Annotated in this window: 58 protein-coding genes and 1 tRNA gene (1 of these 59 running past the window's edge); 24 read left to right on the forward strand and 35 right to left on the reverse strand. The window is 69.9% G+C overall.

The genetic code is table 11. From position 1 onward, the window contains the following. The 5 genes from H7I41_RS01410 to H7I41_RS01430 all read left to right on the forward strand — a co-directional run. A protein-coding gene (locus tag H7I41_RS01410; RefSeq protein ID WP_264010761.1) for an Nramp family divalent metal transporter crosses the window boundary here: on the forward strand, positions 1-892 show its 3' portion. The gene continues 335 nt to the left of window position 1, outside the view; 892 of the gene's 1,227 nt are visible here — the last part of the coding sequence; its start codon lies beyond the left edge, outside the window; its stop codon occupies positions 890-892. A gap of 131 nt (positions 893-1,023) precedes the next feature. Further along, the gene (locus H7I41_RS01415; protein WP_264010762.1) at positions 1,024-2,094 is read left to right on the forward strand and encodes a poly-gamma-glutamate hydrolase family protein; all 1,071 of its coding nucleotides are present in this window, start codon (positions 1,024-1,026) and stop codon (positions 2,092-2,094) included. A gap of 79 nt (positions 2,095-2,173) precedes the next feature. Next, positions 2,174-2,962: a DUF1365 domain-containing protein gene (locus H7I41_RS01420; protein ID WP_264010820.1), complete on the forward strand. Its 789-nt coding sequence runs from the start codon at positions 2,174-2,176 to the stop codon at positions 2,960-2,962. Next, on the forward strand, positions 2,959-3,540 hold the full coding sequence (locus H7I41_RS01425) for a sigma-70 family RNA polymerase sigma factor (RefSeq protein WP_264010763.1): 582 nt from the start codon (positions 2,959-2,961) through the stop codon (positions 3,538-3,540). The genes H7I41_RS01420 and H7I41_RS01425 overlap by 4 nt, the downstream gene beginning before the upstream one ends. Beyond that, complete coding sequence (locus tag H7I41_RS01430) at positions 3,537-4,244, forward strand: anti-sigma factor (RefSeq protein WP_264010764.1); 708 nt, start codon at positions 3,537-3,539, stop codon at positions 4,242-4,244. The genes H7I41_RS01425 and H7I41_RS01430 overlap by 4 nt, the downstream gene beginning before the upstream one ends. Here H7I41_RS01430 and H7I41_RS01435 read toward each other — a convergent pair. After that, the gene (locus tag H7I41_RS01435; protein WP_264010765.1) at positions 4,241-5,341 is read right to left on the reverse strand and encodes a glutamate--cysteine ligase 2; all 1,101 of its coding nucleotides are present in this window, start codon (positions 5,339-5,341) and stop codon (positions 4,241-4,243) included. The two genes, H7I41_RS01430 and H7I41_RS01435, sit on opposite strands and share 4 nt — an antisense overlap. Before the next feature lie 177 nt (positions 5,342-5,518). On the opposite strand from H7I41_RS01435, the gene H7I41_RS01440 reads away from it, so the two are divergent. Continuing rightward, positions 5,519-6,343, forward strand: a complete 825-nt coding sequence (locus H7I41_RS01440) for an LLM class F420-dependent oxidoreductase (RefSeq protein ID WP_264010766.1) — start codon at positions 5,519-5,521, stop codon at positions 6,341-6,343. Here H7I41_RS01440 and H7I41_RS01445 read toward each other — a convergent pair. Genes H7I41_RS01445 through H7I41_RS01455 form a run of 3 tightly spaced genes read right to left on the reverse strand, consistent with a single transcriptional unit; the run spans position 6,340 to position 7,915 of the window. Continuing rightward, a complete protein-coding gene (locus H7I41_RS01445) occupies positions 6,340-6,618 on the reverse strand; it encodes a cytochrome C oxidase subunit IV family protein (RefSeq protein WP_264010767.1) in 279 nt (92 codons plus the stop codon). The genes H7I41_RS01440 and H7I41_RS01445 overlap by 4 nt on opposite strands. After that, the gene (locus tag H7I41_RS01450; protein ID WP_264010768.1) at positions 6,615-7,205 is read right to left on the reverse strand and encodes a cytochrome c oxidase subunit 3; all 591 of its coding nucleotides are present in this window, start codon (positions 7,203-7,205) and stop codon (positions 6,615-6,617) included. The genes H7I41_RS01445 and H7I41_RS01450 overlap by 4 nt, the downstream gene beginning before the upstream one ends. Next, positions 7,202-7,915 (reverse strand): hypothetical protein, encoded by a 714-nt coding sequence (locus H7I41_RS01455; protein WP_269892674.1) that lies wholly within the window; start codon positions 7,913-7,915, stop codon positions 7,202-7,204. The genes H7I41_RS01450 and H7I41_RS01455 overlap by 4 nt, the downstream gene beginning before the upstream one ends. Positions 7,916-8,017: 102 nt before the next feature. Between H7I41_RS01455 and H7I41_RS01460 the strand changes: the two genes are divergently transcribed. Beyond that, a tRNA-Arg gene (locus H7I41_RS01460) sits at positions 8,018-8,090 on the forward strand. A gap of 53 nt (positions 8,091-8,143) precedes the next feature. Further along, the gene (locus H7I41_RS01465; RefSeq protein WP_264010769.1) at positions 8,144-8,677 is read left to right on the forward strand and encodes a hypothetical protein; all 534 of its coding nucleotides are present in this window, start codon (positions 8,144-8,146) and stop codon (positions 8,675-8,677) included. Between the two features lie 84 nt (positions 8,678-8,761). Here the strand turns inward: H7I41_RS01465 and H7I41_RS01470 are convergent, their stop codons facing one another. After that, positions 8,762-9,442 carry an SDR family oxidoreductase gene (locus H7I41_RS01470; protein WP_264010770.1) on the reverse strand — a complete coding sequence of 227 codons (681 nt, stop codon included), beginning with the start codon at positions 9,440-9,442 and terminating at the stop codon, positions 8,762-8,764. 126 nt (positions 9,443-9,568) lie between these two features. Continuing rightward, positions 9,569-10,012 (reverse strand): VOC family protein, encoded by a 444-nt coding sequence (locus H7I41_RS01475; protein ID WP_264010771.1) that lies wholly within the window; start codon positions 10,010-10,012, stop codon positions 9,569-9,571. Positions 10,013-10,186: 174 nt separating this feature from the next. Here H7I41_RS01475 and H7I41_RS01480 point away from each other — a divergent pair, with 174 nt between their 5' ends. Together H7I41_RS01480 and H7I41_RS01485 are read left to right on the forward strand one after the other, a co-directional pair. Continuing rightward, a complete protein-coding gene (locus H7I41_RS01480) occupies positions 10,187-11,032 on the forward strand; it encodes an enoyl-CoA hydratase/isomerase family protein (protein ID WP_264010772.1) in 846 nt (281 codons plus the stop codon). A gap of 9 nt (positions 11,033-11,041) precedes the next feature. Beyond that, positions 11,042-11,866 carry an MBL fold metallo-hydrolase gene (locus tag H7I41_RS01485; RefSeq protein WP_264010773.1) on the forward strand — a complete coding sequence of 275 codons (825 nt, stop codon included), beginning with the start codon at positions 11,042-11,044 and terminating at the stop codon, positions 11,864-11,866. Here H7I41_RS01485 and H7I41_RS01490 read toward each other — a convergent pair. Then, entirely contained in the window at positions 11,863-12,774 is a 912-nt protein-coding gene (locus H7I41_RS01490) for a LysR family transcriptional regulator (RefSeq protein WP_264010774.1), read from the reverse strand. The two genes, H7I41_RS01485 and H7I41_RS01490, sit on opposite strands and share 4 nt — an antisense overlap. A gap of 123 nt (positions 12,775-12,897) precedes the next feature. On the opposite strand from H7I41_RS01490, the gene H7I41_RS01495 reads away from it, so the two are divergent. From H7I41_RS01495 to H7I41_RS01505, 3 genes are all read left to right on the forward strand, one after another. Continuing rightward, positions 12,898-13,623, forward strand: a complete 726-nt coding sequence (locus H7I41_RS01495) for an SDR family NAD(P)-dependent oxidoreductase (protein WP_264010775.1) — start codon at positions 12,898-12,900, stop codon at positions 13,621-13,623. Between the two features lie 61 nt (positions 13,624-13,684). Further along, positions 13,685-14,710: an NAD(P)H-dependent flavin oxidoreductase gene (locus H7I41_RS01500; protein WP_264010776.1), complete on the forward strand. Its 1,026-nt coding sequence runs from the start codon at positions 13,685-13,687 to the stop codon at positions 14,708-14,710. Between the two features lie 194 nt (positions 14,711-14,904). Next, a complete protein-coding gene (locus tag H7I41_RS01505) occupies positions 14,905-15,138 on the forward strand; it encodes a hypothetical protein (RefSeq protein ID WP_264010777.1) in 234 nt (77 codons plus the stop codon). Positions 15,139-15,153: 15 nt separating this feature from the next. Here H7I41_RS01505 and H7I41_RS01510 read toward each other — a convergent pair whose 3' ends face one another. Further along, entirely contained in the window at positions 15,154-15,837 is a 684-nt protein-coding gene (locus tag H7I41_RS01510) for a GAF and ANTAR domain-containing protein (protein WP_264010779.1), read from the reverse strand. 459 nt (positions 15,838-16,296) lie between these two features. Between H7I41_RS01510 and H7I41_RS01515 the strand changes: the two genes are divergently transcribed. After that, positions 16,297-16,746: an Hsp20/alpha crystallin family protein gene (locus tag H7I41_RS01515; protein WP_264010780.1), complete on the forward strand. Its 450-nt coding sequence runs from the start codon at positions 16,297-16,299 to the stop codon at positions 16,744-16,746. A 50-nt stretch (positions 16,747-16,796) separates the two neighbouring features. Here the strand turns inward: H7I41_RS01515 and H7I41_RS01520 are convergent, their stop codons facing one another. Together H7I41_RS01520 and H7I41_RS01525 are read right to left on the reverse strand one after the other, a co-directional pair. Next, positions 16,797-17,393, reverse strand: coding sequence for a GNAT family N-acetyltransferase (locus H7I41_RS01520; protein ID WP_264010781.1), 597 nt, complete (start codon positions 17,391-17,393; stop codon positions 16,797-16,799). Next, positions 17,390-17,812: a hypothetical protein gene (locus H7I41_RS01525; protein WP_264010782.1), complete on the reverse strand. Its 423-nt coding sequence runs from the start codon at positions 17,810-17,812 to the stop codon at positions 17,390-17,392. Before H7I41_RS01525 ends, H7I41_RS01520 begins: the two co-directional genes overlap by 4 nt. A gap of 85 nt (positions 17,813-17,897) precedes the next feature. Between H7I41_RS01525 and H7I41_RS01530 the strand changes: the two genes are divergently transcribed. Beyond that, a complete protein-coding gene (locus H7I41_RS01530) occupies positions 17,898-18,344 on the forward strand; it encodes a cupin domain-containing protein (protein ID WP_264010783.1) in 447 nt (148 codons plus the stop codon). On the opposite strand, the gene H7I41_RS01535 is transcribed toward H7I41_RS01530, so the two are convergent. The 14 genes from H7I41_RS01535 to H7I41_RS01600 all read right to left on the reverse strand — a co-directional run bounded on the left by H7I41_RS01535 (position 18,334) and on the right by H7I41_RS01600 (position 34,290). Beyond that, positions 18,334-19,059 carry a 3-keto-5-aminohexanoate cleavage protein gene (locus H7I41_RS01535; RefSeq protein ID WP_264010784.1) on the reverse strand — a complete coding sequence of 242 codons (726 nt, stop codon included), beginning with the start codon at positions 19,057-19,059 and terminating at the stop codon, positions 18,334-18,336. The two genes, H7I41_RS01530 and H7I41_RS01535, sit on opposite strands and share 11 nt — an antisense overlap. 10 nt (positions 19,060-19,069) lie before the next feature. Then, positions 19,070-19,558: a DUF309 domain-containing protein gene (locus H7I41_RS01540; protein ID WP_264010785.1), complete on the reverse strand. Its 489-nt coding sequence runs from the start codon at positions 19,556-19,558 to the stop codon at positions 19,070-19,072. Between the two features lie 76 nt (positions 19,559-19,634). Next, positions 19,635-21,056, reverse strand: coding sequence for an aldehyde dehydrogenase family protein (locus tag H7I41_RS01545; protein ID WP_264010786.1), 1,422 nt, complete (start codon positions 21,054-21,056; stop codon positions 19,635-19,637). 27 nt (positions 21,057-21,083) lie between these two features. Further along, on the reverse strand, positions 21,084-22,796 hold the full coding sequence (locus H7I41_RS01550) for a thiamine pyrophosphate-binding protein (RefSeq protein ID WP_264010787.1): 1,713 nt from the start codon (positions 22,794-22,796) through the stop codon (positions 21,084-21,086). A gap of 10 nt (positions 22,797-22,806) precedes the next feature. Then, complete coding sequence (locus H7I41_RS01555) at positions 22,807-23,790, reverse strand: acyl-CoA dehydrogenase family protein (RefSeq protein ID WP_264010788.1); 984 nt, start codon at positions 23,788-23,790, stop codon at positions 22,807-22,809. Beyond that, entirely contained in the window at positions 23,790-24,977 is a 1,188-nt protein-coding gene (locus H7I41_RS01560; protein WP_264010789.1) for an acyl-CoA dehydrogenase family protein, read from the reverse strand. Before H7I41_RS01560 ends, H7I41_RS01555 begins: the two co-directional genes overlap by 1 nt. A gap of 26 nt (positions 24,978-25,003) precedes the next feature. Continuing rightward, positions 25,004-25,921 carry an acyl-CoA dehydrogenase family protein gene (locus H7I41_RS01565; RefSeq protein WP_264010790.1) on the reverse strand — a complete coding sequence of 306 codons (918 nt, stop codon included), beginning with the start codon at positions 25,919-25,921 and terminating at the stop codon, positions 25,004-25,006. Further along, positions 25,918-27,084, reverse strand: coding sequence for an acyl-CoA dehydrogenase family protein (locus tag H7I41_RS01570; RefSeq protein WP_264010822.1), 1,167 nt, complete (start codon positions 27,082-27,084; stop codon positions 25,918-25,920). The genes H7I41_RS01565 and H7I41_RS01570 overlap by 4 nt, the downstream gene beginning before the upstream one ends. 2 nt (positions 27,085-27,086) lie before the next feature. Beyond that, entirely contained in the window at positions 27,087-28,325 is a 1,239-nt protein-coding gene (locus H7I41_RS01575; RefSeq protein ID WP_264010791.1) for a CaiB/BaiF CoA transferase family protein, read from the reverse strand. Continuing rightward, positions 28,318-29,247 (reverse strand): SDR family NAD(P)-dependent oxidoreductase, encoded by a 930-nt coding sequence (locus H7I41_RS01580; protein WP_264010792.1) that lies wholly within the window; start codon positions 29,245-29,247, stop codon positions 28,318-28,320. Before H7I41_RS01580 ends, H7I41_RS01575 begins: the two co-directional genes overlap by 8 nt. Before the next feature lies 1 nt (position 29,248). Beyond that, entirely contained in the window at positions 29,249-30,112 is an 864-nt protein-coding gene (locus H7I41_RS01585) for a TauD/TfdA dioxygenase family protein (RefSeq protein ID WP_264010793.1), read from the reverse strand. Next, positions 30,109-31,959 carry a flavin-containing monooxygenase gene (locus tag H7I41_RS01590; protein WP_264010794.1) on the reverse strand — a complete coding sequence of 617 codons (1,851 nt, stop codon included), beginning with the start codon at positions 31,957-31,959 and terminating at the stop codon, positions 30,109-30,111. The genes H7I41_RS01585 and H7I41_RS01590 overlap by 4 nt, the downstream gene beginning before the upstream one ends. Before the next feature lie 70 nt (positions 31,960-32,029). Beyond that, positions 32,030-33,421: an aromatic ring-hydroxylating oxygenase subunit alpha gene (locus H7I41_RS01595; protein WP_264010795.1), complete on the reverse strand. Its 1,392-nt coding sequence runs from the start codon at positions 33,419-33,421 to the stop codon at positions 32,030-32,032. Positions 33,422-33,432: 11 nt separating this feature from the next. Then, the gene (locus tag H7I41_RS01600; RefSeq protein ID WP_264010796.1) at positions 33,433-34,290 is read right to left on the reverse strand and encodes an SDR family NAD(P)-dependent oxidoreductase; all 858 of its coding nucleotides are present in this window, start codon (positions 34,288-34,290) and stop codon (positions 33,433-33,435) included. Positions 34,291-34,436: 146 nt separating this feature from the next. Between H7I41_RS01600 and H7I41_RS01605 the strand changes: the two genes are divergently transcribed. The 6 genes from H7I41_RS01605 to H7I41_RS01630 all read left to right on the forward strand — a co-directional run bounded on the left by H7I41_RS01605 (position 34,437) and on the right by H7I41_RS01630 (position 41,431). Continuing rightward, a complete protein-coding gene (locus H7I41_RS01605) occupies positions 34,437-36,047 on the forward strand; it encodes an SMP-30/gluconolactonase/LRE family protein (RefSeq protein WP_264010797.1) in 1,611 nt (536 codons plus the stop codon). Further along, entirely contained in the window at positions 36,044-36,790 is a 747-nt protein-coding gene (locus H7I41_RS01610) for a GntR family transcriptional regulator (protein ID WP_264010798.1), read from the forward strand. Before H7I41_RS01605 ends, H7I41_RS01610 begins: the two co-directional genes overlap by 4 nt. Continuing rightward, positions 36,787-38,379: an AMP-binding protein gene (locus tag H7I41_RS01615; protein ID WP_264010799.1), complete on the forward strand. Its 1,593-nt coding sequence runs from the start codon at positions 36,787-36,789 to the stop codon at positions 38,377-38,379. The genes H7I41_RS01610 and H7I41_RS01615 overlap by 4 nt, the downstream gene beginning before the upstream one ends. Positions 38,380-38,385: 6 nt before the next feature. Continuing rightward, entirely contained in the window at positions 38,386-39,177 is a 792-nt protein-coding gene (locus H7I41_RS01620; RefSeq protein WP_264010800.1) for an SDR family NAD(P)-dependent oxidoreductase, read from the forward strand. A 13-nt stretch (positions 39,178-39,190) separates the two neighbouring features. After that, positions 39,191-40,675 carry an acyl-CoA synthetase gene (locus tag H7I41_RS01625; RefSeq protein WP_264010801.1) on the forward strand — a complete coding sequence of 495 codons (1,485 nt, stop codon included), beginning with the start codon at positions 39,191-39,193 and terminating at the stop codon, positions 40,673-40,675. A 108-nt stretch (positions 40,676-40,783) separates the two neighbouring features. After that, positions 40,784-41,431, forward strand: coding sequence for an NAD(P)H-binding protein (locus H7I41_RS01630; protein WP_264010823.1), 648 nt, complete (start codon positions 40,784-40,786; stop codon positions 41,429-41,431). Here H7I41_RS01630 and H7I41_RS01635 read toward each other — a convergent pair. The 4 genes from H7I41_RS01635 to H7I41_RS01650 are packed head-to-tail and all read right to left on the reverse strand — an operon-like array spanning position 41,428 to position 45,187. Beyond that, on the reverse strand, positions 41,428-42,768 hold the full coding sequence (locus tag H7I41_RS01635) for an MFS transporter (RefSeq protein ID WP_264010802.1): 1,341 nt from the start codon (positions 42,766-42,768) through the stop codon (positions 41,428-41,430). The two genes, H7I41_RS01630 and H7I41_RS01635, sit on opposite strands and share 4 nt — an antisense overlap. A gap of 31 nt (positions 42,769-42,799) precedes the next feature. Then, entirely contained in the window at positions 42,800-43,270 is a 471-nt protein-coding gene (locus H7I41_RS01640) for an RpiB/LacA/LacB family sugar-phosphate isomerase (RefSeq protein WP_264010803.1), read from the reverse strand. After that, positions 43,267-44,211, reverse strand: a complete 945-nt coding sequence (locus H7I41_RS01645) for a ribokinase (RefSeq protein WP_264010804.1) — start codon at positions 44,209-44,211, stop codon at positions 43,267-43,269. The genes H7I41_RS01640 and H7I41_RS01645 overlap by 4 nt, the downstream gene beginning before the upstream one ends. After that, entirely contained in the window at positions 44,204-45,187 is a 984-nt protein-coding gene (locus H7I41_RS01650; protein WP_264010805.1) for a LacI family DNA-binding transcriptional regulator, read from the reverse strand. Before H7I41_RS01650 ends, H7I41_RS01645 begins: the two co-directional genes overlap by 8 nt. Positions 45,188-45,461: 274 nt before the next feature. Between H7I41_RS01650 and H7I41_RS01655 the strand changes: the two genes are divergently transcribed. Next, complete coding sequence (locus H7I41_RS01655; RefSeq protein ID WP_264010806.1) at positions 45,462-46,028, forward strand: ERG2 family protein; 567 nt, start codon at positions 45,462-45,464, stop codon at positions 46,026-46,028. Here the strand turns inward: H7I41_RS01655 and H7I41_RS01660 are convergent. From H7I41_RS01660 to H7I41_RS01690, 7 genes are read right to left on the reverse strand one after another with little or no spacing between them, the layout of a single operon-like run. Beyond that, positions 46,006-46,386 carry a glyoxalase superfamily protein gene (locus H7I41_RS01660; protein WP_264010807.1) on the reverse strand — a complete coding sequence of 127 codons (381 nt, stop codon included), beginning with the start codon at positions 46,384-46,386 and terminating at the stop codon, positions 46,006-46,008. The genes H7I41_RS01655 and H7I41_RS01660 overlap by 23 nt on opposite strands. A 4-nt stretch (positions 46,387-46,390) precedes the next feature. Beyond that, on the reverse strand, positions 46,391-46,831 hold the full coding sequence (locus tag H7I41_RS01665) for a type II toxin-antitoxin system Rv0910 family toxin (protein ID WP_264010808.1): 441 nt from the start codon (positions 46,829-46,831) through the stop codon (positions 46,391-46,393). A 3-nt stretch (positions 46,832-46,834) separates the two neighbouring features. Next, positions 46,835-47,068, reverse strand: a complete 234-nt coding sequence (locus H7I41_RS01670; RefSeq protein ID WP_264010809.1) for an antitoxin — start codon at positions 47,066-47,068, stop codon at positions 46,835-46,837. Between the two features lie 9 nt (positions 47,069-47,077). After that, entirely contained in the window at positions 47,078-49,462 is a 2,385-nt protein-coding gene (locus H7I41_RS01675; RefSeq protein ID WP_264010810.1) for a cation-translocating P-type ATPase, read from the reverse strand. A 28-nt stretch (positions 49,463-49,490) separates the two neighbouring features. Beyond that, entirely contained in the window at positions 49,491-51,074 is a 1,584-nt protein-coding gene (locus H7I41_RS01680) for a serine hydrolase domain-containing protein (RefSeq protein ID WP_264010811.1), read from the reverse strand. A gap of 52 nt (positions 51,075-51,126) precedes the next feature. Further along, the gene (locus H7I41_RS01685; RefSeq protein ID WP_264010812.1) at positions 51,127-52,242 is read right to left on the reverse strand and encodes an MBL fold metallo-hydrolase; all 1,116 of its coding nucleotides are present in this window, start codon (positions 52,240-52,242) and stop codon (positions 51,127-51,129) included. Position 52,243: 1 nt separating this feature from the next. Beyond that, the gene (locus H7I41_RS01690) at positions 52,244-52,978 is read right to left on the reverse strand and encodes an enoyl-CoA hydratase (protein WP_264010813.1); all 735 of its coding nucleotides are present in this window, start codon (positions 52,976-52,978) and stop codon (positions 52,244-52,246) included. An 80-nt stretch (positions 52,979-53,058) separates the two neighbouring features. On the opposite strand from H7I41_RS01690, the gene H7I41_RS01695 reads away from it, so the two are divergent. Then, positions 53,059-53,673, forward strand: a complete 615-nt coding sequence (locus H7I41_RS01695; protein WP_264010814.1) for a hypothetical protein — start codon at positions 53,059-53,061, stop codon at positions 53,671-53,673. A gap of 9 nt (positions 53,674-53,682) precedes the next feature. Next, positions 53,683-54,559 (forward strand): carboxyl transferase domain-containing protein (locus H7I41_RS01700; RefSeq protein ID WP_264010815.1); only part of this gene is annotated, 877 nt, incomplete at its 3' end.

Raw genomic sequence — 54,559 nt, forward strand, 5'->3', positions numbered from 1 at the left:
CGCTCTCTACCTGTTGTTCGACCTGCCGCTGCTGGTGGGCGGCGTGATCACCGGTGTGGTGTCACTGCTGCTGCTGGCGGTGCAGAATCGCCGCGGTCAGCAGGTGTTCGAACGGGTCATCAGCGGTCTGTTGCTCGTCATCGCGATCGGATTCCTCACCAGCCTTTTCGTCGAGGCACCCGCGGCGAGTGACGTTGTGGGCGGCCTGATTCCACGGTTCGACGGCGCGGAGAGCGTGCTGCTGGCCACCGCGATGCTGGGCGCGACGGTGATGCCGCACGCGGTGTACCTGCACTCCGGTCTGGCCCGCGACCGGCACGGCCGCCCGGACGCCGGCGCACCGCGCCGCCGGATGCTGCGCATCACCCGTGTGGACGTCGCGCTGGCGATGCTCGTCGCGGGCGCGGTCAACCTCGCCATGCTGCTGGTCGCGGCCACCAACCTGCAGGGCATGGAGAACACCGACTCGATCGAGGGCGCCTATGCCGCCGTGCAGAACTCGCTCGGCCAGACGGTCGCGCTGTTCTTCGCGGTCGGCCTGCTCGCCTCCGGGCTGGCATCGTCGTCGGTCGGCGCCTACGCGGGCGCCATGATCATGCAGGGCCTGCTGCGCCGCTCCTATCCCCTGCTGCTGCGCCGTCTGGTCACCCTCGTCCCGGCGCTCGCCATCCTGGCGATCGGCATCGATCCCAGCCGCGCCCTGGTGGTGTCGCAGGTCGTGCTGTCGTTCGGCATCCCGTTCGCGCTGATCCCGTTGATTCGCCTGACCGCGGACCGGACGCTGATGGGCGACGACGCCAACCACCGGGTGACCACCACACTCGGGTGGCTGGTCGCCGTGCTGATCAGCGTGCTCAACGTGGTGCTGATCTACCTGACCGTCCGAGGCTGACCTCAGGGCTTCCTGGCGAGCTGGTACTGCACATTTGCGGGCATCGACGGGCGTCCCACCTCGGACGGCGGTCGGCGTTCCTCGCGGTAAAGTCGTGAATCAGTGCTCATCCACACCACTGTCAGAGGCTGATGCGTCCCGCTCACACCTACTTCGCGTACGGGTCCAACCTGTGCGTGCGGCAGATGGCGCAGCGATGCCCGGGCGCCGTCGACCCGCGGCCGGCGATGCTGGCCGACCACGACTGGCTGATCAACGAACGCGGCGTGGCCACGGTCGAACCGTTCGACGGCTCACAGGTGCACGGAGTGCTGTGGCGGCTCACCGACCACGACCTGGCCACGCTCGACAGCGCCGAGGGCGTCCCCGTGCGCTACCGCCGCGACCGGATGACGGTGCACACCGATGACGGGCCGGCCGACGCGTGGGTGTACATCGACCACCGGGTCGAACCGGGCCCGCCGCGGCCCGGCTATCTCGAGCGCATCATCGACGGCGCCGAGCATCACGGGCTGCCGCACCGCTGGGTCGAATTCCTCCGCCGGTGGGATCCGGCGCACTGGCCTAACCGTTCGGGTACTACGAACGACGAAGGCCCGCAAACGCTTTCCGAGCTGCTCGCCGACCGCGCCGTCGTCGAGGACAGCACGCTGCGATCGCGCTTCGGGTTCCTCGCCATCCACGGCGGCGGTCTTGAGCAGATGACCGACGTCATCGCCGAGCGCGCCGCCGACGCCGCAGGCGCGTCGGTGTACGTGGTGCGCCACCCCGACCACTACCCGCACCACCTGCCGTCCGCGCGCTACCTCGCCGCACAGTCCCCGCGCCTCGCCGAGTTCCTCGACCACGTCGAGGTCGCGGTGTCGCTGCACGGATACGGCCGCATCGGCCGCAGCACCCAGTTGCTGGCCGGCGGGCGCAACCGCGCGCTGGCCGACCATCTGGCCGAGCACGTCGAGGTGCCCGGCTACCAGGTCGTCACCGACCTCGACGCAATTCCGCGGGAGCTGCGGGGGCTGCACCCGGACAACCCGGTCAACAGGGTGCGCGCGGGCGGTGCCCAGCTCGAACTGACACCGCGGGTGCGGGGCCTGAGCCCCCGCAGCCCGCTGCCGGGCGACGACGGCCTGTCCCCGGCGACGTCGGCCCTGGTGCAGGGGCTGGTCGCGGCCGCACGGAGCTGGCAGCCACCCGCTCCGTAGCGGCGACGGGGATCACATCCACGCCCGCGGCCATCCGTGCGCGCGGCGACTCCGAATACCGGGTGTGGAAAGTTCATGCATCGCGCAGGCCCCTGCGCTGTACCGGACCCGGGTGACGCATCTGCGCCGTTCACCGGTGCACCACTACTTCGAGAACAGTGGTTACTCCTGGTACGTCGACGTCGACGACCTGCCGCGGCTGCCGCGCTGGCTGCGGCCGTTCGCGCGGTTCGAGGCCGAGGACCATTTCACCGGCGGCCCCAACGAGTCACTGCGGCACCGCATCGACAGGTTCCTGGCCGAGCGCGACATCGACCTGCGCGGCGGCCGCATCACCGCGCTGCTGCAGGCCCGGGTGCTCGGCTACGTGTACAACCCGCTGTCGCTGTACTGGTGCCACGACGCCGACGGCACCCTGCGCCACGTCATCGCCGAGGTGCACAACACCCACGGTGAGCGGCACGCCTACCTGCTGCCGCCGTCGGGCGAGCAGCCCGTCATGGTGCGCAAGCGGATCTACGCCTCGGCCTTCAACGGGGTCGACGGCTACTACCTGGTGCGCGCACCGCGGCCGGCCGAGGCCGTCGACGTGTCGATCTCCCTGCACCGCGACCAGCACCCGGCATTCGTGGCCACCCTGCGCGGCACGCGGCGATCCGCAGGCCCGGCCCAGGTGCTGTGGATGCAGCTGACGGCGCCCGCGGCGCCGCTGATGGGCCGCTGGAGCATGAAGGTGCAGGGCGCCCTGCTGTGGCTGCGGCGGGTGCCGGTGGTGCCGCGCCATGCCGAAGGATGCCCGGTGACGCATGAAACCGATTCGCCCGCAACGCCTCTGATCGCACGCGAGTCCAGATCGCAATTATTATGACGTTGCTGCTGTGTCCGGTTAGGCTACCGCTCGTGACCACCGACCTCGACGATTTGCTGCGTCGGGTCGCACAGCGGGACGCCGACGCGTTCGCCACGTTCTACGACCAGACCCGCTCCCGCGTGTTCGGCATGGTCACCCGAGTGCTGCGCGACCCCGGTTACAGCGAAGAGACCACGCAGGACGTCTACCTGCAGGTCTGGCGGTCGGCCGGTAACTACGACCCGACCGCCGGCTCTCCCCTGGCGTGGCTGCTCACCCTCGCGCACCGCCGCGCCGTCGACCGGGTGCGCTCCGAGCAGGCGGGCTCCGTGCGCGAATCGCGCTACGGCGCGGCCACCGTCGAGCCGCCCGTCGACCACGTCGCCGAGGCCGCGATCAACCACGACGAGCGCCGCCGGGTGACCGCCTGCCTGGACTCGCTCACCGAGGTGCAGCGCGAGGCGATCCAGCTGGCCTACTACGACGGGATGACCTACGTCCAGGTCTCCGAGCGGCTGTCGGCGAACCTGGCCACCATCAAGTCACGGATGCGTGATGCCATCCGCGGACTGCGTCGCTGCCTGGGGGTCTCATGACCGGGCCGGTGGAAGACGACCTGATCGAGCTCGCGACTCCGTATGCGCTGCACGCGATTCCCGAGTCCGACCTCGACGACATCGAGCGGCGCCTTGCCGACGCCCCGGCAGAGGTGGTGCGCGCCTTCGACGACGAGGTGCGCGCCGTGCGGGAGACCATGGCGATCCTCTCGGCAGGCACGGCGGTCGACCCGCCGGATCAGCTGCGCGACCGCGTGCTCGGCGTCGTCGCCGACGACCCGGTACGCCAACTGCGGCCGAGGCGGTGGCAGAAGGCGGTGCTCGCCGCGGCCGCGGTGCTCGTGGTCGGACTCGGCGCGCTCGGGGTGGGCTACGCACTGCGGCCCGCGCCCACGCCGTCCACCGCCGAGCAGGTGTTCGCCGCGCCGGACGTGCGCACGGTGTCGGGTCCGATCCCGACCGGCGGCACGGCGACATTGGTGTTCTCGCGGGACCGCAACGCCGGCGTGCTGGTGATGAACAACGTCGCGCCGCCCGAACAGGGCACGGTGTACCAGATGTGGCTGGTCGGGTCGGAGGGCGCGGAGTCGGCGGGCACCATGGACGCCAAGGCCGTGGCCCCGTCCACCACCGCGGTGCTGCCCGATCTCGGGGACTCGAACGCGCTGGCCTTCACGGTGGAACCGGGCTCGGGCTCACAGGCGCCGACCACACCTGTGTTCGCCGAACTGCCGCTGGTCTAACAGCCCGACAGCGTCGCCGTCGCCGCCTCGTCGATGACGTCGGCCACCTCGTGGCGCCGCTGCCACGCGGCCCGCTGGCGCATGGCGCCGTTGCCCTGCTCGGCGATGCGGTCGAGTTCGGCCCGCACCAGCTCCTCGTCGCCGACGGCACGCAGTGCGGGCGTGATCCGGTCGACGAAGGCCCGCAGCAGGTCGACGGCGGGCGCCGGTGAGTGGGCGTCGAACAGGTCGACGGCCTGCCCGTCGAGGCCGTCGCGTGCCGACTTCCAGTACGCCGCGGCCAGGGCGTGCGGGGAGATGCGGGGCAGGCCGGCGCCGCTGCGCTCGTCGTCGAGTGCCGTCATCACCGCACCGCGGGTCAGCGCGGCCAGCAGGACCGTCTCGGCGACGGTGGCGGGCACGTCGGACACCCGCACCTCGACGGTCGGGAAGTTCGCCGATGGCCGGACGTCCCAATAGACCATGCCGTCGTCGAGCATCGCGCCGGCGTTCTGCATCATCTGCACCACCGCGTCGTACTCGTCGACCGACTCGAAGTGTGGGGGCGGGCCGGCGCTGGGCCACCGCGACCACAGCACCTGTCGCCAGCTCGCGTGCCCGCTGTCGGCGTTGCGGTAGATCGCCGAGTTGGCGGTCAGGGCGAGCAGCAGCGGCAGCCACGGCCGCAGCCGGTTGCTCACCCGGACCGCCGCCTCGCGGGTGGGCACCGCGACGTGCACGTGGCAGCCGCAGATGCCCTGTTCGTGGGCGATCATCCCGAAGGTGTCGGCAATCCTGCGGTAGCGCGGCGAGTCGGTGATCGGGAAGTGGTGCGGCACGGTGGGCGGCAGACCGACGGCGAGCAGCCGGGCGCCCGCGGCGTCGGCGGCGCGTCCGGCGATCCGCCGTAGCCGGGTCAGCTGCTCGTGCAGTTCGGCGGTGCTGCCCGCCACGTCGGTGGCTGTCTCGACCTGGCAGGAGGTCAGCTCGAGCTGGAGGTCGACGCCGTCGGCGGCGGCGAGTTCGGCGACGCGGCGGTTGTGCGGCACCGGTTCGCCCGAGTCCGGGTCGATGAGGAGGAACTCCTCCTCGACGCCCACGGTGGGATGGCTGGACATCGGGCCTGCAGACTCTCTCGAAATATTGATCCGGCCCGCCGGGGTACTCACAACGGGCCGGATCTGGTGGTGGTTCGTAGGGGTCCGCACCGCGGTGAGGCGAACCGTGCGGATCATTTGTGCCCACTTCCCGCGAGGGTCAAACATCGAAATCGGGCGACCTCCTACGATCGACTGATGCCGCGGGATCTTCGGTTCGGACTCGGTCTGCACGCCGCCCGTTCACTGACGAAAGTGCAGGACACCGCGCGGCGAGCCGAGGAGCTCGGCTTCGACGTACTGCACGTGCCCGACCATCTGGGCGCCCCTGCTCCGTTCCCTGCGCTGATGGCGGCCGCGGCGGCCACCCGAACGCTGCGGCTGGGGACGTTCGTGCTCAACGCCGGCTTCTACCGGCCCGCGCTGCTGGCCCGCGACGTCGCGGCGCTGCACGACCTCAGCGGCGGGCGGTTCGAGGCCGGCCTGGGCACCGGGTACGTGCGGGAGGAGTTCGAGGCCGCCGAGCTGCCGTACCCGAGCGCGGGCGAACGCGTCGACCACCTGGCGCACGTCACCGGATATCTGCGCGAACACCTGCCGAGCGTGCCGATCCTCATCGCCGGCAACGGCGACCGGGTGCTCACCCTGGCTGCCCGCAGGGCCGACATCATCGGGCTGACCGGTGGTGACCGTCCGGCGTCCGGCGACGAGGACCCGCTCGCCGAGCGGATCGCGTTCGTCCGGGCCGCTGCCGGTGACCGGTTCGCCGAGCTGGAACTCAACCTCGCCGTGACGGCGATGCCGGTCGACGGCTCCGGCATGCCCGACCTGTCGATTCCGCGGCACTTCCTGCCCGGGTTGACCGATGAGCAGCTGCTGCGCCATCCCGGCACGCTGGCCGGGTCGACGCGCGACATGGCCGACCGCATCCGCGGCTACCGCGACGACTACGGCGTCTCCTACATCATCGTGCAGGCGCCGCACGCCGACGCGTTCGCGAAGGTGATCGCCGAACTGCGCTAGTACCAGAGGTACAGCCCGCTGAGCACCGCCCACACGGCGACGCAGTAGACCTCGAACACCGTTCGCAGCGCCACCGGTGCACGGCGCAGTTCCATGAAGTCCAGGCCGACGAGCCGCACCTTGACCGCCGCGATGGCGAGCACGACGACGGCGACGGCCGAGCCGGTGCCGTGCTCGGCGCCGACCGCCCACGAGACGACGGTGGCGGCGATCAGCAGCAGCCACGTCACGCCCGCGCGGTTGCGGATCAGCTGCAGCACGGATGGACCCGTCATGACACCAGGTACAGCAGGGCGAACAGGAAGATCCACAGCAGGTCGACCAGATGCCAGAAGCACGCGCCGCCCTCGACGAGCGCCATCCGGTTGCCGCTCAATTCGGGCCTGCGTGTCTGCGTCCACACGAAGGTCAGCGCGAGCAGGCCGAGGCCGACGTGGAACAGGTGCAGGCCGGTGAGGATGAAGTAGTAGAGGTAGAAATCGCCCGCCCCGGCGCCGTGGCCGGCGGAGACCAGCGCGGTGTACTCGTAGACCTTCAGGCCGGCGAACAGGAGGCCGCAGCCGATCGCTGCGGTGACGGCGGAGGTGGCGATCGAGCGGGCGCCGGTGCGGACGGCGCCGAGGGCGACCACCACGCAGAGCGAACTGGTGAGCAGCACCAGCGTGTTGAGCAGCCCGACGCCGATGTGCAGCGTCGCGCGTGCGGCGTCGAAGGCCTCGGGAGTCCGGCCACGGGCCACCATGAAGGTGACGAAGAAGACGCCGAACACCAGCATGTCGCCGAACAGGAAGACCCAGGTGCCTGCCTCGCCGGGAATGCGGCGGGCGTCGGTGTCCGCGGGCGCGGCGGCCGTGGCGGTCACGGCACGGGCACCGGGGATTCGGCGGCCTGCTGGGCCGAGATCGAGCGCAGCATGACCACGGTGGTCGCCACGATCCAGATCACCAGCACCAGGCCGGGCAGATAGAAGGCGAACACGCCGTTCCAGGCCAGCGGGCCGTCGTTGAACACAACGACGACACACCCCGGCAGCGACAGGGTGGCCACCCACAGGTTGAGGTAGCCGTACCAGCGCGGGAAGGTCGGCGGGTCGGCCCTGTCGATGAAGGACGCCACCGCCAGCGTGATGTTCTGCACGACGATGGTGCCGACGATGCCGATGAACCACAGCCAGAACAGGTCGTTGAGTGCCCGGGTGATCTCGGGTGGGCGGTCCTCGGGCCGAAATGCGGCCGCCGCCAACATCATCAGCGGGAAGATCAGTGCGGGTACGAAGATGGTCGCCGCGAACACCTGGGTGACCGAGAGCATGCCCCAGCCGCCTTCGGCGCGGCGGATGCGCAGCACCAGTGCGGCGAGGAACGGCAGCGCGAGGACGGCGGTGAGCAGGGCGCCCGCGACGCCGAACCGGATCCACAGCTTGTGGTCGACGAAGAACTGCGCGATGTCCTCGGCCGACGCCGTCGGGGAGAGCGGCGGGAAGAGCCGCGCCAGTCCGGAGAAGCAGGTGCCGTACAGCAGGATCATCACTGTTCCCGACCAGGCGCCGACGCGTTGCATCCTCAGCTCCACGTCGGCAGGCTACCGGCCGATGGCGAACGTTTTGACAATTTTGCCGAAACTCCCGCGTGGCGAGCGGACGGCGCGGGGGCGGTAAACTCTCACGCGGTCCCCGCCCCCGTAGCTCAGGGGATAGAGCACGGCTCTCCTAAAGCCGGTGTCGCATGTTCGAATCATGCCGGGGGCACTCATCCGGTGATCGGTCGTTGTTGGGATCGGTAGCCATGCGAACGGTGTCGGATGGCGGCAACGACGAAGCCGCTGGGGCGACGCCTGAGCGCGAGGATCCGCATCGACATGACGACCCCGACACGTTTGGCCATCGCGGCGGCGACCGTCGCACTGGCGGCGATCAGCGCGATCCCGGCGACGGCGCACGCCGAGGAGCGCCGGGCGAACTTCACCACGCCGTCGGGAAACATCCGCTGCGTGCTCGACCGAGACAGCGGCGCGAGCCCGTACGTCGTCTGTCAGCTGGAGGACGTCGACTACGTAGTGCCGCCGGGAGTCGCGCACGACGCTGCCGGGAAGCCGTGCCCGTCGAACACCGGCTCCGGCAATGACGTCATGCTCGTGCAGGGTGAACCCGGTTACGTCCGTTGCTCGTTCGCGTCGATCGGCACCGGCGTTCCCGAGTGGCCCACGCTGGAATACGGCGACACGATGGTTTTCGGTGCGATCACCTGCGACAGCGAATCGTCGGCGCTCACATGCACCGACACCAGCAGCGGTCACTTCTTCCGGGTGTCGCGGCTGGCCTACGAGGTCGGCTGACTGGCCCGGGCGCTTCGTTGACTTTGCGCTCAGCGCACGATCCTCTCGCAGATCGACGCCCTGAGCGCAAAGTCAACGAGAGGGTCAGCGTGCCGGCGCGGACAGCGACGCCTTGGCGCCGCGCGTCATCTCGTCGCCCAGGATCTCGTTGTCGCCGGCGAGCACACCGTCGAGGGCCAGCTTGGCGATCACACCCGGGTCGCTCTTCTGGTCGGCCGGTATGTAGCTCACCATGTCGGTGTCCATGTAGCCCACGTGCAGTGCGGCGACGTGGATACCCTTCGGAGCGAGCTCCGTTCGCACCGCATCGGTCATCGCCCAGGCGGCGGCCTTCGCGGAGGAATAGGCGCCGCTGGTCGGCGGGTGCAGCCAGGACAGCACCGACAGCACGTTGAGGATCGCTCCCCCGCCGTTGCGTTCGACGACCGGGGCGAAGGCGCGGATCACCTGCAGGGTGCCGAAGTAGTGAGTCTCCATCTCCAGGCGGATGTCCTCGATCGACCCGTCGAGCACGGACGCGCGCGTGGACACACCGGCGTTGTTCACCAACAGGTTCACGTCGGTGGCGAATCCCGCGGCACGGCGGATCGATTCGGGATCGGTGATGTCCAGCTGCACGGGTACGACGCCCGGCAGGTCAACGGTGTCGGGATTGCGCGCTCCCGCGTAGACCTTCGCGCCGCGGGCGACGAGTTCGGCGGCGAACCGCCGGCCGAGTCCACGGTTGGCGCCCGTCACCAGTGCGACGATGTTCTCGGTGTTCATGATGTGCCTCCATCTGATCCGGCAATGTGGTTGTGGATGTTCACGGCTGTTGATGACAAGCCGCGCGACGGCCCGACTAATCCGGGAACCGCCGAAGATTGCAGCTAGCGGGAATCGTGCCGCCGGTCAGCGACCGGGCAGGCGCTCGGTGATCTCCTGCAGCACCCAGCCGTTGCCGTCCGGGTCCTGGAACGTCGCGAACGAGCTGTAGCTGCGGCGCTCCGGATCCGGCCCCGGCACGCGCCCCGTCCCGCCGGCCTGATTGAAGACTCCGGTGGTGTCGTGAAAGACCTCGCTCACCTCGACGCCGCGCGCCACCAGCTCGGCGCGGGCGGCCTCGACGTCGGTGACGACCAGGTACAGACCCTGAGTCGAACCGGGCGCACCCGTGCTGACGCCGGTGCCGAAGATGACCGACGTGGGCGACCCGGGCGGCGTCACCTGCACCACCCGATATCCCTCGGCCACAGGGAAATCCGCGTCCAACCGCCAGCCGAGCTTCTGATAGAAATCCCTCGCCCGGTCGACGTCAGACACCGGTAATACGACGACTTCGAGTTTCATGTCCATGACGGCTCCTTTGTCCTGGTTCGAGCCGTGGCGCGGATGTCGCGGTTCGGACGTCTGTTCCGGATTCTGTGACCGGAATGCACGCATGAACGTCGAATGACAGACGACGCATTCCCGGCCGGCGTCCGCCGTCGTAATCTCACCCTGCACCACTCATCCGAACGGGAGCGACACATGACCGGTCCAGCACAGGCCGAACAGATCTCCGTGAGCAGACGATCGCCGGCCTACTGGCGGGTGACGTTCGACAACCCGCCCCTGAACATCTTCGGCCCCGAGACGCTGCCGCAGCTCGACGCCGTCGTCACCGCGCTGGAGGACGACGACGACGTGAAGGTGGTGGTCTTCGACAGTGCCGTCGACGGGTTCTTCCTGACCCACTACAACTTCCTCGCCGACCTCGAGGAGTCGACCAGCTACCCCGCGGGAAGCACCGGGCTGCAGGCACTTCCGGACATGCTCGCCCGGCTGAGCCGCGCGCCGGTGGTGTCCATCGCCGCCATCCGCGGTCGCGCCACCGGGGTGGGCAGTGAGCTCGCGCTGGCCAGCGACATGCGCTTCGCCAGCCGCGAGAAGGCGATCCTGTCGCAGTGGGAGGTGGGAGCCGGGCTGGTGCCCGGTGGCGGGCCGATGGCGCGGTTGCCCCGGCTGATCGGCCGCGGACGAGCGCTGGAGGTGCTGCTCGGCGCCGACGACATCGACGGCGACCTCGCCCAGTTGTACGGCTACGTCAACCGCTGCATGCCTGACGCCGAACTCGACGCGTTCGTCGACGCACTGGCCACCCGGATCGCGTCGTTCGACAAGCAGGCGATCGCCGAGACCAAGCACCTGGTGAACATCAACAGCCTGCCTCCCGACGACGAGATCGCCCCCGAGTGGGACGCCTTCGTCGCCGCTCTCGGCCGTCCCGCAGCGCAGGCCCGGATACAAAAGCTGTTCGAGCGCGGCTTCCACCAACCCGGTGACGTCGAGACCCGCCTCGGCCACCACGTCGGCCGACTCGGCGACGACGACTAGGGCGACCCGGTGAACACCTCCGCCATCGGCGCCGCACGCCACACCTTCGCCGTCGGTGTCGTCGGCGGCCCCACCGTCGTCATCGACTACGGCCGAACGCGATTCGTCACCGACCCGACCTTCGACGACCCGCGCGACTACGGCGCCATGGCCAAGCTGACCCCGCCCTCGGTGCCCGCCGCCGACCTCGGTCCCGTCGACGCCGTGCTGCTCAGCCATGACGACCACAACGACAACCTCGACATCGCCGGCCGGGAGTGGGCCACCACCGCCGTACCCACCATCGTGACCGGGCCCGGCGCCGCCGCCCGCCTCGGAGCGCGTGCACTCGGTCTGGCGACATGGGACACCACCGAACTCGCGCGCGCCGACGGCGACGGGGTCATCACCGTCACCGCCGTGCCTGCCGTGCACGGCCCGCTGGACGGGACGCGGGACGCCTCCGGGCACGTCAACGCCGAAGTCACCGGCTTCGTCCTGCAGGCGACCGGACTGCCGACGGTGTACGTCAGCGGCGACAACGCCTCCCTGGCGCCCGTCGTCCAGATCGCACGGCGATTCGGCGACATCGACGTCGCCGTGCTGTTCGCCGGGGCGTCGCGGCTGCCCACCAAGAACCAGGGCCGACCGCTGACCCTCACCGGTCCGCGGGCAGCGGATGTCGCTGCGGCGCTTGCTGTCCCGCGCGTCGTGATCGCCCACATCGCCGGGTGGTCGATCTACAGCGAGACCATCGCCGACGTGCGGACGGCGTTCGACGAGGCGGGCATCGCCGACCGGCTGGTGCCCGGGGACGCCGGGTCCTGGTCGCTGCTCGACGGTCCGGCGGGTTAGACGGGGGCCGGCCGGCCGCGCGTCCCCCACCATTGGTCTGTGCCCCCTGTCGCGGGGCCGCCGGTGGCCAGCGCCGCGATCACCGCGTTGACGGCGGCTCGTGATTCGTCGCTGCGTGAGACCAGCCACCACGGCCAGTACGGCTGCGGGCGCACCACCGGCCTGCGCACCAGATCCGGCGGCAGCGAGCCGGTGCGATCCTTGGGCGAGTTCAGCACCGGCCGCCGGAGCCGCCGCACGTGCTCGAAGAACGCCGTCCCGGTGATGCCGCCGTCGTCGATGCGAACCGCCTTCGCGCCGGAGTCGCGGGCGAAGCACTCGGCGTAACGGTTCCAGGACGACCAGCTCGCCGCGTCCGCGTCGAGCAGCACCACGATGTCGCGGGCGTCGACCTCCGACGAGTCGGTGCCGGGAGCCACCGCGTACAGCCGGTCGGCCCCGATGATGTCGGCGCGCAGGCCGAGCGCGGCCAGATCGTCCTCGTCGACCCAGCAGATCGCGAGGTCGATGGCCCGCTCGGCGACGCGCGCGGCCTGCGCGTGCGACGGCATCACCCAGGTGTCGACGTGCAGCTGCGCCACGGCGGCGGTGCGTTCGACGAGATCGGCGGGCCGCCAGCTCACGTAGCCGAGCCGGACAGGCTCGGTGTCGGCCAGTTGCACGGCGGCGTGCCGGAGTTCGTCGGCGCGCGCCAGCAGATCGCGCACCTTGGGCAGCAGTTCGGCGCCCGTCGCCGTCAGCGTGACCGAGCGGCGGTCCCGATCGAACAGCTGGACGTGCAGGTCCCGTTCGAGGGCCTTGATCTGCTGGGACAGCGACGGACCGGCGATGCGGAGGCGCTGCGCGGCGCGGCCGAAGTTCAGCTCCTCGGCGACGGCGACGAAGTAGCGAAGTTGACGCAGCTCCACCGGCCGATTCTAAGTGGTGGGAGTCTGCGCCTCCCAGCAACGAGGAAACCGGTCGTATGCAGCCGGACGCCCGGGCGCCCAGAATCGGTTCCACGGAGCGACATCCGAACGGAAGGAACTCCCATGACCCAGCAGAACGACGACACGAAGGTCGCCATCATCACCGGCGCGTCGCGCGGCATCGGCGCCGCCCTGGTCCCCGCCTACCGCAAGCTCGGCTACGCCGTCGTCGCGACGGCGCGGTCATTCACCGAGTTCGGCATCGACCCCGAAGTGCTCACCGTCGCCGCAGACATCGCCGCCCCGGGCGCGGGCGCCCACGTGGTCGACGCGGCGCTGCACCGCTTCGGCCGGGTCGACACCGTGGTCAACAACGCCGGGATCTTCGTCGCCAAACCGTTCACCGAATACACCGACGAGGACTTCGACGCCGTCACCGGTGTGAATCTGCGCGGCTTCTTCGAGGTGTCGCGCAGCGCCGTCGCCGCCATGCTGGACCAGCGCGACGGCGGCCACCTGGTCAACGTGTCGACGAGCCTCGTCGACCATGCCAACTCGGCGGTCCCCTCCGCATTGGCGTCGTTGACGAAGGGCGGGCTCAACGCGGTGACGAAATCGTTGGCCGTCGAGTACGCGGCGCGCGGCATCCGCGTCAACGCCGTCGCTCTCGGGATCATCCGCACGCCGATGCATCCGCCGGAGACGCACGCCGACCTCGCCCGCCTGCATCCGGTCGGCAGATTGGGCGACATCGACGACGTCGTCGACGCCATCCGCTATCTGGAGCAGGCGCCGTTCGTCACCGGCGAGGTGCTGCACGTCGACGGTGGCCAGAGCGCCGGGCATTGATGATGGACTACCTGTCGATGACGAGCCCCGTACCGACAATCCCTGCCACGGAGGAGTACCGATGAACGCACTGACGAACCTCGGCGTGCGCCTGCCGGTGACCGCCGCGCCGATGGCGGGCGGCGCCACCACCACCGCCATGGTGATCGCCGCGTCGCGGGCCGGCAGCCTCGGACTGCTGGCCGCGGGTTACAAGACGCCCGAAGCTCTGGGCAACGAGATCGCCGCCGTGCGGCAGGCGTCGGTCCCGTTCGGCGTCAACGTCTTCGCGCCGAACCCGGTGCCGATCGACGAGGCGGCCTACCGCCGCTACGCGGCCGCGGTGCAGCGCGAGGCGGACCGGTTCGGGCTGACGCTGCCCGCCGACCCGGTCGACGACGACGACGCGTTCGGCGCGAAGGTCGACATCCTGCTCTCCGATCCGGTGCCCGTCGTCAGCTTCACCTTCGGCCTACCGGGTGGCGACGTGATCCGTGCGCTGCAGAAGGCGGGCACGGCCGTGGTGCAGACCGTGACGTCGCTGGAGGAAGCCGAGGCGGCCGCGGCGGCCGGGGTCGACATGCTCGCCGTCCAGGCCGCCGTCGCCGGCGGCCACTCCGGGACGTTCACCCCCGATCGGATGCCGTCGCCGCTGCCCATCGGCGAGCTGGTGGCACAGGTGAGCGGCGCCGTCGGCCTCCCGGTGATCGCCGCGGGTGGGCTGGCCACCCCCGCTGACGTCGCCGCCGTGCTGCGGGCAGGCGCCACGGCCACCGCGGTGGGCACGGTGCTGCTGCGCGCCGACGAGAGCGGGGCATCGGCCACCCACAAGGCTGCGCTCACCGATCCGTCGCGCACCGAGACGGTGATCACCCGGGCGTTCACCGGGCGCCCGGCGCGCGGCCTGCGGAATCGCTTCATCGACGAGTTCGAGGCGTCGGCGCCGCTGGGCTATCCGGCGCTCCACCACCTGACGAGTCCCCTGCGCAAAGCGGCGGCGGCCGCCGGGGAGTCCGACCTGGTGCACCTGTGGGCCGGGACGGGCTATCGCCACGCCCCGCAGAAGCCGACGGCGACGATCCTGACCGACCTCGCCGGCCAGGCCTGAACGCGGCCGGTCGAACGGCAAACCCCCGTTAAAGGCCCTCCGCACTACTTCAAGAGAGCTGGCGTTTGCGGGCAAAGACCTTGCCGCAGTGAGGTTTGCGTCACACAGGGGTGAGATGACCGGGTGATATTCGCGTACTAGAGTCATCCCCGGACGGGGGGTCCGCTCGAACAAGGCGAAACCGGAGGTTGAGTGTGATCCGTTCGAATCTGCTCCGCAAGGCCGTGCTCGGCCTGAGTGTGGCGGCGCTGCCGTTCGGTGCCGCGGTGGTCATCGCCGCGCCGGCCTCGGCCGGACCCGACGTGTGCGTCGGCGGCCCGCTCGGCTACGCGTACGCGTGTGTGGACACACCGGGCTGGGTCGGCTGGTACGACGGCCCGCGGGGTCGTGGCCATTGGAAGCACGGCCACGGACACGGCCGCGGCTGACCCGACGCGCGGCCGCTAGCCCCGGGTTTCGATCACCTGCTGGGCGATGTCGATGAGCTTGGTGTTGCTCTCCTGCGACAGCCGCCGGAGCATCTCGAACGCCTGCACGTCGTCGACGTCGTAGCGCTCCATGACGATGCCCTTGGCCTGGCCGATGCGGTCGCGCGTGGACAGCGCCGACTCCAGCTGCTGACCCTGCCGGCTGGCGAGGATGGCAGCGGCGGCGTGCGCGGCCAGCACGGTGCCTATGGTCTCCGCCTCGCCGTCCCACCTGTTGGGCTCGAATCCGAAGAGGTTCAGCGCGCCTGCGGTGCGGTCCGCGGTGTAGAGCTTGAACGACAGCCCACTGAGCACGCCGATCTCCACCACGGCCTTGGAGTATTGGGGCCACCTGGACTCCTCACGGAAGTCGTCGGTACGCACGATCACGTCGTCGAGTGCCGCCTGCACGCAGGGCCCCTCCTCGAAGGTCATCTGGAGCTCGTCCAACTGGTGCGGCAGATCGGTGGTTCCGGCGAGTGACTCGAATTTCCCGCCGGGACCGACCAGCAGGATGCCGGCGGTGTCGGCGCCCGGGATCAGTTCGGTGGCCGCCGAAGTGACGTCTTCCAGCACCTGTTCAACCGAGCGCGGCATCGCGACCGTGCGCGCAAGCTCGGCCATCCGCATGGCCAGATCGTGTGGCTGTGGCTGCGTCATAGCCTCCAGGGTTCCCGATGACAGCCCCTCGCACACGGGGTTTGTGATGTGGGCGCGTGGGCATGCTGCTGCGCAGGCGGGTGCGCTGGTCGACCAGCGCACCCGTCGAGGTCTCGTCGGTTCAGACCACGAGCCGGCGGGACCGCCTTGTTTCGACGCCGGGCAAAGGCGCAGGGCAAGGTTGCTGGGCGCTGCGCCGACCGGCTGAAGACGAGCCCCACCCGGCCATCCGTGGCCGCCGCCCGGCCCTCAGCCCCGCGTCGATCCGTCTATGGCCGGCTTGGCGTCAGGACCGCTCCCATCCCGATCTGGACACGGCCGCCACAACGCGTTGACCACCCTGATGTCGCCCAAAAAGTCTTGGCACTCTCAGGCAGAGAGTGCTAATCTGATGCCGCACAGTGATTTGGCTGCCCGTCGAGGTGGCGGGCCCTGGAGCGACTTAGGAGGTGGATTGCTGTGCTTCGCTTTGATCCTTTCAGTGACCTCGATGCCCTCACCCGCGGTTTGCTGACGAGTTCGTCCGGAACGAACAGGACACCGCGGTTCATGCCGATGGATCTCTGCAAGATCGACGACCACTACGTGCTGACCGCCGACCTGCCCGGCGTCGATCCGGGTTCGGTCGACGTCGACGTAGACAACGGCACCCTGACGATCTCGGCGCACCGCACCGCGCGTTCCGAGGACTCGGTGCAGTGGTTGGCCAACGAGCGGTTCTTCGGCACCTACCGCCGTCAGTTGTCTCTCGGCGAAGGCATCGACGCGGGCGCGATCTCCGCGACCTACGAGAACGGCGTGCTCACCGTCACCATCCCGATGGCGGAACGGGCCAAGAAGCGCCGGATCGAGGTCTCCCACAGCGCCGACCAGCGTTCCATCGAGACCAACACGGTCGAGGCCGGCTGACGCAGTGCCCGTGCCCCCGGCGGATCCGCGTCCGCCGGGGGTACGGCGCGTCAGTCGTCGCGGTCGAGCCGGTGTTCCAGATGTGCACGCACCGCCGGCCATTCGATGTCGAGGATCGAGTAGACGACGGTGTCGCGGCGCGAGCCGTCGGGCAGCACCTGGTGGCTGCGCAGGATCCCGTCCAGTTTGGCGCCCAGCCGCTCGATCGCCTTGCGGCTGGCGAAGTTGAAGAAGTGCGTGCGGAACTCGACTGCCACGCAACCGAGTTGGTCGAAGGCATGGCCGAGCATCAGCAGCTTGGTCTCGGTGTTGACGCCGGTGCGCCGCGCGGCAGCGGTGTACCAGGTGTGTCCGATCTCGAGCCGGCGGTTGGTCGCATCGACGTTCAGATAGCTCGATGAGCCCACCAGCGCACCGTCGAGAGCGCGCACCGCGAACGCGACCCCGCCGTCGGCCGCGCGCAGGTCGGCCATGCGCCGCACCCATCCGGCGGCGTCCTGCGGCCCGGGAGCGGAGGTGAACCACAGTGCGCCGAGCTCGCCGTCGGCGGCGGCGTCGGCGATCTCGGGAACGTGACTCGCCGACAGCGGCTCCAGCGACACCCAGCGCCTGCCCGCCAGGTGCACCGGCTCGACGAAGCCCGTCACGACGGGCGCCCCGCCGACAACGCCACGAACAGCGCCCACGCCGCACACAGCGCGGCAGCGATGGACAGCCCGCCGCCGACGTAGAGGCCGTACCCGGCCGATACCGGCGCCACCACGTAACTGCTGTAGTACACGCCGGTCAGCGCCACCAGCAGCAGCGAGATCGCAAGCGCACCCCCCGCTGCCAACCGGGCCGACAGGCCGCGCGCGGCCATCGCCCCGGCCACGATCAGCGCCGCGGCCAGAAGCACGATCAGCTGCCCCACCCCGAACCGCGCGGGCACCGAGTCCAGGCTGCCGACCGTTCCGCCGATCGCGTTGGCCCGGCCGCCGCCGGTGGTCAGCCATGGCAACCACCCGCTCACTGCCACCACGGCCGCGCACACGGCGACCAGCCATCCGGGATTGACGCGCAGCACGCGGCGAGCCTATCGGGTGCGGTGCGCCGTCCCCTCCGCCGCGGCGCTCTAGGCTGAACCACGACCTCGATTCAAGGCGGTGCCGATGAGCGATCTCCCGGACTGGGCCCGCGGCCTCGACCTGTCCCCGCACCCGGAGGGCGGGTGGTTCCGGGAGACCTGGCGCAGCGAGCTGTCGATGCCGCCGTCCGCCTTGCCGCCGGACTACACCGGTCCGCGCAGCGCCGGTACGGCGATCCTGTTCCTGCTCATGCCCGGTCAGCAGTCGGCATGGCACACCGTGCGCAGCGCCGAACTCTGGCTCTTCCACCGCGGCAGTCCGCTCCTGCTCGAGGTCGGACCCGAGCAGGGTTCTGCCGCAGCACATCTGCTCGGCGGTGACATCACCGCCGGTGAGCAGCCGCAGCTGGTCGTCCCGCCACGGCACTGGCAGCGGGCCCGCCCGCGCGACGACGAACCGAGCCTGGTCAGCTGTGTGGTGGTGCCGGGCTTCGACTTCGCCGACTTCGCCCTGGCCGGTCCTACCGGCTGAGCAGGTCGACGGCGGCCGACACCAGCGCGGCGTTGTCCGGCGCGAGCGAACCGTCGGGCAGGTGCAGGGTGTCCTCCAGGCCGATCCGGGTCTGCACACCGCGAACCCCGGCGTGTTCCAGCAGCGGCCAACAGCTTTCGTCGAGACCGTGCAGCAGCACCGGCGCCGGTGAGCCGGCCGCCGTCACCTGGCTGAGCAGGTCGTCGGCCAGTGCCGTGTCGGCGTCGGCCTGCAGTTCGATCATCACCCGCATGCAGTGCGCGGCGATGTCACTGCCCGCCCACGACTGCGCGGCCTCAGCGTGGAAGATCCCGACCTCGACGCCCAGCCCCTTGGACAGCAGCACCTGTGCCAGCTCAGGAGATCCCGGCTCGTGCCAATTCAGTGACGCGAAATCGGGGAGCACGTCCCAACTCTCGACGGCGCGCCGCCGTTCGGCGGCATCCGGGAGCGCCCAGTAGCCGGTGGTCACCCCGAGCGGCAGGCCGGGCACCGCCTGGCGGACCGCCGTCACCGCCGCGGCGACGACGTCGGGCCGCAGCGAGTCGACGCCGTCCGGCGTCTTCGGGTGCAGGTGCACCGCCTGCGCGCCGGCTCGGTGTGCGGCCAGGGCGGCGGCGGCCAGTTGGTCCGGACTCGCCGGCAGGCCGGGATGCTGGTCCGGGGTTCGGGCGCCGTTGATGCAGGCCTTGAGGTAGATGCGGGGACCGGTCATGGGTCCATCTTCACCCGTGGCCGCCGGACGCACCCGACAACCGTGGCCGCAACCGCTCCTGGCCGATGTCTGCGTCGCCGGACAGGTCGTCGGCCAGCGCGTCGGCGTAGGCGACCAGGCCCGGCACGTCGATTCCATGGACGGCCGGGCCGTGCGCGATCGCCGCCGACGCCCGCATCAACAACGCCCGTGCGCCTGCCCGGTTACCGCGCTGGACATGGGTGATGCCGACCGCGAGCTGCGCCAGCCCCCGCCACAGTTCGCGGTGCTCCGGGGGCGCGTCCTTCCAGACGGCTTCGAGCACCTCGTGGGCGTTGAAGGCCAGGCCCTCGTCGAGCAGCCGTTGCGCTGCCGACAGGCCCTGCTCGGGTGTGACGTCGAGGTCGTCGGGAATCCGCGGCACACCGACGGCATCTCGCGGTAACGGCCTGCCGAGCGCATCACGCGGCCGGGCGTTCTGTGCGCGCCCGGCCTCGTCGCGATCCCGAGCGGCATCCACCGCTCCAGGCTACGCACCCGTGCGACTTCGGCGCGCTTTCGATCGACAGGCGAACGCAAGCGCGCCGAAATCACAATCAGGCGGGGGCGTAACCCAGTGCTGCCTTGGTCTCCAGGAACTCGTCGAAACCGAACTGGCCCCACTCGCGGCCGTTGCCACTGCGCTTGTAGCCACCGAACGGCGCACTCATGTCGAAGCCGTGGTTGATCGCCACCGAACCGGCGCGGATGCGGCGTGCCACCTGCCGGGCCTGATCCAGGTCGGCAGCCGAGACATAGCCCGCGAGACCGTATTCGGTGTCGTTGGCAATCTCCACCGCCTCGTCGAGGTCGTCGTAGCCGAGGATGCACAGCACAGGCCCGAAGATCTCCTCGCGGGCGATCGTCATGTCGTTGGTGACGTGGGCGAACACCGTCGGCTTGACGTAGTAGCCGCTGTCCAGCCCGTCCGGGCGCCCGGTGCCGCCGACCACCACGGTGGCGCCCTCCTCGACGCCCTTCGCGAGCAGTCCCTGGATCTTCTCGAATTGCGCCTTCGACGCGACCGGTCCGATCGCGTCCTTGTCGCCGGTGCCGACCTTGACGGCCCCCGCGACGTCCCGCGCCACTGCGATGGCGTCGTCCATGCGTGAGTTGGGCACCAGCATCCGCGACGGCGCGTTGCAGCTCTGCCCGCTGTTCATCATCATCACCGACACCCCGGCCGTCACGCTCTTGGCGAAGTCGTCGTCGTCGAGCACGATGTTCGGGCTCTTGCCGCCCAGTTCCTGGGTGACGCGCTTGACGGTGGCGGCGGCGTTGCGGGCGACGTCGACACCGGCCCGGGTGGAACCGGTGAACGACACCATGTCGATGTCCGGGTGGCTCGACAGCGCGGCACCGACGCCGGGCCCGTCGCCGTAGACGAGGTTGTACACCCCGGCGGGAACGCCTGCGGCGTCGATGATCTCGGTGAAGATCTGCGCCGAGTAGGGCGCCACCTCCGACGGCTTGAGCACCATGGTGCAGCCGGTGGCCAGCGCCGGGAACACCTTGCAGGCGATCTGGTTGATCGGCCAGTTCCACGGCGTGATGAGCCCGCAGACGCCGATCGGCTCCTTCACCACCAGCGTCGAGCCGTGCTGCTCCTCGAACTGGAAGTTCTTCAGCACGTCCATCGCCGTGGCGAGGTGGCCGAGGCCGAGGTTGACCTGCGGGCCGGCCGCCAGCGACGCGGGCGCGCCCATCTCCTCGTTGACCGCGTCGGCGAGATCATCGGCGCGCTTCTGGTATTCGCCCATGATGGTCTGCAGGAGGTCGAGGCGCTCTTCGCGGGTGCTCTGCGACCACGTCCCGAACGCCCGCCGCGCCGCCTGCACGGCGACATCGACGTCGACCGCCGTGCCGATAGCGATCCGGCCGGAGACCTGCTCGGTGGTCGGGTTGTCGACGTCGAGGGTGTTGGGCCGCACCGGCTCGACCCACTGTCCGTCGATGTAGAACTTCAGGTATTCACGCATGGTTTCACTCTCCCCTATCGACGGGTCCTACTGAGTACCTTCGGCGTACCAGGTGCGGAATCGGTCGTACTTGGGCATCTCCTCGGAGTTCGCGGTCGGGTCGATGCACACGTGCACCACGCCGACCTTGCCGCTGGCGTACGCGCGTGCGATCGCAGGCCCGATCTCCTCTTCCTTCTCGACGTACTCGCCGTGGCAACCGAAGCCCTCGGCGATCTTGTCCATCCGGACGTCCTTGCTCCAGTGCACGCCGGGCTGCGGCGAGGGCTGTTCGAAGGTGCGCTTGTAGACGCCCACCTCGAGGCCCCACTGGTGGTCGACGCCGACCACGCACACCAGCGGCAGGTTCTGCCGCGCCGCGGTCTCCAGCTCGGCGATGTGGAACAGGAACGCCGAGTCGCTGGTGAGCAGCATGACCGGACGCTTGCCACCCTCGGCGACCGAGGCGCCGACGGCGTAGGGCAGACCGGTGCCGAGGTGGCCGAAGTTCTGGTTCCAGATCACGTCGCGCGGCTTGGACTGCGAGTAGGTCCACTGGAAGATCACGGTCGCGCCGCCGTCGCGCACCATGATGCCGTCCTCGAGTTCGGCGAACGCCTTGGTCGCCTCGACGACGTAGCGCGCCGGGTGCACCGGGGTGCGTCCGCTCGGCGCCTCGTCGGCCACCCGGGCCAGTTCGGCGGCGTCGGCCTTGACCAGGGCGTCGAGGTTGGCCGACGGCTCTCGCGGTGAGTCCTCGAGCGCCTCGACCAGCTGCGGCACGACGCCGCGCAGGTCGCCGACCAGCGCCACGTCGACGGGCCGGTTCACGCCGATGGCCGTCGGGTCCTGCTCGACCAGCACCCACTTGCGGTTCTCATCGTTGCCGGCCCAGTGCTGGGTCCGGCCGTAGTGCATGGGCTCACCGAGCTCGGTGCCCAGCGCGACACAGAGATCGGATTCCTCGACCGCCTGGTTGGCGGCCGGGGAGAACAGGTACGGGAACGTCCGCTCCTGCAGCCCCGGGATGAACGAAGTGCCGCCCGAGGTCTGGATGACCGGGCAGTTCATCAGTTCGGCGAGCTGCTTGACCTCCTGCTGGGTGCGCGACGTGTGCACGCCGTGGCCGACGAGCAGGACCGGGCTCTTCGCCTCGCGGATCAGCCGCACCGCTTCGGCGACCTCGCGTGCGCCCGCCCCCTGGTCGACGAGCCGGTAGCGGTGCGGCGGCAGCGGGTCGGCGACGTCGAGCTCCTCGAGGATCACGTGCGACGGGAACTCGACGTAGGACGGACCCGGGGTGCCGGACATCGACTTGCGGATCGCCTCGTGGATGATCTCGTCGGTCTGATTGGCGTACTCGATGGAGCTGCTGTACTTCACCGACGGCGTGAAAAGCCCTTCCTGCTGGATGAACTGGATGCGGCCGCGACGGACGCGGCGCTCGGTGATCCTGGCCCGCTGGCCGCCGAGGAAGATCACCGGCGAGTTCTCCACCAGCGCGCACATCATGGCTCCGGCGATGTTGGCCACGCCGGGGCCCAGCGTGCCGATGCACAGGCCGGGCCCGCCGGTCATCCGCGACGCCGCCTCGGCCATGAAGCCCGCGCTGAGCTCGTGGTGCGGTGCGACGACCGACCAGCCGCGCGCCTCGGCCTCGGCGAACATGTGCACGAAGTTCGGGTCCGGGATGCCGAACAGCGTGTTGACGCCCTCGGCCTCGAACAGGTCGAGAATGCGTTTGTAGACGGGTACACCCATGGTTGAGCTCCTATGTCGGTGACTGGTAACGGTGAGCGAGTTGTCTGCGGTGTGCGGCAGGCGATCCGAACAGCGAGCGGTTCACGCTGGCGCGTTTGAGGTAGACGTGGACGCCGCTCTCCCACGTGTAGCCGATGCCGCCGTGCAGCTGCATGGCCTTGCCGACCACGTCGACCGCGGCGCCGGTGACATACGACTTGGCCATCGACGCGGCGACGTGGGCGTCGTCGCGGTCCTCGACGATCGCCGCCACGGCGTCGCCGACCAGTTGGCGTGACATCGAGACGGCCACCAGCATGTCGGCGCACGCGTGCTTGACGGCCTGGAACGATCCGATCGGACGGCCGAACTGCCTGCGCACCTTGGCATACGCCACCGTCGCGTCGAGCATGGCCTCGGCGAGGCCCAGGCTGTCGCAGGCGACGGCCACCGCGGCGCGGTCGTGCAGCCGGCGCACCGCGGCGTCGGCGTCTCCGTCGAACTGCAGGAGCTCCGGCGGATCGACGGTCCGCGACGACACCATGGCCAGCGCCCTGGTCTCGTCGACGACGGGCGCCGGGCTCACCGACAGATCGGCCACGGCCACGGCGCCGTTGGCGACCACCAGCACCTGGTCGGCGCCCCAGGCGTCGGGCACGAAGTTCAGCGACTCGAGGGTCACGGCACACCGAAGGTCGCCCGACGCGACACCGGAGAGCAGGCGGTCGCGGGTGGGTCCGGGCCGCAGCGCGTTCAGGGTGCCGACCGCCAGCACGGCACTGCCCAGATAGCTGTTGGCGGCGGCGGCGCGGCCGATCTCGGTGCAGATCACCGCGACCTCGGCGAAAGTGGCGCCGGCGCCGCCGAATTCCTCCGGCACCTCTAGACCCACCCACCCCGCGTCGACGAGCGCGGGCCACTCGACCGCGGCGTCCTTGGCGAGCAGGTCGGCGGCGACCGAGCGCAGTTCCTCGTGGAACTCGGCGAAGTCCGTCGAGTCGGGAGAAGTGGCCATCACACCGCGCTCGGTTCCCGGGGCAGCCCGAGGCCGCGCTCACCGATGATGGTGCGCTGGATCTCGCTGGAGCCGCCGGGGATCGTCCACTCCCACGACCCGATGAAGTCCAGCACCCAGGAACCCGACTCCCACCCGCTCGACATCGGTTTGGCGAGGTCGGTGTGACCGGCGAGGCCACCGATCTCGGCGCCGAAGTCGGTCATGCGTTGCAGCAGTTCGCTGTAGTAGAGCTTGACGATCGACGCGTCCGCCGGTCCCGTCGCACCGGAGTCGTGTCCCTCCACGATCTTCCGGCACATCCCACGCAGCCCCGCCAGCTCGATCTCGAACTGGGCCAGCCGGTCGGCCACCACCGGATCGCCGACAGGACTGCCCTGCACCAGCCACCGGAAGCCGGCGTTGCCGAGTCGCTCGGCGAGTTCGAGCATCGTCATGCCGCGTTCGGCGCCAAGCGTCGCCTGCGCCACCTGCCAGCCGGCGTTCTCAGCGCCCACCAGGTTGGCCGCGGGCACCCGCACGTCACTGAGGAAGATCTCGCAGAAGTGCGAGTCGCCGACGGCGTTGCGGATCGGCCGCACGTCGATGCCGGGCGACGTCATGTCCAGCAGGAAGTACGAGATGCCCTTGCGCTTCGGGGCATCGGGGTCGGTGCGGGCCAGCAGCAGGCACCAGTCGGCGTGCATACCGCCGCTGGCCCAGAGCTTCTGGCCGTTGACCACGAACTCGTCGCCCTCGCGGCGTGCGGTGGTGCGCAGCGCCGCCAGGTCGGAGCCGGCCTCGGGTTCGGAGAAGCCCTGCACCCAGATCTCGCCGTCGAGGATCGCGGGCAGATGGCGGCGCCGCTGCTCGTCGGTGCCGGCCACCAGCAGCGTCGACGCGGCGTGGTGGATGCCGACGAACGCCAGCACCAGCCGGGGCGCGTCGTGGGCGGCAAGCTCCTGGTACAGCACGATCTGCTCGGCCACCGACATGCCGCCGCCCCACTCGCGCGGCCAGTGCGGTACCGCGTAACCCGCCGCGTGCAGTTCGGCGAACCACGCCTTCTGGAAGCGGACGAACTCCTCCTCGGCCACACCGGTCTGCGCCTGCCGCCAGTCGCGCGGGATGTGGTCGGCGCACCAGGCGCGGATCTCCTCGCGCCGAGTGTGAAGATCTGTGCGAGTTTCCGCCGGATTCTCGCGCATATCTTCACGTTCGGCGGGGGTCCCGGTCACGCGTACAGTCCCGTCAGCCCGCGAGGACCCGCGGCGTGCAGCAGCCGGTCGCGGGTGGCCGACACGCCGAACGGCAGCCGGCGCAGCGGCTGGCTGTAGCGCGACAGCCAGGACAGCGTGGTCTCGTCGCAGAAGCCGACCGCGCCGTGCAGCTGGTGGCACACCCGGAACACCACCTCCGCCGCCTCCAGCGCGGCCATCCGCAGCGCCAGCGCGTCGTCGAGCGCCTCCGGGCGACCGGTCGCGATGCTCCACAGCGCGTACTTGGCCAGGATGTCCACCCCACTGCGCTCCACCTCGGCGTCGGTGAGCTGGAACTGCACGCCCTGGAACGACGACAGCGGCTGACCGAACTGCTTGCGCAGGGTGACATGGGCGATGGTGAGTTCCAGTGCACGGTCCAGCATTCCGAGCAGGGTCCAGCACGGCAGCGCCAAGGCGAGAGCGAGGTCACCGGCACCGCTGTCGTCGACCGTCGACAGTTCGAGCTCGGCGACGAACGCCGCGCCTGCGGGTCCCTGCGCGGTGACGTGGCTGCGCTGACCGGCCAACGTGACCGTCGCCCATCGCGACTGCAGCCCGGCGACGGCCGCCGACGGCCGCTGGTCGGCGACGACGATCAGCCCGTCGACGTCCAGGTCGGCCGGCCGGGCCAGCCGCTCGGCCACCGGATAGGGCAGCGCCCAGTGACCGGCGCTGCGGCACAGCGCCGCGCCGGCCTCGAGCTCGTCGGCGTCACCGCGCACGTCGAGGTCCCACGCGCCCAGTCCCGCCAGCGCGGGGCCGACCAGTGATTCGCGTTCTGCGGGTTTGGCTTCGGCCTGCTGCACCAGTTCATCGCCACCGGCCGCCTCGAATGCGCGCAGTGCCTGCCTGCCGAATTCGCTTGCGTCGTCACCCAGATCGAGGATCATCGCGCCGCCGCCAGCATCGCCCGCGACAGCAGGATGCGCTGCATCTCGATGCTTCCCGACGAGACCGTCGACGCCTGCGAGTAGCGCCAGTGGTCCTCGACCTCGCCGAGGAACCACCCGGCGTTCGGGTCGTCGTGGCGCACCTCGGCGGCGATGTCCATCAGCACCTCCGCGCTGTCCTGGTCGAGCTTGGTGACGGCGATGCGGTACGCGGCGGCGTCGCCGGGTGTGATGCGCCCGCTGCTCTGCAGGGACACCACCCGGTAGGCCAGCAGGCGGGCCCGGCGGCAGTGCGTGAGCATGCGGATCCATCTGCCGCGCAACTCTTCCGGCACCCTGTCCCAGCGGGGCCCGAGCACGGCGGGTGCCGCGGCGAGCAGCCGTTCGCAGCGGGCGTAGCGGGCGATGCCGACGCGTTCGAACGCCATCACGTCCTGCACCACCGACCAACCGGCGTCGACGGTGCCCAGCACGTCGGCCTCGGTCACCCGCAGGTCGTCGAAGAACACCTCGTTGAGGTGGTGCGGGCCCATCATGCAGCGGATCGGCCGCACCTGGATCGCCGGATCGTCCATCGACACCAGGAAGATCGTCAGGCCGTTCTGCTTCTTCGGGGTGGCTTCCGTTCCCACCTTCGACGTCCGCGCCAGCAGGAAGCACCACTGCGCCATGGTGGCGTACGACGTCCAGATCTTCTGGCCGCTCACGAGCCAGCCGTCTCCATCGGGGCGGGCGGTGGTGCGCAGCGACGCCAGGTCCGAGCCCGCCTCGGGTTCGGAGAAGCCCTGACACCAGATCACCTCACCGCGCGCGATCGGCGGAAGATGCGTGCGCTGCTGCTCCTCGGTGCCGTGCCGCATGATGATCGGCCCCACCCAGTTCACGCCCATGTACTGGGCGCCGCGCGGTTCGTGGTGCGCCCACATCTCCTCGCGCACCACCGTCTGCTCCCACACCGACGCCCCGCCGCCGCCGAACTCCTCCGGCCACGACAGGCACAGCAGATCCCGCTCGGCGAGCAGGCGGCAGAACCGCTGGGCCGTCTCGAGGTCGGCCGGATCGTCGGTGAACGCGCCGAGGTAGTGCTCGGGCACGTTGTCGTGCACCAGTTCCCGCAGATCGGTGCGCAACTGCGCAGCGCGCTGCCCCATTTCGAAATCCATGCTCATGCCAGCTCCGCCGCGGCTTCGGCGGCGCCGACGCTGAGGTTGTTGACCGAATCCGGGCTGATCTCGTCCACAACCGTCGTCTCGGCGTCGCTGGACAGGCCCAGTTCGGCGAGGATGTCGGCGGTGTCGGCGCCCAGTTCGGGAGCGTAGCCCCGGACGTGGCCGGGCGTGCGCGAGAACCACGTCGGCACACCGGGAAAGCGCACCTTGCCGTGCGGGGTGTCGATGGTCTCGAACATCCCGGCGGCGTTGAGCTGCGGCGAATCGAACAGCGAGTCGAGGGTGTTGATCGGCGTGGCGGGGATCTCCAGTTCCGCGAACAGCGCGAGCCACTCGGCGGTGGTGCGCTCCCGCATCGTCTGGGCCACCAGCCCGTACACGACGTCGATCTGTTTGGCCCGCATCTGCAGCGTGGCGTATTCGTCGGAGTTCCACGACGGTCGCACCGCGTCGGTGAATGCCCGCCAGTGCTTGTCGTTGTAGATCAGCGCGGCGATGTGGCCGTCCTTCGTCTCGTACGGACGCCGGTTCGGCGCGACCGTCCGCGGATAGACGGCCGGCCCGAGCGGCGGGTCGAACATGGCGCCGTTCGCGTGCTCGACGAGCATGAACGACGCCATGGTCTCGAACATGCTGACCTCGACCTCCTGTCCCTCGCCGGTGCGTTCGCGGTGGAACAGCGCCATCATGGTCGCGTACAGCGCGGTGAGGCCGGTGACCTTGTCGGCCATGATCGTCGCGACGTAGGTGGCGTCGCCGGTGAGTTGCTTCTGCACCGCGGGCAGACCGCACTCGGCCTGGATGGTGTCGTCGTAGGCGGGCCGGTCGGCATCCGGGCCGCGTCTGCTGTAGCCGTAGCAGTTGGTGTAGATGATCCGCGGGTTGATGGCCGCGACCGACTCGTAGTCGAATCCGAGCTTGGCGATCGCCTTCGCCCGCATCGAATGGACGAACACGTCGGCCGTCTCGATGAGTGCGCGCAGTGCCGCAATCCCGTGGTCGGACCGCAGATCGAGGACGACGCTGCGCTTTCCGCGGTTGACGTTGACGAACACGCCGTTCATCCCCGGCGACGGACCGGGTGCGACGAAGCGGGTGATGTCCCCCTCGGGCGGCTCGACCTTGATGACGTCGGCGCCCATGTCAGCCATGATCTGCGTGCAGTACGGCCCCATCACCACCGCGGTGAGGTCGACGACCCGGATCCCGGCGAGCGGGCCGGCGGAGCTAGCCATGGACGGCCCCCTGCTGCTGGACAGCCATCGCGAAGCTGTACCGGATGTGGTCGGTGTGCCCGTCGGGCACCGGCGGGAACACCACCGGCTGCGAGAGGTCGCGGATCCCGTCGAGCTGAGCCTCGACGTCCTCGACCGACCACGACGGCCGGTACACCCCCGGGCTCTCGGCAATCGCGGCGCGGGCGATGCGACCGGCCAGCGCGATGTAGATCTCGCCGGTGACAGAACAGCTTTCGTGCGCGAGCCAGCCGACCGCGGGCGCCACCAGTTCGGGTCCCATCGGCGGGTAGGCCGACGTATCGATGCCCTCGGCCATCCGGGTGACGGCGGCGGGCACGATCACGTTGCTCGTCACGCCGTGCGCCGCGCCCTCGATCGCCGCGACGTTCGACAGCCCGATCACGCCCGCCTTGGCGACCGCGTAGTTGACCACGTCGTGGTTGCCGTAGAGCCCGCCGATCGAGGAGGTGAGCACGATGCGCCCGTAACCGGCGTCGCACATCACCGGAAACGCCTCGCGGACAACGTGGAATGCGCCGCGAAGGTGTACGTCGACGACGGCCTCGAAGTCAGCGTAGCTGATGTCGCGCAGCGAGCCGCGCCGCACATTGCCCGCGTTGTGCACGACCACGTCGAGGCGGCCGAACGCGTCGAGCGCGGCACCGACGATGGCCCGCCCGCCCTCGGGGGTGGTGACCGAATCGGCATTGGCGACGGCCTGCCCGCCTGCGGCGACGATCTCGCGCACCACGTCGTGGGCGGGGCCGCCGTCACCACCCTCACCGGTGAGGCTGCCGCCCAGGTCGTTGACCACGACCTTCGCCCCGCGGGAGGCCAGCAGCAGCGCGTAGGCCCGCCCGAGGCCGCGGCCCCCGCCGGTGACCACGGCCACCCGGCCGTCGAATCTCAGGTCACCCATGTCAGGCGAACGACTCCTCACCGGCCAGCTTGGTGCGCTGCAGCAGCCGTCCCGACGCCGGGTCGTACGGCGTCGCGCGGTGCATGGTGCCGGTGTTGTCCCAGATCACCAGGTCGCCGACCGACCACTTGTGTCGGTAGACGAACTGCGGCTGGGTGGCCCACTCCCGCAGCCGGACAAGCAGTTCGATGCTCTTGCCGCGGTCCATTCCCACGACGTGGCCGGCCGTGCAGCCCAGCACCAGCGACTTGCGACCCGAGCGGTGCCGCCACACCAGCGGCAGCTCCCGCTCGCCGATCGACATCATCTGCTGCAGCATCTCGAGCGACGGCTCGGGCTCGTAGTAGAGCAGCGTCGTCCAGGTGGAGTGGACCACCCGGAGTTCCTCGAGCGCCGCCTTGTCCTCGTCGGACAGGTCGTCGTAGGCGGCGTAGGTGTTGCAGAACTCGGTGTCACCCTCGCCCTCGTTGCCGAGCGCCTTGCTCGACAGCAGCGAGGCCAGGATCGGCACCTCGTTCATCGTGCCGTCGAGGTGCCAGTACAGCGACCCCTTCAGATAGTCGGCCTGCTTGTTGACGGTCTTGTCGAGCGTGACGTTGTAGAGCTTCTCGCCCTTGCGCTCGGTGGCCAGCGTGCCGAGCGTCTCGGTGAACGCCACCTGTTCGTCGTCGGTGAAGCCGATCTGCGGGAACACCAGCACGCCGCGCTGTTCGAGCAGGTCGCGCAGCGTGGCGGCGTGGTCGCCGGAGAGCAGTGTCGCCTTGTCGGCGCGGATCTCGGTCCCGATACGCGGGTTGATCTCCCGGGCGTCGAGAGCGGCTTCATCCCCCGTAGCTGCGCTTGCCCCCGTTGTCGCAGCGGTCATGTGCTCAGCTCCAGACCCTCGAGATCACCCTTGCCGCGCCACTCCGCGATCAGTTCGTCGAACGCGTAGAACCCGGGCGAGTAGAAGTCACCGAGGAACGACCCGTTGCGTTCCGCGCCGCCTCGCCCCTCGTTGTTGTAGTAGCCGGGCGTGCAGGACAATTCGAACGCGGAGTTGTCGATCGACAACTCGCGGACCGTCTGCACCCAGCCGTCCTGCGCCTCCTGGGTCGGCTCGACTCTGGTGGCACCCCTGTTCTGCGCCTCGGCGATGATGTAGGCGATGTGCTGGGCCTGCTGTTCGAACATCGCCGTGGTGTTCGCCGAAACGCCGCCCTGGATGAAGCCCATGAAGAACTGGTTCGGGAAGCCGCGGCTGGTCATGCCGTGCAGTGTCTTGTAGTCGTTCTGCCAGTAGTCGAACAGCGACAGCCCGTCGCGGCCGACGATGCTGTCGATCGCGAACCGGCGGCTGATCTCGGTGGAGATCTCGAAGCCACTCGCGAAGATCACGCAGTCCACCTCGTACTCGACGCCGTTGGCGACGATCCCCTTCTCGGTCAGCTTCTCCACGCCCTTGGACTCCGACACGTCGACGAGCGTCACGTTCGGGCGGTTGAACGAGGCGAGATAGTGCTCACTGGAAGACGGCCGCTTGCACATGAAGCGGTAGTACGGCTTGAGCGACTCGGCGGTGGCGGGATCCTCGACGATCGCGTCGACGCGGCGACGCAACCGCTCCATGATCTTGTAGTCCTCCTCCTCCCGGAACGCCATGATCTGCTCGATGGTGACCGAGGCGGGGTCGTCCAGGCCGGCGATCCGGGCGGTCAGGTTGCGCCCGAGCTCGGTCCAGAAGTCGCAGATCAGATCGGGTTCGCCGAACACCACACCGACGAACGGTGACCAGTTGTGGAAGTTGCGCTTGCGCGCTTCCTGCCACCCCGGTTCGAGGGAGGCGGCCCAGGCGGGATCGGTGGACGGGTTGGAACGCTCGTCGACCGAGGACGGCGTGCGCTGGAAGACGAACAGCTCCTGCGCATCGCGACTGAGGTGCGGCACCAGCTGGATGCCGGTCGCCCCGGTGCCGACGAGCGCGACACGCTTGTCCGCCAGCTTGTCCAACCCGCCGTCGGCGTTCCCGCCGGTGTAGTCGTAATCCCAACGGGCGGAGTGGAACACGTGTCCGGTGAAGTCCTTGATGCCGGGGATGCCGGGGAACTTCGGGCGGTTGTAGGAGCCCTGGGCCATGACCACGAACCGGGCGCGGATGTCGTCACCACGGTCGGTGCTGATCTGCCAACGCTGCGATTCTTCGTCCCAGCTCAGCTCGCGCACCTGGGTGGAGAACAGGGCTCCGTCGTACAGCCCGAAGTGCTTTCCGATGTTGCGGCAGTGCTGGAAGATCTCGGCTCCGTCGGCGAACTTCTTCGACGGCATGAAATCGAGTTCTTCGAGCAGCGGGACGTAGCAGTACGCGTCGTTGTCGCACTGGATGCCGGGGAATCGGTTCCAGTACCAGACGCCACCGAAGTCGCCTGCCATCTCGATGACCCGGATGCCGTCGACGCCGGCCTTCTTCAGATACGCACCCGCCAACAGCCCGGCGATCCCGCCACCCAGGACGACGACGTCGACATCCTCGGTGATCGCGTCCCGCTCGGTCACCGTGGTGTACGGGTCGATCTCGTAGAACCCGGCGTAGTCACCTTCGAGTTCCAGGTACTGATCGGCGCCTTCGGGCCGCAGCCGCTTGGCCCGCTCGGCGGCGTACCTCTCCCGTATCGCGGGGATGTCGATGTCGGTCGGGACGTCGGTGGGTCCGCAGGACTGCTCGGCGGTCGTCATGTCTCTCCTTCTTCCGTGATTTCGGCGTGATCTCGTTCGGTGAGCGATCGAAAGCGCGCCGAAATCGCTCCTAGAGTTCGTGGGGTTCGCCGGTGCCCATGTACTGCGACAGTTGGTGGTGCAGGTTGACCGTGCTGCGCTCGCGGTACGGGTTGGGCTTCGTGCCGGGGAAACCGGCCGACTTCATGCCCTGCTGCACCGCGGCCATGTTCGAGAAGTCCTGCGGCAGGACCGACAGCCAGTTCGGGTCGCCCACGGGCGTGTAGACCCAGTCGGTCTGCGGCTCTTCACCCTTCGGGTACAGCTCGAAGACGGCGACCTCGAAGATGCACTTGTCCGGGTGGTAGCTGGGATCCGGCCGGGCGCTGTAGCACAGGGCACTGGTGAGGCCCTGGCCGATCTGGAAGTTCGGGAACAGCTGCCACGCGGTGCCGCTCTGGCCGAGGATGTCGGGCGGGATCACCGGCCAGATGACGCCTCGCGCCTCGTCGTCCCGGCGCGCGGAGGCCAGCCAGTGCTGGAGCACCTTGTCGGCAGGAGTGCCCTCGGGGAGTTCGTCGACCAGCCGCTTGGCGGCGTTGACCAGTGTCTCGGTGGTGGTCGCGTTGGTCTGCTCCCAGGTGTACATCTGCATCTCGGCAGTGGACACGCGCGGGTCGTCGCCCGTGCCGAGCCGGATCTTGGACTTGGTCTCGTCCATACCTTTCGGCGCGTCGTAGCCGATGTTGCTGTGCCGGCCCTGTGCCTTGGCCCAACCCTTGAACTCGCCGAACTTGTTGAACTCCGGGTGCGTGGTGAACACGTGGTAGGTCTCGTTGAAGGCCTCCATCGCGACTTTCCAGTTGCAGTCGAAGTACAGCCATTTGCGCCACTTGTAGCGCATGTTCTCCAGGCCGAACGGGTCGAGGATCTTCGCCGCAGGGAACAGGTAGTCGGCCAGCGGTTCGCAATCGGGGTCCATGTTGACGAACAGCCAACCGCCCCAGGTGTCGACCTGCACCGGCGCCAGGTGGGTGTTGCGCGGGTTCAGCGCGCCCTTCCAGTCGTCCTGCTCCCTGATGTGGGTGCAGGTGCCGTCCAATCCGTATGTCCAGCCGTGGAATCCGCAGACGAACGACTTGCGCGCACGGCCCACTGCATTCTTCGCGCCTTCCGGCCGGTCGACGAGCTTGCGGCCGCGGTGCATGCAGACGTTGTGGTGCGCCGCGAACTCGTTGTCACCGGTGCGGACCACGATGATCGAGTCGTCGAGGATGTCGTAGGTGAGGTAGCTGCCCACCTCGGGGATCTCCTCGACCCGGCCGACCTGCTGCCAGACCCTGCGCCACAGCCTGTCCCGCTCGGCGCGGGCGTACTCCTCGGAGATATAGGCCTCGACCGGGATGGTCATCGGCTCCGAGAGTTCCTCTGCCGGAGCCGGTTCCGGGACGGTCTTCTCCGTGTCGGCCTTCATGTCGGTCATCTACATCCCCTTCATAGCCGGCTGATGGTGCTGCGGAAGGATTCGTCTTTCAGGAACAGTGAGGTGTTGTCGGCGGCGAGGTGGCTCCACTTGAGGTCGAGGCCGCCGTCGACCAGCAGCGTCTGGCCGGTGACGTAGCCGGACAGGTCGGAGAGCAGGAACAGGATGGCGCCGGCCTGCTCGCGCGGTGTGCCGCGGCGGCCCATCGCGATGGCCTGGCGGTCGCGCTCGGGGTCGGCGTCGACGTAGGTAGCCGACGCCGCAGTCTCCGTGACGCCGGGGGCGACGGCGTTCACGCGGATGCCGTCGAGCGCGAGTTCGACGGCCATCGTCCTCGTCATCGCCACCACCGCCGCCTTGGCGGTGCCGTAGGCGATGTGGAACGGCGCGGTGTTCATCCCGCTGATCGACGACACCGACACGATCGAGCCCGGGCTGCCTTCCGACCGCAGTTCGACCGCGACCGCCTGGCTCATGAAGAACGCCGTCTCGAGGTTCGCGGCGAACAACGCCCGCCAGTCGTCACGGGTGACGCGGGTCGAGGGCATCCAGGTCGACGGCGCCGCCCCCCCGGCGATGTTCACCAGACCGTGCAGCCGGGCACCGGTGCGGCCGGCCGTGCTGCGCACCGCGTCGAGCACCGCCGCGATGCCCTCGTCGGTCGACGCGTCGGCCGCCACGGTGACCACCGGCAGGCCCTTGTCGGCGAGCGGGCCGACATGCTGGTCGAGGTTGTCCTGCCTGCGGCTGACGGCGACGACCGTGGCACCCGCCGCGGCGGCCAGCTCGGTGACGGTGGTGCCGATACCGCCGCCACCGGCCCCCGACACGACCACGATGCGGCCGTCGAGGTTGAGGAGGTCATCCATGCCCGACGCCTATTTGTCCGGACAAACAATGGTGCTCTGCATATTGCAGAACACTATTCCGCAGGGGTTATCCGGCCGTCAAGGGACCCCGGTCCTTCCGTCGTCGCTATTGTCTGGACTAAGCCCGCTTGCTAACGTCCGGGTCCATGACTCCGCCATCCACTGCGGCGCCGACGCCGTCGGCCAGGTACACCGCCGCGAATCCGACCGTCACCGACGGCTGGCGGCTGACGCGCCTCACCCCGCCCAGCCGGCTGTTCGGCGCCAACGGCCTGCGCACCGGCCCGGACGGGCGGATGTACATCGCGCAGGTGACCGGCAGCCAGATCAGCGCCCTGGACCTCGCGACCGGGGCGATGGAGACGATCAGCGCGAAGGGCAGCGACATCGTCGCCCCCGACGACCTGGCCTTCGACGCCGACGGCAACCTGTACGCCACGGAGTACATGGACGGCCGGGTGAGCGTGCGCGACACCGCGGGCCGGTCCCGGGTGCTGCGCGACGACGTGCCCGCCGCCAACGGCATCACCACCCACCGGGGCCGGCTCTTCGTCAACGAGTGCCGCGACGGCGGACGGCTGCTGGAACTCGACCTCGCCGGCGGCGAACCCCGCGTCCTGGCGGACAACCTGCCCTCGCCCAACGCGATGGAGGTCGGCCCCGACGGACTGCTGTACTTCCCCGTCATGACGGCCAACGAGATCTGGCGGATCGACCTCGACGGCGGTGAACCCCAGCGCGTCGCCGCCGACCTCGGCGTGCCCGACTCGGTGAAGTTCGACGCCGACGGGTTCATCGTGTCCACCCAGGTGGCCTCCGGCCAGGTGCTGCGCATTGATCCCCGCTCCGGCGCCCAGACCGTGCTCGCCCAGCTCAATCCGGGCCTCGACAACCTGACCATCGTCGACGGCCGGTTGTTCGCCTCCAACTTCACCGGTGAGATCGCCGAGGTGCTCGGCGGCGGCGAGACCCGCACGCTGCTGCCCGGTGGCCTGAACTGGCCGCACGACCTCGCGGTGGGCGCCGACGGCAGGCTGCACATCGCCGACGGCACCTACTTCTATGCGCTGCAACCCGACGGGTCGCTCGAAGCAGTCGCGATGTTGTTCACCCCCGGCTACCCCGGATACATGCGCGGCCTGACCAGCACCGCCGACGGCGACTTCCTCTGCACGACCTCCCTCGGGCAGGTCGGCCGGTACCGCCCCGGTGGCGAGACCGATTACCTGGCAACGGGTTTCGATCAGCTGTACGGCATCGCCGTCGGATTCGACGGCTCGATCGTGTTCGCCGAGCTGGGTGCCGGACGGGTGCACTCGCTGCGCGAGGGCGCAGGCACGGTGCTGGCCGACGGGCTCGCCGAGCCGACCGGGGTGGCCATCGGCATCGACGGCGCCCCGCTGGTCGCCGAGTCCGCCGCCGGCCGGGTGGTCCGGCTGACCGGGTCCGGCGCCGAGACCGTCGTCGACGGACTGCAGACGCCGCAGGGCATCGCCGTCGAGGGCGGTTCACTGTTCGTCGTCGACGCCGGCGCCAAGGAGGTCATCGCCGTCGACCTCACCACCGGCGCGCGCAGCGTCATCGCGTCCGGCCTGCCGATCGGTGCGCCGCCCGGCGTGACGCCCAAGCCGCTGCTGGGGATCCAGCCGTTCTCGGGTCCGCAGGGGCCGTTCGCCGGCATCACCGGCGGCGCCGACGGCACCCTGTTCGTGGCGGCCGACGGCGACGGCAGCGTGCTGGCGTTGCGCCGCGCATGACAATCACGACCGAGCACCGCTACCTGCAGGTGGCGCGGGCGCTGCGGAAGGAGATCGTCGACGGGGTGTACCCGGTGGGCTCGCAGCTGCCCACCGAACACGAACTCTGCGAACGGTTCGCGGTGAGCCGCTACACCGTGCGCGAGGCGCTGCGCCGGTTGCGCGAAGACAACCTGGTCACCTCGCGGCCACGCGCAGGCACCCTGGTGGTGCCGCGCCCCGAGGCGAGTTCCTATGCCCAGGATGTGATGTCGATCAACGACCTGCTCGCGTTCGCCGCGGGCGCGCAGTTCGCCGTCGAGTCGACCACGATGGTGACCATCGACGCCGGCCTCGCCGAACGCACCGGCCTGGACCTCGGATCGCAGTGGCTCGCGGTCCGCGGGTACCGCCAGGCCGACGGCACCGCCGCGCCGATCTGCCGCACCGAGTACTACATCAACCGGACGTTCGCCGCGGTGGGTCGCCTGCTGGCACGCCACTCCGGGCCGATCTTCCCGCTGATCGAGGACCTGTTCGGGGTGAGCATCGTCGAGGTGCACCAGGAAATCGCCGCCGTGGTGCTGACCGGGGAACTCGCCGACCGGTTGCACGTCGCGGCAGGCAGCGCCGCGCTGGAGATGCAGCGCACGTACACCACCTCCGACGGCGAGATCGCCCAGGTCACCGTGAACACCCACCCGTCGGCCCGGTTCCGGCACGCGATGACGATGCGCCGGGTCAAGGGCCTGGTCGAGCCGTGAGGGTCGCCGTCGACGAGCGGCGCGCGGCCGACGCCTACGACCGCGGCCTGTGGGTGCGCACCACGCTCGCCGACGCGTTGCGCGCCGCCGCCCGTGACACCCCGGACCGGGTGGTGCTGGTGGACGGCGACATCGCGATGGACTGCGCGGCGCTGCACACGCAGGCGTCGAAACTGGCCCACGCCATGGCCGCCCGGATGCCTGCGGGCAGCGTGGTGTCGTTCACGCTGCCCAACTGGCACGAGGCGGCGGTGGTCTACCTCGCCGCGACGCTGGCCGGCATGGTGGTCAATCCGATCCTGCCCTCGCTCCGCGACCACGAACTGCAGTTCATCCTCGGCGACGCGGACACCCGGATGATGTTCGTGCCGCAGCGGTTCGGCACCCACGACTACGCCGCCATGCTCACCCGGGTCACCGCCGCCATGGCCGACCCGCCCGAGGTGGTGGTGCTGCGCGGCGACCCCGGCCCGCACACCGCGTACGCCTCAGTGTTCGGCTCGCCGCCGGTGGACCTGGCGGACCCGGACCCCGACGACGTGCGCATGATCATGTACACCTCAGGCACCACCGGCCGCCCCAAAGGCGTCCTGCACAGCCACAACTCGATCCATGCGCTGATCCGTCAGATCGGTGAGCACTGGCTGGTGGAGCCCGGTGACCGCTTCCTGGTGCCCTCCCCGATCGCCCACATCGGCGGCTCGATCTACGCGTTCGAATCCCCGCTGCTGCTCGGCACCACCGCAGTGCTGATGGAGCGATGGGACCCCGCGGCCGCCGTCGCACTGATGACGGAACAGCGCTGCACCCACATGGCGGGCGCGACGCCGTTCCTCGAAGGGCTGCTGGCCGCGGCCGACAGGGCCGGCACCCGGCTCCCCGACCTCAAGGTGTTCATCTGCGGCGGCGCCTCGGTGTCACCGTCGTTGATCCGCCGCGCCACAGCCGGTTTCGAGCGGGCGGTGGTGACCCGGGTGTACGGCTCGACCGAGGTGCCCGTGACCACTGTCGGGGTGCCCGACGCCCGCGACGTCGACCACGCGGCCGACACCGACGGCCGGGCGGGCATCGCCGACATCCGGCTCGCCGACCACGCCGCCGCGCCCGAGGGGTCCGGTGAGATCAACGCCCGCGGGCCCCAGATGCTGGTCGGCTACCTGCATCCCGAAGATGCGGCCGGCTGCTTCGACGCCGACGGCTACTTCGCGACCGGTGACCTGGGCGCCTGGGTGGACGACGACTATCTCGTCGTGACCGGGCGCGCCAAGGACATCGTCATCCGCAACGGCGAGAACATCTCGCCCAAAGAGGTCGAGGACCTGCTCGCCGGCCACCCCGGTATCGCCGAGGTGGCGGTCGTCGGCCTGCCCGACGCCCGGACCGGTGAACGGGCGTGCGCGGTGATCGTGGCGGCCGGTCAGGACGCCCCCGACGTCGAGAGCCTGCGGGACTTCCTGCTGGGCCGCGGCGTCGCCAAGTTCAAGGTGCCCGAGCAGGTGGCGATCTGGGATGCGCTACCCAAGAACGACGCAGGCAAGGTGTTGAAGCATCGGATCCGCGCGGCACTGGACGCCGCCGAAGTCAGGTAGGTAGCTATGCAAGAGGACGCCGGACGCAAGGTGGCCATCGTCACGGGCGCCAGCAGTGGCATCGGATTCGGTTGTGCGACAGCGCTCGCCGAGGCCGGGACGGCGGTGCTGGGCACCGGCCGCGACCCCGAGCGGCTGGCCGAACTCGAACAGGCGATCGGCGACCCCGACCTGGTCGCCACCCTGGCCGTGGACCTCACCGCCGACGACGGACCGAAGCGGATCGTCGACGCCGCGGTGCAGCGGTGGGGCCGGATCGACTACCTGATCAACAACGCCGGCGTGGGCAGCCCGAAGCCGTTGCACGAGACCGACGACGAGAGCCTGGACTACTTCCTGGGTCTGATGCTGCGGGCGCCGTTCCGGCTGGCCCGCGACGTCATCCCGCACATGCGGTCCGGGTCGGCGATCATCAACGTCACCTCGACCTTCGCGGTGGTCGGCGGCCTGCGCGGCGGCGCGTACTCGGCGGCCAAGGGCGGACTGACCTCGCTGACCACGCACATCGCCTGCCAGTACGGGCCGCAGGGCATCCGGTGCAACGCGGTGGCGCCCGGGGTGACGCTCACCCCGATGGTGGCGCACCGGCTCGAAGACGAGCGGTTCCGCAAGATCAACACCGAGATGACGCCGTATCCGCGGCTGGGCACGGTGGCCGACCTGGCGTCCACGGTGGTGTTCCTGTGTTCCGAGGGTGGCAGTTTCATCAACGGCCAGACGATCGTCGTCGACGGTGGGTGGAGTTCGACGAAGTACCTGTCGGACTTCGCGTTGTCCTCTGAATGGGTGCCGCGTTGAGGCGGGTCCGCGCATGACCAACCTGTTCACCATGCTCGACCAGGCCGCATCGCGCTTCGGTGACCGCGGCGCCGTGTACCTCGGCGAGCAGCAGATGTGGACCTGGGCGGAACTGCGCGACCGTGCGCTGCGACTGGCCGCGTCACTGCGCGCACTCGGTCCCGGCGCCCGCATCGCGGTCGCCAGCGAGAACCGCCCGGAGATCGTGGAACTCATGTTCGCCGCGTGGGCCGCCGAGAGTGTCGTGGTGCCGATCAACTTCAAGCTGCACCCGTTGGAGACGACCCAGATCCTCGACGACGCTGACGTCGCACAGGTTTTCGCATCGCCGAAGATCGCGGCGGCTTTGGCGGGCACAACCGACCGGCCAATCGAGGTGATCGCCGGCGACGAGTACGCCGCCCGGCTGCGCACCGCTCCCGGCGACGTCCCGACCGACACCGACCCCGAAACGCTGGCGTGGCTGTTCTACACCAGCGGCACCACCGGCCGGTCCAAGGGCGCAATGCTCTCGCACCGCAACCTGACCGCCATGACGGTGTCCCACCTCGCCGACTTCGACTCCCCCGACCACGAATCCGCGCTGGTGCACGGCGCACCGATGTCACACGGCTCGGGGCTCTACATCGCGCCGTACGTGCTGCGCGGCGCCCGCCAGGTGGTGCCGGTGTCCGCGGCGTTCGAGCCGGACGAGTTCCTCGATCTCTGCGAGCACCATCCCGGCTGCAGTGCCTTCCTGGCGCCGACGATGGTGCAGCGCCTGGTGCAGACCGGGCGGCCGCGGCCGGCCAACCTGCGCACCGTGGTCTACGGCGGCGGCCCGATGTACGTCGACAGCCTGAAGAAGGCGATGGCGGCGTTCGGGCCGATCTTCACCCAGCTCTACGGGCAGGGCGAGGCGCCGATGACGATCACGGGCCTGCGCCAGCGCGATCATCTTCGCGCCGGAGTTCCAGCCGACGACGCGGTGCTCGGATCGGTGGGCTACGCCCGCTCGGGGGTGAGCGTCGCGGTGCTCCGGGAGGACGGCACCCCGGCGGGCGTCGACGAGATCGGCGAGATCGTCTGCCGCGGCGACGTGGTGATGTCGGGGTACTGGCGCAACCCGGCGGCCACGGCGGCGACGCTGCAGCGGGGCTGGCTGCACACCGGCGACATGGGGTCGTTCGACCATCGCGGCTTCCTGACCCTGCGCGACCGGTCCAAGGACGTGGTGATCAGCGGCGGCAGCAACATCTACCCGCGGGAGGTCGAGGAGGTGCTCATCGAGCACCCCGGCGTCACCGAGGCGTGCGTGGTCGGTGCGCCCGACCCCGAGTGGGGCGAGGTGGTGGTGGCGTTCATCGTGGGCACGGCGGACGCGTCGGAATTGGACGCGCACCTGCTCGAGCGGATCGCCCGGTTCAAGCGGCCCAAGCGCTACGAGTTCGTCGACGAACTGCCGAAGAACAGTTACGGCAAGGTGCTCAAGCGGGAGTTGCGCGCGCAGCTGGCGTGAAGCTCAGCGCCCGACACGTCGCCGAACGTGCGGCCAGTGCGGAAATCGGTCCCGAATTTCGCACCCACCGCACGTTCGGCAATCCGGGCGATCGGGTATGCCGCCATGATGCGCATCGTCGTCGCGGGTGGCCACGGAAAGATCGCCCTGCTGCTGGAGGAGCTGCTGTCCGAGCGCGGCGATTCTGTCGCCGGGCTGATCCGCAACCCGGATCACGCCGCCGACCTGGAGGCCGCCGGCGCCGAGGCGATCGTGCTGGATCTGGAGAAGGCCACCCTCGACGAGGTCACCGCCCACCTACGGGGCGCCGATGCGGTGGTGTTCGCCGCGGGCGCCGGCCCCGGCAGCGGTGCGGCGCGCAAGGAGACCGTCGACCGCGACGCCGCGATCCTGCTGGCCGACGCCGCCGAGGCGGCGGGCGTGCGCCGTTACCTGATGGTCTCGGCCATGGGGGCGAACCCCGCAGCGGCCGACGACGCCGCCGACGACGAGGTGTTCGTCGCGTACCTGCGCGCCAAGGGCGCCGCCGATGATTACCTTGCGGCGAAGCGGGGATTCGACACGACGATCGTGCGGCCGGGGATGCTGACCGACGACCCGGGCACCGGCCGGGTGCAGATCGCCGAATCCACCGGGCGCGGCAGCATCCCGCGCGCCGACGTCGCGGCGGTGCTCGTCGCGGCGCTCGACACCGGTGGCAGCAGGACCTTCGAGCTGATCTCCGGCGACACCCCGATCGACGAGGCGCTGGCTTAGCGCGCGGTCGCGCCCGCCTCGCCGCGGATGAACGCGTCGACGCCTGCGCGTTCCTTCGGACCCCAGGTCTCCCTGGTGGCCAGCACACCGCCGAGTCCGACCAGTCCGACGGTGACGTAGAACAGCGCAGGTCCGATCCAGCCGAGCCCGTCGGCGAGCAGCACCGCGAGGAACGGGGCGAAGCCCGCGATGGACGCCGCTGTCTGGTAGCCGATCGACGCGCCGGACGTCCGCCTGTTGGTGGCGAACAGTTCGGCGAACCACGCGGCCTGCGTCCCCGTCAGCACGGCGTGGATGAGGCCGATGCCGATGATGAACACCACCGCGATCAGGAACGGCTGACCGGTGTTGGCCAGCAGGTACATCGGGATACCGAACGCGATCGCGAGCAGACACCCGACGAGGTAGACGCGTCGGCGGCCGATGCGGTCGGTGAGATTGCCGGCGAACAGCGTTGTGCCGACAGCGATCACGCTCGCGATCACGACGCCGGTCAGTGCCGGGGTGCGGTCGGCCGGGTCGCGCTGGGCGATGTAGCTCAGCAGGTACGTCGCGGTCAGGTAGTAGGCGCAGGATTCGACGACGCGCAGCGCGATGACGCGCAGGATGTTGCGCCAGTCCTCCTTGATCACCGTGAGGAACGGGTTGCGCACGACCTCACCGAGGGCCTTGGTGGCCACGAACTCCGGTGACTCGCTCAGCCGCATCCGCACGAACAATCCGACGGCGATCAGGATCGCACTGGCCAGGAACGGGATTCGCCACGCCCAGTCGCTGTCGAGGGAGGCGCTGGCCAGGAACGCGATGTTGGCCAGTGCGATCCCGAGCGGGTTACCCGCCTGCGGGATGGCCGCGAACCGGCCGCGGTGCCGCCACGGCGCGTGCTCGTAGGCCATCAGCACCGCGCCGCCCCACTCGGCGCCGAACGCCAGCCCCTGGATCATCCGGATCAGCACCAGCAGCACCGGAGCCAGCACGCCCACCTGGGCGTAGGTCGGCAGCAGTCCGATCAGCACCGTCGCGACGCCCATGATCAGCAGGGCGCCCACCAGGACCGGCTTGCGGCCGTACCGGTCGCCGAGGAAGCCGCCGACCGACCCGCCGATGGGCCGCATCAGGAAGCCGACGCCGAGGGTGGCGAAGGACAGCAGGGTGCCGGTCACGGGGTCGGATTCCGGGAAGAACACGTCGCCGAAGTACAGCGCCGATGCGGTGCCGTACGCGACGAAGTCGTAGTTCTCCACGCACGTGCCCGCGGCCGCGCCGAAGGCGGTCTTCACCTTTCCAGGTGAGCCGTGTTCGGCCTGCCTGCGGGTGGTCTCGATCTCGGTGGTCATTGCCGATCTCCTTTGATGGGCGGGATGGATGTCAGGATTCGGCGGCGAGTTCGCGTGCCGACTGCTTCTCGAGGTCGTGCAGTTTGCCGACGCGGCGCACGGTGTCCTCGTCGTCGTCGAAGCGCGCGGCGAGGAACGCCTCGATCACCTCGGCCGCGGTGGCGCGACCGATCACCCACGCCCCCATGGCGATCGCGTTGGCGTCGTCGTGTTCGACACTCTGGTGCGCGGAGTACACGTCGTGGCCGAGCGCGCACCTGATCCCGGCGATCTTGTTGGCCGCCATCACCGCGCCCGCACCCGTTCCGCAGACCAGCACGGCGCGGTCGGCGTCGCCCCTCCTGACCGCGTCGCACGTCGCGAACGTGACGTCGGGGAAGTCGACCGGTTCCTCGCTCGGTGCGCCGCGGTCGATGACCTCGTGACCGAGGCCTTCGAGCACCTCGCGCACGTGGGCCTTGAGTGGGTAGCCGGCGTGGTCGTTGCCGAGTGCGATTCTCATGGGCGTTCCTTCGTTGCGGCAGTGACGGTTTCGAGTTCGTCGCGGTGCGGGATGGAGTCGATGGCGCCGGGCCGGGTGACCGCGACCGCCGCGGCGCGCACCGCGTACCGGATGGCGCCGGTGAGGTCGTCGGGGTCGACGGCGAGTCCGGCGGCGAGGTACCCGATGAACGTGTCGCCTGCCGCGGTGGAGTCGACCGCGGCGACCGTCGGTGACGGCACGTTCGCCACCCCGTCGCCGCTCCAGACGAAGGCGCCCGCGCTGCCCGCCGTGCACACGACACCGGCGCCCGACGCCGCCACCACCGCGGCCATGTCGTCCTCGATCCCGCCGCGTGCGTCGTCGCCGCGCATCCGCTGGGCGATGTCGGCGAGTTCGTGTTCGTTGACCACCAGCAGGTCGGCCAGGTCGAGGAGGTTCTCGACGGCCGAGGGCACCGGTGCGGCGTTGACCACCACGGTCGCACCGGCATCGCGTGCGGCGCGGGCGGCGTGCGCCACGATCGGCATCGGTGTCTCCAGTTGCAGCAGCAGGTGGTCACCGGCCCCGATTCCAGCCAGTCCGGCCGACACCTCATCCCTCGACAAGGTGCTGTTGGCGCCGGGCGAGACGACGATCGTGTTCTCGCCCGAATCGTCGACGGTGATCAGCGCGCGGCCCGTCGGCGTGCCTGCGACCGTGTGCACGTGGTGGGTGTCGACGGATTCACCCGAGAGGGCCGTCCGGATCAGATCGCCGTCGCCGTCCTGGCCGACGACGCCGACGATCCGGGTGGCGGCGCCCGCCCTGGCCGCGGCGACGGCCTGGTTCGCTCCCTTTCCGCCGGCCCCGACGGTGACGCTGGAGCCGAGGACGGTCTCCCCCGCCGCCGGGATGCGGGTGACCTGCACCCGATGATCGGCGTTGAGGCTGCCGACGACGAACACCCGCCGCTCACCCATGAGAACTCCCTGCGGCCCGTGTGCGGTCGACGAACTTCGTCGGCAGGACGACGGACTCGGGGGTGTCACCGCCGATGACCCGGAGCAGCAGCGTGACCGCGTGCCGGCCGATCGCGCCGGGATCGTGGGCGATCACCGACATCGGCGGGTCGAGGAAGGGGAACCACTCCGTGTCGTCGAACGCGATCAGGTCGATGTCGGCGCCGATGGTCAGGCCGTGGCTGCGGACCGCCGCGAGTGCGCCGACGGCCATCAGGTTGTCGGCGGCGAGCAGCGCGGTCGGCCGGTCCGGGACGGCCAGCAGGCGTTCGGCGGCCTCGGTGCCACTCGCTTCGCGGAAATCGCCGAACGCGATCAGCTCTCCGGCCGCCTCGAGGCCGTGCGCGGGCATGGCTTCGAGGAACGCGTCGTGGCGGTCCCGCCCGGTCGAGATCGACTGCGGGCCGCCGATGAACGCGATCCTGGTGTGGCCGCGGGCGGCGAGGTGCGCGATCGCCTCGTCGAGGCCGGGCCTGCTGTCGGTGGTCACGCTCGGCACGTCGAGGCCCTCGACGGTGCGGTCGGCGAACACGATCGGCATCCCGCTGTCGATCAGGGTGTCGAGGCTGCCCGAACCGCGGCCCTGAGGGGTGATCACCACGCCGTCGACGCGCTGGGTCAGGAACGTCTCGAGATACCGGTCCTGTTGGTCGACGTCCTCGTTCGCGTTGCCCAGCAGCGTGACGTAGTCCGCGTCGAGCGCCGCCTGTTCGGCGGCGTGGGCGACGTCGGCGAAGAACGGGTTGCGCACGTCGGAGACCAGCAGTCCGATCGTGTGCGTGCGGGTCGAGCGCAGTGAGCGTGCCTGCGCGTTGGGCCGGTATCCGAGTGCGGCGGCCGCTTCGGTGACCCGGGAGCGCGCGCCCGGCGACGTCGCGGGATGGCCGGAGAGCACCCGGGACGCCGTGCCGAGCGACACCCCTGCGCGCGCGGCCACGTCGCGGATCGTGACGCCGTTGCTCGCCAACACTCAGCCCCTTCGCCGTGGAAACGGTTCCATGTGAACGTTTCCACGTAAGCTACGTCACACTCCGCGGAGCCGTCAAGGGTGCTGCCGCGACGAGACCGCAGGGCCGCCAGCGCCGTGAGCGTGAGATTGACGTGGCGCCGGGGCGCTCTCGCACTTCTCATGCGTGACGTCGATCTCGCGATACGCCGATCTGCGATCCGATCCCGGCGCGTCGCGCGCTTGCCTGTGGTTACCTCAGACGATGGCCTACCGGATCGACCCCGACGTCCTTGCCCGGGTGGCGAAGCAAGTGACCGGAACACCGCTCGCGGGTGGCGAGTTGATCCGTCGCACAACGGAATTGCTCGCCGCGGAGTATCCGGACCTGATCGACACCGGCGGGGGGCGCTGGGTGGCCAGCAGGGCGGGCGGCGTGCTGGGCAAGGTGCGGTTCCTGTACTTCAGCCCGAACGAGTACATCGTGCTGTTCGGCTCACCCACCGGCACCGTGGGGTTCTCCGGCCGCTACAAGCGGGTGGAGATCCACAAGTTCCTGATCGCCGGCCAGATCGACTCGTTCGACCTGGAGTCCGACGACCTGCTGCCCTCTACGCTGCGCGCCGGTGAGCACACCTGCCTGGAGAAGGGTCGCGTCCGCGGCCTGACCATCCACCCTGGCAGCTGGCACATCGAGTACGGCCGCGGCGCTGTGGTGACGACGCTGCCGTTCGCGATGGTGGACACCCTGCTGGTGTCATTGGAGGTCGAGTCGGTGCGGCGCTCGGCCGTCGAGTTCGGCCGGCTGCTCAGGCGCCGGATGCGCCGCTGACACTCTGTTCGCAGAAACGCAGTTCGTTGCCGAACGGATCGGTCACGTCGACCGTCAGGCCCCACGGCGCGCTCTCCAGTCCCGGCTTGGCGTATCGGTAGTCGCGGCCGGACAGCTCGGCGTGGAACTCCCGGATGCCGTCCATCGGCAGGAAGACCACGCTGCCCGGCGTCCCGTCGCCGTGGTGCTCGGACAGGTGGAGCAGCAGGTCGGAGCGGCTGATCTGGGCGTAGCGCGGGAAGTCCGGCCCGAACCGGTGCTCCCAGTCGGTGCTGAAACCCAGATATCCGAGGTAGAACTCCTCGGCCTTGGCCTGGTCGAACACTCTGAGCACCGGGATGGCGCGGTCGAATCGCATCCGCTCAGGCCGGCGCGAAGACGGCTTTGAACCTGTTCAGCGACTCCTGGATGTCACTCCTGAGCGCGCCGGCGACCACCATGCCGATCGGCCCGAACAGCGCAGGCCCACCGAGGTGCACGTCGAAGGTGACTGTCGAACCGCCGTCGGCGGCGGGCTTCACCTTGCCCATGAGCTTGACCTTCACCCCGCCCTTGCCGTCACCGTTGAGCGTCATCGCCTCCGGCGGCCGGTAGTGGACGATGGTCCAGTTCACCCGGTTGGGCATGCCCTTGACCTCGACGATCGAGTCGATGCGGGTGCCCTTTTCCAGGGTCTCGGGCAGCTTCGACCGCCACACCCGGTGGATGGTCAGCCACTCCTTGTAGCGGGACAGATCCGAGGCGGCCGTCCATGCGTCCGCCGGCGACAGCGGGACATCGACGGAGACAGACAGTTTGGCCATGCGTCAGGGGCGTGGCGGCACCGGCGGCGGCGGGACCGGCGGGTGGCCGGCCGGACCGGGGCCGTGCGGGTTGTTCTTGTTGACGTAGTTGCGGGCAGCGCCCTGGGCCTTGTCGACCTTGTCGGCGTACTTACCCTTGGTCTTCTGATCGAAGAGGTTGGCGGCCTTGTCGATCGCGCCGCTCGCCTTGTCGGGGTTCTTCGACACCCAGTTCTTCACCTTGTCGAAAATAGCCATGCGGCCAGCTTACCGGCCGCGCCACAGCCGGCGTCGCTCGCCGAGCGCCGACCCCTGGATCCACCACAGCACCTCGATGACCAGGGCGCCGACCAGGCCGATGCCCAGCGCCGTCGCCGTGATCGCCGTGTTCGTCGGGTCGAGGATGAACAGCTCCTGCGCCCACGGGATCGAGAAGATCACCACGTAGGCCAGCGCGGAGACCGCCACCAGCGCCACCCGCCACCACTCGTAGGGCCGGGCCACCACCGCCAGCACCCACACCGCCCCCACCAGCAGCGTGATCAGCGCCGCCGTCGAGGCCTGCGTCTGCTCGGTCGGCGTGGCGGCCCTTCCTTGATAGGCGAGCAGGTAGGAGACGAAGGTGCAGGCGCCGACGACCAGCCCCGACGGCAGCGCAGCGGTCATCACGCGGCGGACGAATCCACTGTGGGCGCGTTCACTGTTGGGTGCCAGCGACAGGACGAACGCCGGGATGCCGATGGTGAACCACGCCGCGATGGTCACGTGGATGGGCTGGAACGGGAACAGCAGCGGATCGGTGTCGAACACCTCGGACGACAAACCGGCCAGGCCGACGAGCACCGCCAGCAGCACCGAGTAGACGGTCTTGGTCAGGAACAGGTTCGACACCCGCTCGATGTTGCCGATCACCCGCCTGCCCTCGCCGACCACGTAGGGCAGCGTCGCGAACTTGTTGTCCAGCAACACGATCTGCGCCACCGCCCGCGACGCCGAGCTGCCCGATCCCATCGCCACTCCGATGTCGGCGTCCTTGAGCGCGAGCACGTCGTTGACGCCGTCACCGGTCATCGCGACGGTGTGGCCGCGCGACTGCAACGCGTGCACCATTGCCCGCTTCTGGTCCGGCCGCACCCGGCCGAAGGTGGTGTACTCCTCGAGGGTGTCGGCCAGTCGGTCGGGCTCATCGGGCAGCTGCCGCGCGTCCATCGTCTCGCCGGCCAGTCCGAGCGATCCCGCGACCGCGCCCACCGACACCGCGTTGTCACCGGAAATGACCTTCACCCAGACATGTTGCGAGGCGAAGTAGTCGAGGGTGTCGCGGGCGTCGGGCCGCACCCGCTGCTCGAGCACCACCAGCGCGACGGGCGTCACGGTGCCGGGCGCGGCCGCGTCGTCCACCGGCACATCGCACGAGCCGACCAACAGCACCCGCAGCCCCTGCGCGCCGAGCTGCTCGGCCTGCGCCGCGGCCGGTGACGCCGGGTCCAGCAGCACGTCCGGCGCGCCGATCACCCAGTTGCCGTGGTCGCCGTAGGACGCGCCGCTCCACTTGGTGGCCGACTTGAACGGCGCGGTCGCGGTCGCGGTCCAGCCCGGCGGCATCCGGTAGGCCTCGGCGATGGCGAGCATGCTGGCGTTGGGCCTAGCGTCGTCGGCGGCCAACTGTGCCAGCACTTCTGCGACGTCGGCGGTGGACAGCCGCTGCGTGTCGGCCACCCGCATGCCGTTCTCGGTGAGGGTGCCGGTCTTGTCCGCACACACCACGTCGACACGGGCCAGCCCCTCGATGGCGGGCAGTTCGTTGACCAGACACTGACGGCGGCCGAGCCGGACCACGCCCACCGCGAACGCGATCGACGTCATCAGCACCAGCCCTTCGGGCACCATCGGCACCAGCGCACCGACCATGCGCAGCACCGACTCGCGCCAGTCCGCACCGGTGGTGAACAGCTGGGTGTAGATGATCAGCAGTCCGGCGGGGACCAGCAGATAGGTGATGAACTGCAGGATCTTGTTGATGCCGCTGCGCAGTTCGGACTTCACCAGCGTGAATCTGGTGGCCTCCTCGGCGAGCTTGGCCGCGTACGCTTCCCGGCCCACCCTGGTGGCCCGGTAGGCCCCGCTGCCCGCCACCACGAAGCTGCCCGACATGACGTGGTCACCGGCGTCCTTGGCGATCGGGTCCGCCTCGCCGGTGAGCAGCGATTCGTCCACCTCGAGGTTGGTCTCCTCGATGACGTCCCCGTCGACCACGATCTGATCGCCCGGCCCGAGCTCGATCACGTCGTCGAGCACCACCTGGTTCGGCAGCACCGCGACGGTGCCGGACTGCCTACGCACCAACGGTTTCGCCTGCCCGACGATGGCGAGCCTGTCGAGCGTCTGCTTGGCCCGCAGCTCCTGGATGATGCCGATCGCGCTGTTGGCGATGATCAGCAGGCCGAACGCGCCGTTGATCACCGAGCCGGTGGACAGCACGATGACGAGGAGCACCCCGAGGATCGCGTTGATGCGGGTGAAGACGTTGGCCCGGACGATCTCCCGCGTGGTCCGTGCCGCCCGGGTGGGTACGTCGTTGGTCTTGCCGTCGGCGACGCGCTGGGCCACCTCGGCGTCGGACAACCCGGTCGCCACCAGGGCTGCGCTCATCGGCGGCAGTATCTCTTCGCGCGAGCGCTCATCGGGAGAACACTCCGTTGCCCACTTCGTCGTAGTAGTCCAGCGTCAGCTTGTCACCGTCGAAGGTTGCCGCGGAAACCGTCCCGGGGGGCGAATTCTCACTCACCCAGGAATAGCTGAAGACGTTGCCGTCCCATGGCGTGAGCTCCACGTCGAGCTTGGTGCCCATCTTCAGCCGGAGCTTGCCCGACTGCTCGATGACCGTCACCGGGCCCCAGTACTGGTTGCTGTAGACGCCGGCGTAGGACGACGGCGGCCCGGGCGGCTTCGCGCCGGCCGGGCGCTCCTTGCCGACCAGCTCGCCGACCGGCTTCTCCATCTGCTGGAAGATGGTGTTGTACAGCCTGTACCAGTCCTCGCGAACCTCCCCGAACTGGACGAGGTCGGCGAATTCCGCGGTCAGCGCCTCGGGAACACCGGCAGGAGTGGCGTTCGTCAGCGCGATGATGCCGACGTCGGCCGACGGCAGGAACAGGAAGTTGGTGCCCGCACCGGATTCGAAGGCCCCCGAGTGGCTGAGCTCGGTGCGGGCGCCCGAGGTGGTGCCGACGTTGAAGCCGTACCCGTAGAAGCCGGTCCGCATCGCCGGTTCACTGGCCGGGCTGGACACCACCTGCGGGGTGAGGGCGGGCAGCAGCGCCTTCGGGTCGATCAACTCTGTGCCGTTGTGCTTCCCGTCGGCCAGCACCATCGCCAGCCAGCGCGCCATGTCATTCACCGATGAGCTGGCGCCACCGGCGGGCGCCTCCGGGTCGGCGTCGCGGACGTACAGCGGCTCGTAGCGGCCGTCGATGTGGATATGGCCCGCGGCGCGGTTGGGCCGGGCCTCGTAGTCGGCGAAGCGGTAGCTGGTCGAGCCCATCCCGAGCGGGTCGAAGATCGCCTCGTCGGCGAGATCCTCCCACTTCCTGCTCGCGGCGGCCGCGACCGCCTCGGCGCCCGCGGTGTAGCCGAAGTTGGTGTAGGCGTACGAGATCCGGAACGGATCGAGCGGGAGCTGCCGCAGCTTGTCGAGGATGTACTCCCGGGAGTAGCCGAGGTCCTCGAGCTGGTCGCCGGCGTGATCGGGCAGGCCTGAGCGGTGCGACATCATGTCACCGACGGTGACCATCCGGGTGACCGCGGGATCGGACAGCGCGAACCCCGGCAGTTTCTCGACGATCGGGGTGTCCCAGCCGACCGCCCCCTTGCCCACCTGGCGGGCGACCACGGTCGCGGCGATCGGCTTGGACAGCGACGCCAGCTGGAAGGTCGTGTCGGGGTTAACCTTATTGCCGTCGCCGTCACCGGCGTTCACGTCCTTGACCCCGAAACCTTTTGCGTACACCGTCTTTCCGCCGTGCACCACCGCGACGGCCATACCGGGGATGCCAGAGGCGTTCATCACCTTCTCGACCAGGCCGTCGAGCTCGGCGACCGCGTCGTCCACCGCGTTCTCGGGCAGCGGCATCGCGGGCACCAGGGGCGGCGGGACGTCGGACTCCGCCGCCGGGGACGACGCAGGCTCAGCCGGTTCGGAGTCGCAGCCCACCGTCGATACCAGCAGCAGACCGACGACGGCGGCGCTGATCAGTGCCCTCATGGTCAGCACCGTAACGGTCCGGCACCCGGTTGGGCGGCCAAAGCGCCCGTCGTTACAACTGCCACCACGGCGCGGACGGCCGGATGGTCTCGCGGTCGACGCGTTCGCCCGGCTTCGGCACCACGACCGGGACGCCGGCGGGATCGGCGGCGCGCAGCAGGCGTTCGACCGGTTCGGCCCACGGGTGGGGCGCGAGCCGGAACGTCGCCCAGTGGATCGGCACCAGCAGCCCGGCGCCGGCCTCGGCGACGTCGAGGTGTGCGCGCACCGCCTCTTCGGGGTTCATGTGGATGTCGGGCCACGCCGGGTGGTACGCACCGACGGGCAGCAGTGTCACGTCGAACGGCCCGTGCTCGGCGCCGATGTCGGCGAAGCTCCTGCTGTAGCCGGTGTCGCCGCCGAAGAAGGCCCTGTGCTTCGGTCCGACGATCGCCCACGAGGCCCACAGCGTCGTGTTGCGGGCGAACAGCCGTCCGGAGAAGTGCCGGGCCGGGGTGCACACCACCGTCAGGTCGCCGATCCGGTGGCTCTCGTTCCAATCGAGTTCGACGATGCGCTCTTCGGGGATACCCCACTTCCTCAGGTGCGCGCCGACGCCGAGCGGCACGCAGAACGGCGCCCACTGGGTGCGGGCCAACCCGAGGATGGTGTCGATGTCGAGGTGGTCGTAGTGGTCGTGGCTGATCAGCACGGCGTCCACGGCGGGCAGCGCCTCGAGCTCCACCGGCACGTCGTGCAGCCGGTGCGGCCCGACCTGCCGCGACGGCGAACACCGGGAACTCCAGATCGGGTCGGTGAGCACCCGGTAGCCGTCGACCTCGACCAACGCCGACGAGTGGCCGTACCAGTGCACCGCCAGGTCGGCGGCCGCGCGGTCGGTGGCCGCCGGGGCGGCCAGCGGGATCGGACCGCCGGGCCCGGAATCACGGCCGGTCACCAGCTCGCGCACCAGCAGCCGCTGCTGCTCCGCGTCCAGGCTCATCTGCGACGTGGGGTCGAGATTGACGAAGACGCCGTCGCGGTAGTGCGGCGAGCGGCGCGCGACGGCGGCGATCTCGGCGGGCGTGGCGCCCAGTGCGGCGGGGGTGCCGTGCAGCGCCCGCAACACCCAGCTGCCGCCGAGCAGCGAGGCGGTCCCGAAACCGAAGCGCAGCGCGGCCCGCAGCATGTCAGGCGCCCAGGAAGTTCGGCGGCCGCTTCTCGATCCGCGCCACCTGCGCCTCGATGATGTCCTTGCTCCCCCACGCCCGGTCGAACAGCTCCTGGTGCACGGGCAACGGGTCCGCGTAGGCGCCGTCGTCGTTGAGCACCCGCTTGGCGTGCTGCAGTGCCAGCGGCGCGAACCCGGCGATCTCCTGGGCCCACGCCTGCGCATCGGCGAGCGTGCCGATCCGGTTGGCCATGCCGGTCTGCAGTGCGACACCGGATGTGAGCCGCTCGGCGGCCATCAGCATCCCGCGCGCCCGGCCGGCCCCGACCAGCGACGTCAGCCGCCGGATGCTCCAGTTGTCGAGCGCGATGCCGTACTTCGCGACGGGGAACTGGAAGTAGGCCTCCGGCGCGACGACCCGCAGATCGCAGATCATCGACAGGATGACCCCGGCCCCGATCGCGGGGCCGTTGATCGCGCCGATGACGGGCACCGGCGCCGCATCGATGGCCAAATTCAGCGCCCTGGCCCGGTCGGGCAGGTCCTCGGCGACACCCGACGGGTCCGACAGGTCCGCACCGGAGCTGAACACGTGGCCCTGGCCCGTCAGCACGATGGCGCGGACGTCCTCGGTGGCGGCCTTCTCGATCGCTTCGCGCAGGCTGTCGACGAGTTCGCTGTTCAGCGCGTTGCGCCGCTCGGCGCGCTGCATCTCCAGGGTCAGCACGTGCCCGTCGCGGTTCACTCCAATCATGGCGCCAACCTATATGAAGCCGGGCGGAGGATCCGGCCAGAGTGTTCGCCAGGTCCGCGCGGTGGTGATGGAATCGCACGGTGACGTGGACCAGGTGGCGGGTGCCGGTGGCCGTCCTGCTCGCCTCGGTGCTCGCGGCGTGCACGGCGTTCGAGGATCGCCAGGACGAGATCGACTCGATCACGGCCGCGATGCGCAGCGTGCCCGGCGTCGCCCGCGCCGAGCCGACGTACGTCAACAGCACATCGCTGGGCGCGACGTTCACGCTCGCGGTCGAGGTGCGGCACGCCATCTCGGCGGAGAGCCTGGAGCAGGCCGGCGGCCGGTTCGTCGTCGAGGTGGACGACCACGGATTCCCCGAGTACATCGTGTCGCTGAAGGTCCAGACCGCGTCGGTCGACCGGGCCGAGGGCTCGTCGGGCGCCTCCTTCCGGCTCACCGACAACCGACTCGGGCGCAACCCGGTGAGCGCCGACGACGTGGCCGGCGACCTGCGACTGTGGGCGGAGGCGATGCAGTTCCCGGGCGTGGTGTCGGTCCAGCTCAGCAGGCCGGCCGAATCGGCGAGCGAACCCGGGGTCAACGATCGCCGGCTCGACATCCGGGTCGCCGACCGCGAGGCCGGTGAGCGGCTGGCGGCGCGGTTCCCGGAGACATCGCGGCACTGGCGCGTCGAGGCCCGTCCCGCTGGCTAGCCTTTCTCCATGAGCCGGATCGGTGCGCTGCAGATCCGCGACGCCGTGCTCGACCCCGGCTCGTTCCGGAGCTGGGACGGCCCGCCGCTGCCCGTGGCCACCAGCGACACCTACCGCGAAGAACTCGCCGATGCCGCTGCCGCCACCGGGCTGGACGAGTCGGTGCTGACCGGCGAGGGAACCGTCTACGGGCGACGGGTCGCCGTGGTGGCGTGCGAGTTCGACTTCCTCGCCGGATCCATCGGGGTGGCCGCCGCCGAGCGCATCGCCGCGGCCGTCGCGCGCGCGACCGCCGAGCGGCTGCCGCTGGTGGCTTCCCCCAGCTCCGGCGGCACCCGCATGCAGGAGGGGACGGTCGCGTTCCTGCAGATGGTCAAGATCGCCGCGGCCGTCGAGCTGCACAAGCGCGCCCACCTGCCCTACCTGGTGTATCTGCGGCACCCCACGACGGGCGGGGTGTTCGCATCCTGGGGTTCGCAAGGGCACGTCACCGCCGCCGAACCCGACGCCCTGATCGGCTTCCTCGGGCCGCGGGTGTACCGCCACCTCTACGGCGAGGAGTTCCCCGAAGGCGTGCAGACCGCGGAGAACCTGCACCGGCACGGGGTGATCGACGGCGTGGTGCCGCTGGACTTCCTGCGCTCGACGCTCGACCGCACCCTCACCGTCATCGCCGACCGGCCGGAGCCTGCGCCGCCCGCTGCACCCGCCGAGGCTGCGCGCACCGACGTGCCGGCATGGGAGTCGGTCACCGCGTCGCGGCGGCCGGACCGTCCGGGCGTGGCCTACCTGCTCCGTCACGGCACCACCGAACGCGTGCTGCTGTCGGGCACCGGACGGCACTCCACGACACTGCTCGCGCTGGCCCGCTTCGGCGGCCAGCCCG

This window comes from [Mycobacterium] manitobense (genome assembly GCF_025821665.1).
Classification (GTDB): Bacteria; Actinomycetota; Actinomycetes; order Mycobacteriales; family Mycobacteriaceae; genus Mycobacterium; species Mycobacterium arseniciresistens.

Bases quoted from the DNA above. Each gene is read 5' to 3' on its own strand.
- H7I41_RS01570 (WP_264010822.1), bottom strand. From the start codon at position 27,084: ATGGATTTCGAAATGGGGCAGCGCGCTGCGCAGTTGCGCACCGATCTG.
- H7I41_RS01425 (WP_264010763.1), top strand. From the start codon at position 2,959: ATGACGTTGCTGCTGTGTCCGGTTAGGCTACCGCTCGTGACCACCGAC.
- H7I41_RS01625 (WP_264010801.1), top strand. From the start codon at position 39,191: ATGACCAACCTGTTCACCATGCTCGACCAGGCCGCATCGCGCTTCGGT.
- H7I41_RS01415 (WP_264010762.1), top strand. From the start codon at position 1,024: ATGCGTCCCGCTCACACCTACTTCGCGTACGGGTCCAACCTGTGCGTG.
- H7I41_RS01435 (WP_264010765.1), bottom strand. From the start codon at position 5,341: ATGTCCAGCCATCCCACCGTGGGCGTCGAGGAGGAGTTCCTCCTCATC.
- H7I41_RS01500 (WP_264010776.1), top strand. From the start codon at position 13,685: ATGAACGCACTGACGAACCTCGGCGTGCGCCTGCCGGTGACCGCCGCG.
- H7I41_RS01610 (WP_264010798.1), top strand. From the start codon at position 36,044: ATGACAATCACGACCGAGCACCGCTACCTGCAGGTGGCGCGGGCGCTG.
- H7I41_RS01575 (WP_264010791.1), bottom strand. From the start codon at position 28,325: ATGGCTAGCTCCGCCGGCCCGCTCGCCGGGATCCGGGTCGTCGACCTC.
- H7I41_RS01620 (WP_264010800.1), top strand. From the start codon at position 38,386: ATGCAAGAGGACGCCGGACGCAAGGTGGCCATCGTCACGGGCGCCAGC.
- H7I41_RS01535 (WP_264010784.1), bottom strand. From the start codon at position 19,059: ATGACCGGTCCCCGCATCTACCTCAAGGCCTGCATCAACGGCGCCCGA.
- H7I41_RS01585 (WP_264010793.1), bottom strand. From the start codon at position 30,112: ATGACCGCTGCGACAACGGGGGCAAGCGCAGCTACGGGGGATGAAGCC.
- H7I41_RS01665 (WP_264010808.1), bottom strand. From the start codon at position 46,831: ATGGCCAAACTGTCTGTCTCCGTCGATGTCCCGCTGTCGCCGGCGGAC.
- H7I41_RS01550 (WP_264010787.1), bottom strand. From the start codon at position 22,796: ATGGGTGTACCCGTCTACAAACGCATTCTCGACCTGTTCGAGGCCGAG.
- H7I41_RS01545 (WP_264010786.1), bottom strand. From the start codon at position 21,056: ATGCGTGAATACCTGAAGTTCTACATCGACGGACAGTGGGTCGAGCCG.
- H7I41_RS01465 (WP_264010769.1), top strand. From the start codon at position 8,144: ATGGCGGCAACGACGAAGCCGCTGGGGCGACGCCTGAGCGCGAGGATC.
- H7I41_RS01430 (WP_264010764.1), top strand. From the start codon at position 3,537: ATGACCGGGCCGGTGGAAGACGACCTGATCGAGCTCGCGACTCCGTAT.
- H7I41_RS01580 (WP_264010792.1), bottom strand. From the start codon at position 29,247: ATGGGTGACCTGAGATTCGACGGCCGGGTGGCCGTGGTCACCGGCGGG.
- H7I41_RS01635 (WP_264010802.1), bottom strand. From the start codon at position 42,768: ATGACCACCGAGATCGAGACCACCCGCAGGCAGGCCGAACACGGCTCA.
- H7I41_RS01690 (WP_264010813.1), bottom strand. From the start codon at position 52,978: ATGATTGGAGTGAACCGCGACGGGCACGTGCTGACCCTGGAGATGCAG.
- H7I41_RS01660 (WP_264010807.1), bottom strand. From the start codon at position 46,386: ATGCGATTCGACCGCGCCATCCCGGTGCTCAGAGTGTTCGACCAGGCC.
- H7I41_RS01590 (WP_264010794.1), bottom strand. From the start codon at position 31,959: ATGACGACCGCCGAGCAGTCCTGCGGACCCACCGACGTCCCGACCGAC.
- H7I41_RS01470 (WP_264010770.1), bottom strand. From the start codon at position 9,442: ATGAACACCGAGAACATCGTCGCACTGGTGACGGGCGCCAACCGTGGA.
- H7I41_RS01640 (WP_264010803.1), bottom strand. From the start codon at position 43,270: ATGAGAATCGCACTCGGCAACGACCACGCCGGCTACCCACTCAAGGCC.
- H7I41_RS01600 (WP_264010796.1), bottom strand. From the start codon at position 34,290: ATGGATGACCTCCTCAACCTCGACGGCCGCATCGTGGTCGTGTCGGGG.
- H7I41_RS01480 (WP_264010772.1), top strand. From the start codon at position 10,187: ATGACCGGTCCAGCACAGGCCGAACAGATCTCCGTGAGCAGACGATCG.
- H7I41_RS01680 (WP_264010811.1), bottom strand. From the start codon at position 51,074: ATGAGGGCACTGATCAGCGCCGCCGTCGTCGGTCTGCTGCTGGTATCG.
- H7I41_RS01530 (WP_264010783.1), top strand. From the start codon at position 17,898: ATGAGCGATCTCCCGGACTGGGCCCGCGGCCTCGACCTGTCCCCGCAC.
- H7I41_RS01495 (WP_264010775.1), top strand. From the start codon at position 12,898: ATGACCCAGCAGAACGACGACACGAAGGTCGCCATCATCACCGGCGCG.
- H7I41_RS01645 (WP_264010804.1), bottom strand. From the start codon at position 44,211: ATGGGTGAGCGGCGGGTGTTCGTCGTCGGCAGCCTCAACGCCGATCAT.
- H7I41_RS01475 (WP_264010771.1), bottom strand. From the start codon at position 10,012: ATGGACATGAAACTCGAAGTCGTCGTATTACCGGTGTCTGACGTCGAC.
- H7I41_RS01675 (WP_264010810.1), bottom strand. From the start codon at position 49,462: ATGAGCGCAGCCCTGGTGGCGACCGGGTTGTCCGACGCCGAGGTGGCC.
- H7I41_RS01655 (WP_264010806.1), top strand. From the start codon at position 45,462: ATGGCCTACCGGATCGACCCCGACGTCCTTGCCCGGGTGGCGAAGCAA.
- H7I41_RS01440 (WP_264010766.1), top strand. From the start codon at position 5,519: ATGCCGCGGGATCTTCGGTTCGGACTCGGTCTGCACGCCGCCCGTTCA.
- H7I41_RS01685 (WP_264010812.1), bottom strand. From the start codon at position 52,242: ATGCTGCGGGCCGCGCTGCGCTTCGGTTTCGGGACCGCCTCGCTGCTC.
- H7I41_RS01560 (WP_264010789.1), bottom strand. From the start codon at position 24,977: ATGCGCGAGAATCCGGCGGAAACTCGCACAGATCTTCACACTCGGCGC.
- H7I41_RS01510 (WP_264010779.1), bottom strand. From the start codon at position 15,837: ATGACGCAGCCACAGCCACACGATCTGGCCATGCGGATGGCCGAGCTT.
- H7I41_RS01630 (WP_264010823.1), top strand. From the start codon at position 40,784: ATGCGCATCGTCGTCGCGGGTGGCCACGGAAAGATCGCCCTGCTGCTG.
- H7I41_RS01595 (WP_264010795.1), bottom strand. From the start codon at position 33,421: ATGACCGACATGAAGGCCGACACGGAGAAGACCGTCCCGGAACCGGCT.
- H7I41_RS01555 (WP_264010788.1), bottom strand. From the start codon at position 23,790: ATGGCCACTTCTCCCGACTCGACGGACTTCGCCGAGTTCCACGAGGAA.
- H7I41_RS01670 (WP_264010809.1), bottom strand. From the start codon at position 47,068: ATGGCTATTTTCGACAAGGTGAAGAACTGGGTGTCGAAGAACCCCGAC.
- H7I41_RS01565 (WP_264010790.1), bottom strand. From the start codon at position 25,921: ATGATCCTCGATCTGGGTGACGACGCAAGCGAATTCGGCAGGCAGGCA.
- H7I41_RS01445 (WP_264010767.1), bottom strand. From the start codon at position 6,618: ATGACGGGTCCATCCGTGCTGCAGCTGATCCGCAACCGCGCGGGCGTG.
- H7I41_RS01605 (WP_264010797.1), top strand. From the start codon at position 34,437: ATGACTCCGCCATCCACTGCGGCGCCGACGCCGTCGGCCAGGTACACC.